This window comes from Streptomyces cyslabdanicus (assembly GCF_052663305.1).
The window spans coordinates 56,519-113,924 of sequence record NZ_JBQRUW010000039.1; the positions used below are offsets into that span (position 1 = coordinate 56,519).

45 protein-coding genes and 1 pseudogene (2 of these 46 cut by a window edge) are annotated in these 57,406 nt (G+C 71.3%); 26 read left to right on the plus strand and 20 right to left on the minus strand.

The features are described from left to right. From ACTYVM_RS22850 to ACTYVM_RS22860, 3 genes are all read right to left on the minus strand, one after another. Nucleotides 1-1,695: the 5' portion of an AAA family ATPase gene (locus ACTYVM_RS22850; RefSeq protein ID WP_445527728.1), read on the minus strand. 1,077 nt of this gene lie to the left of the window's left edge; 1,695 of the gene's 2,772 nt are visible here — the first part of the coding sequence; it begins with the start codon at nt 1,693-1,695; its stop codon lies beyond the left edge, outside the window. Between the two features lie 85 nt (nt 1,696-1,780). Further along, nucleotides 1,781-4,621: a helix-turn-helix transcriptional regulator gene (locus ACTYVM_RS22855; RefSeq protein WP_445527781.1), complete on the minus strand. Its 2,841-nt coding sequence runs from the start codon at nt 4,619-4,621 to the stop codon at nt 1,781-1,783. Beyond that, nucleotides 4,621-5,067 carry a MarR family winged helix-turn-helix transcriptional regulator gene (locus ACTYVM_RS22860; protein WP_445527729.1) on the minus strand — a complete coding sequence of 149 codons (447 nt, stop codon included), beginning with the start codon at nt 5,065-5,067 and terminating at the stop codon, nt 4,621-4,623. The genes ACTYVM_RS22855 and ACTYVM_RS22860 overlap by 1 nt, the downstream gene beginning before the upstream one ends. A gap of 967 nt (nt 5,068-6,034) precedes the next feature. Between ACTYVM_RS22860 and ACTYVM_RS22865 the strand changes: the two genes are divergently transcribed. Further along, the gene (locus ACTYVM_RS22865; RefSeq protein WP_445527730.1) at nt 6,035-7,471 is read left to right on the plus strand and encodes a glycosyltransferase; all 1,437 of its coding nucleotides are present in this window, start codon (nt 6,035-6,037) and stop codon (nt 7,469-7,471) included. 148 nt (nt 7,472-7,619) lie between these two features. Here the strand turns inward: ACTYVM_RS22865 and ACTYVM_RS22870 are convergent, their stop codons facing one another. From ACTYVM_RS22870 to ACTYVM_RS22895, 6 genes are read right to left on the minus strand one after another with little or no spacing between them, the layout of a single operon-like run. Next, complete coding sequence (locus ACTYVM_RS22870) at nt 7,620-8,885, minus strand: cytochrome P450 family protein (protein ID WP_445527731.1); 1,266 nt, start codon at nt 8,883-8,885, stop codon at nt 7,620-7,622. Between the two features lie 46 nt (nt 8,886-8,931). Beyond that, complete coding sequence (locus ACTYVM_RS22875) at nt 8,932-10,194, minus strand: cytochrome P450 (RefSeq protein WP_445527732.1); 1,263 nt, start codon at nt 10,192-10,194, stop codon at nt 8,932-8,934. Next, the gene (locus ACTYVM_RS22880; RefSeq protein WP_445527733.1) at nt 10,191-10,796 is read right to left on the minus strand and encodes a GTP-binding protein; all 606 of its coding nucleotides are present in this window, start codon (nt 10,794-10,796) and stop codon (nt 10,191-10,193) included. The genes ACTYVM_RS22875 and ACTYVM_RS22880 overlap by 4 nt, the downstream gene beginning before the upstream one ends. Beyond that, nucleotides 10,774-11,133 (minus strand): DUF742 domain-containing protein, encoded by a 360-nt coding sequence (locus tag ACTYVM_RS22885; protein ID WP_445527734.1) that lies wholly within the window; start codon nt 11,131-11,133, stop codon nt 10,774-10,776. The genes ACTYVM_RS22880 and ACTYVM_RS22885 overlap by 23 nt, the downstream gene beginning before the upstream one ends. Continuing rightward, nucleotides 11,130-11,546 carry a roadblock/LC7 domain-containing protein gene (locus ACTYVM_RS22890; RefSeq protein WP_400034991.1) on the minus strand — a complete coding sequence of 139 codons (417 nt, stop codon included), beginning with the start codon at nt 11,544-11,546 and terminating at the stop codon, nt 11,130-11,132. The genes ACTYVM_RS22885 and ACTYVM_RS22890 overlap by 4 nt, the downstream gene beginning before the upstream one ends. Before the next feature lie 9 nt (nt 11,547-11,555). Continuing rightward, nucleotides 11,556-13,019 carry an ATP-binding protein gene (locus ACTYVM_RS22895; protein WP_445527735.1) on the minus strand — a complete coding sequence of 488 codons (1,464 nt, stop codon included), beginning with the start codon at nt 13,017-13,019 and terminating at the stop codon, nt 11,556-11,558. A gap of 403 nt (nt 13,020-13,422) precedes the next feature. Between ACTYVM_RS22895 and ACTYVM_RS22900 the strand changes: the two genes are divergently transcribed. Further along, complete coding sequence (locus ACTYVM_RS22900) at nt 13,423-14,196, plus strand: polysaccharide deacetylase family protein (RefSeq protein ID WP_445527736.1); 774 nt, start codon at nt 13,423-13,425, stop codon at nt 14,194-14,196. A gap of 89 nt (nt 14,197-14,285) precedes the next feature. Here the strand turns inward: ACTYVM_RS22900 and ACTYVM_RS22905 are convergent, their stop codons facing one another. Together ACTYVM_RS22905 and ACTYVM_RS22910 are read right to left on the minus strand one after the other, a co-directional pair. Next, a complete protein-coding gene (locus ACTYVM_RS22905; RefSeq protein WP_445527737.1) occupies nt 14,286-16,562 on the minus strand; it encodes a heavy metal translocating P-type ATPase in 2,277 nt (758 codons plus the stop codon). Nucleotides 16,563-16,996: 434 nt separating this feature from the next. Beyond that, the gene (locus tag ACTYVM_RS22910) at nt 16,997-18,913 is read right to left on the minus strand and encodes an ABC transporter ATP-binding protein (protein ID WP_445527738.1); all 1,917 of its coding nucleotides are present in this window, start codon (nt 18,911-18,913) and stop codon (nt 16,997-16,999) included. 406 nt (nt 18,914-19,319) lie between these two features. On the opposite strand from ACTYVM_RS22910, the gene ACTYVM_RS22915 reads away from it, so the two are divergent. Next, nucleotides 19,320-20,792, plus strand: coding sequence for an NUDIX domain-containing protein (locus ACTYVM_RS22915; protein WP_445527739.1), 1,473 nt, complete (start codon nt 19,320-19,322; stop codon nt 20,790-20,792). Between the two features lie 352 nt (nt 20,793-21,144). On the opposite strand, the gene ACTYVM_RS22920 is transcribed toward ACTYVM_RS22915, so the two are convergent. From ACTYVM_RS22920 to ACTYVM_RS22930, 3 genes are all read right to left on the minus strand, one after another. Next, nucleotides 21,145-21,612 carry a nuclear transport factor 2 family protein gene (locus tag ACTYVM_RS22920; protein WP_445527740.1) on the minus strand — a complete coding sequence of 156 codons (468 nt, stop codon included), beginning with the start codon at nt 21,610-21,612 and terminating at the stop codon, nt 21,145-21,147. Nucleotides 21,613-21,788: 176 nt separating this feature from the next. After that, the gene (locus ACTYVM_RS22925; protein ID WP_445527741.1) at nt 21,789-22,484 is read right to left on the minus strand and encodes a Rossmann-fold NAD(P)-binding domain-containing protein; all 696 of its coding nucleotides are present in this window, start codon (nt 22,482-22,484) and stop codon (nt 21,789-21,791) included. Between the two features lie 771 nt (nt 22,485-23,255). Next, entirely contained in the window at nt 23,256-24,074 is an 819-nt protein-coding gene (locus ACTYVM_RS22930; protein WP_445527742.1) for an SDR family oxidoreductase, read from the minus strand. A gap of 103 nt (nt 24,075-24,177) precedes the next feature. Here ACTYVM_RS22930 and ACTYVM_RS22935 point away from each other — a divergent pair, with 103 nt between their 5' ends. Next, complete coding sequence (locus ACTYVM_RS22935) at nt 24,178-24,777, plus strand: TetR/AcrR family transcriptional regulator (protein ID WP_445527743.1); 600 nt, start codon at nt 24,178-24,180, stop codon at nt 24,775-24,777. Nucleotides 24,778-24,896: 119 nt separating this feature from the next. Then, entirely contained in the window at nt 24,897-25,154 is a 258-nt protein-coding gene (locus ACTYVM_RS22940) for a transposase (protein WP_445527744.1), read from the plus strand. Here the strand turns inward: ACTYVM_RS22940 and ACTYVM_RS22945 are convergent. Beyond that, nucleotides 25,117-25,575 carry a hypothetical protein gene (locus tag ACTYVM_RS22945; RefSeq protein WP_445527745.1) on the minus strand — a complete coding sequence of 153 codons (459 nt, stop codon included), beginning with the start codon at nt 25,573-25,575 and terminating at the stop codon, nt 25,117-25,119. The genes ACTYVM_RS22940 and ACTYVM_RS22945 overlap by 38 nt on opposite strands. Nucleotides 25,576-25,745: 170 nt before the next feature. Here ACTYVM_RS22945 and ACTYVM_RS22950 point away from each other — a divergent pair, with 170 nt between their 5' ends. The 8 genes from ACTYVM_RS22950 to ACTYVM_RS22985 all read left to right on the plus strand — a co-directional run bounded on the left by ACTYVM_RS22950 (nt 25,746) and on the right by ACTYVM_RS22985 (nt 33,540). Continuing rightward, nucleotides 25,746-26,411, plus strand: a complete 666-nt coding sequence (locus tag ACTYVM_RS22950; RefSeq protein WP_445527746.1) for a nitroreductase — start codon at nt 25,746-25,748, stop codon at nt 26,409-26,411. Nucleotides 26,412-26,564: 153 nt separating this feature from the next. Continuing rightward, nucleotides 26,565-27,704, plus strand: coding sequence for a DNA polymerase III subunit beta (gene dnaN / locus ACTYVM_RS22955; RefSeq protein WP_445527747.1), 1,140 nt, complete (start codon nt 26,565-26,567; stop codon nt 27,702-27,704). Between the two features lie 207 nt (nt 27,705-27,911). Continuing rightward, nucleotides 27,912-29,468 (plus strand): ATP-binding protein, encoded by a 1,557-nt coding sequence (locus ACTYVM_RS22960; RefSeq protein WP_445527748.1) that lies wholly within the window; start codon nt 27,912-27,914, stop codon nt 29,466-29,468. Further along, nucleotides 29,465-29,911, plus strand: coding sequence for a roadblock/LC7 domain-containing protein (locus ACTYVM_RS22965; RefSeq protein WP_445527749.1), 447 nt, complete (start codon nt 29,465-29,467; stop codon nt 29,909-29,911). Before ACTYVM_RS22960 ends, ACTYVM_RS22965 begins: the two co-directional genes overlap by 4 nt. After that, a complete protein-coding gene (locus ACTYVM_RS22970) occupies nt 29,908-30,267 on the plus strand; it encodes a DUF742 domain-containing protein (protein WP_445527750.1) in 360 nt (119 codons plus the stop codon). Before ACTYVM_RS22965 ends, ACTYVM_RS22970 begins: the two co-directional genes overlap by 4 nt. Before the next feature lie 61 nt (nt 30,268-30,328). After that, nucleotides 30,329-30,877 carry a GTP-binding protein gene (locus tag ACTYVM_RS22975; RefSeq protein ID WP_445527782.1) on the plus strand — a complete coding sequence of 183 codons (549 nt, stop codon included), beginning with the start codon at nt 30,329-30,331 and terminating at the stop codon, nt 30,875-30,877. Further along, on the plus strand, nt 30,874-32,223 hold the full coding sequence (locus tag ACTYVM_RS22980; protein ID WP_445527751.1) for a cytochrome P450: 1,350 nt from the start codon (nt 30,874-30,876) through the stop codon (nt 32,221-32,223). The genes ACTYVM_RS22975 and ACTYVM_RS22980 overlap by 4 nt, the downstream gene beginning before the upstream one ends. A gap of 114 nt (nt 32,224-32,337) precedes the next feature. Next, entirely contained in the window at nt 32,338-33,540 is a 1,203-nt protein-coding gene (locus ACTYVM_RS22985; RefSeq protein ID WP_445527783.1) for a cytochrome P450 family protein, read from the plus strand. Between the two features lie 55 nt (nt 33,541-33,595). Here the strand turns inward: ACTYVM_RS22985 and ACTYVM_RS22990 are convergent, their stop codons facing one another. Beyond that, nucleotides 33,596-34,036, minus strand: a complete 441-nt coding sequence (locus ACTYVM_RS22990) for a VOC family protein (RefSeq protein WP_445527752.1) — start codon at nt 34,034-34,036, stop codon at nt 33,596-33,598. Between the two features lie 377 nt (nt 34,037-34,413). On the opposite strand from ACTYVM_RS22990, the gene ACTYVM_RS22995 reads away from it, so the two are divergent. After that, on the plus strand, nt 34,414-35,157 hold the full coding sequence (locus ACTYVM_RS22995) for a nucleotidyltransferase domain-containing protein (protein WP_445527753.1): 744 nt from the start codon (nt 34,414-34,416) through the stop codon (nt 35,155-35,157). Between the two features lie 43 nt (nt 35,158-35,200). Here the strand turns inward: ACTYVM_RS22995 and ACTYVM_RS23000 are convergent, their stop codons facing one another. Beyond that, nucleotides 35,201-36,256 (minus strand): ROK family protein, encoded by a 1,056-nt coding sequence (locus tag ACTYVM_RS23000; RefSeq protein ID WP_445527754.1) that lies wholly within the window; start codon nt 36,254-36,256, stop codon nt 35,201-35,203. A 292-nt stretch (nt 36,257-36,548) separates the two neighbouring features. Here ACTYVM_RS23000 and ACTYVM_RS23005 point away from each other — a divergent pair, with 292 nt between their 5' ends. The 5 genes from ACTYVM_RS23005 to ggh are packed head-to-tail and all read left to right on the plus strand — an operon-like array spanning nt 36,549 to nt 42,028. Then, nucleotides 36,549-37,856 (plus strand): extracellular solute-binding protein, encoded by a 1,308-nt coding sequence (locus ACTYVM_RS23005; protein WP_445527755.1) that lies wholly within the window; start codon nt 36,549-36,551, stop codon nt 37,854-37,856. Nucleotides 37,857-37,865: 9 nt separating this feature from the next. Beyond that, a complete protein-coding gene (locus tag ACTYVM_RS23010) occupies nt 37,866-38,747 on the plus strand; it encodes a carbohydrate ABC transporter permease (RefSeq protein ID WP_445527756.1) in 882 nt (293 codons plus the stop codon). Continuing rightward, nucleotides 38,744-39,583: a carbohydrate ABC transporter permease gene (locus tag ACTYVM_RS23015; RefSeq protein WP_445527757.1), complete on the plus strand. Its 840-nt coding sequence runs from the start codon at nt 38,744-38,746 to the stop codon at nt 39,581-39,583. The genes ACTYVM_RS23010 and ACTYVM_RS23015 overlap by 4 nt, the downstream gene beginning before the upstream one ends. 8 nt (nt 39,584-39,591) lie before the next feature. Next, nucleotides 39,592-40,680: an ABC transporter ATP-binding protein gene (locus ACTYVM_RS23020; RefSeq protein ID WP_445527758.1), complete on the plus strand. Its 1,089-nt coding sequence runs from the start codon at nt 39,592-39,594 to the stop codon at nt 40,678-40,680. A 1-nt stretch (nt 40,681) separates the two neighbouring features. After that, entirely contained in the window at nt 40,682-42,028 is a 1,347-nt protein-coding gene (gene ggh / locus ACTYVM_RS23025) for a glucosylglycerate hydrolase (protein ID WP_445527759.1), read from the plus strand. Between the two features lie 119 nt (nt 42,029-42,147). Here ggh and ACTYVM_RS23030 read toward each other — a convergent pair whose 3' ends face one another. Next, nucleotides 42,148-44,061 carry an alkyl/aryl-sulfatase gene (locus ACTYVM_RS23030; protein ID WP_445527760.1) on the minus strand — a complete coding sequence of 638 codons (1,914 nt, stop codon included), beginning with the start codon at nt 44,059-44,061 and terminating at the stop codon, nt 42,148-42,150. Between the two features lie 373 nt (nt 44,062-44,434). Here ACTYVM_RS23030 and ACTYVM_RS23035 point away from each other — a divergent pair, with 373 nt between their 5' ends. The 6 genes from ACTYVM_RS23035 to ACTYVM_RS23060 all read left to right on the plus strand — a co-directional run bounded on the left by ACTYVM_RS23035 (nt 44,435) and on the right by ACTYVM_RS23060 (nt 51,283). Beyond that, the gene (locus tag ACTYVM_RS23035; RefSeq protein WP_445527761.1) at nt 44,435-45,790 is read left to right on the plus strand and encodes a DUF2254 domain-containing protein; all 1,356 of its coding nucleotides are present in this window, start codon (nt 44,435-44,437) and stop codon (nt 45,788-45,790) included. A gap of 261 nt (nt 45,791-46,051) precedes the next feature. Beyond that, nucleotides 46,052-47,242, plus strand: coding sequence for an NAD(P)/FAD-dependent oxidoreductase (locus tag ACTYVM_RS23040; protein WP_445527762.1), 1,191 nt, complete (start codon nt 46,052-46,054; stop codon nt 47,240-47,242). Between the two features lie 10 nt (nt 47,243-47,252). Further along, nucleotides 47,253-48,191, plus strand: coding sequence for a sigma-70 family RNA polymerase sigma factor (locus ACTYVM_RS23045; RefSeq protein WP_445527763.1), 939 nt, complete (start codon nt 47,253-47,255; stop codon nt 48,189-48,191). 247 nt (nt 48,192-48,438) lie between these two features. Next, a complete protein-coding gene (locus ACTYVM_RS23050) occupies nt 48,439-49,323 on the plus strand; it encodes a CPBP family intramembrane glutamic endopeptidase (protein ID WP_445527764.1) in 885 nt (294 codons plus the stop codon). 46 nt (nt 49,324-49,369) lie between these two features. Then, the gene (locus ACTYVM_RS23055) at nt 49,370-50,587 is read left to right on the plus strand and encodes a sensor histidine kinase (RefSeq protein ID WP_445527765.1); all 1,218 of its coding nucleotides are present in this window, start codon (nt 49,370-49,372) and stop codon (nt 50,585-50,587) included. A 3-nt stretch (nt 50,588-50,590) separates the two neighbouring features. After that, nucleotides 50,591-51,283 carry a response regulator gene (locus ACTYVM_RS23060; protein ID WP_445527766.1) on the plus strand — a complete coding sequence of 231 codons (693 nt, stop codon included), beginning with the start codon at nt 50,591-50,593 and terminating at the stop codon, nt 51,281-51,283. A gap of 294 nt (nt 51,284-51,577) precedes the next feature. Here ACTYVM_RS23060 and ACTYVM_RS23065 read toward each other — a convergent pair whose 3' ends face one another. Next, entirely contained in the window at nt 51,578-55,321 is a 3,744-nt protein-coding gene (locus ACTYVM_RS23065) for a S8 family peptidase (protein WP_445527767.1), read from the minus strand. A gap of 428 nt (nt 55,322-55,749) precedes the next feature. Between ACTYVM_RS23065 and ACTYVM_RS23070 the strand changes: the two are divergent. Continuing rightward, a pseudogene (locus ACTYVM_RS23070) lies at nt 55,750-56,515 on the plus strand (Tn3 family transposase); the annotation flags it as partial. A gap of 165 nt (nt 56,516-56,680) precedes the next feature. Here the strand turns inward: ACTYVM_RS23070 and ACTYVM_RS23075 are convergent. After that, nucleotides 56,681-57,406 carry the 3' portion of an aminoglycoside phosphotransferase family protein gene (locus tag ACTYVM_RS23075; protein ID WP_445527768.1) on the minus strand. Its footprint extends 171 nt past the window's final position, so the window shows 726 of its 897 coding nt (coding positions 172-897); the start codon falls outside the window, past its right edge; it ends in the stop codon at nt 56,681-56,683.

Here is a 57,406-nt window from a genome sequence, read left to right on the forward strand (position 1 = left end):
CTGGATGAGCGGGCCGTCCGGCCGCTGGTCGTCGGTGAGGGCGGCCTGCGCCAGGTTCCTGACCTCGTGGAGGCTCTCGCCGTACAGGGCGAGTCGCCAGGCGCGCACGGCGGCCTGCGCGTGTGAGGCCGGACGCTGCGGCAGGGGCGGCACCGCGGGCACGGACGGTGCGCCGTTGCCCTGGCCGGTCGGGTCGGCGACCCAGAAGAGCGCGAGCAGGTCGTCCCGTTCCGTCCCGGTCGCGGCGGTCAGCGCGTCCGCGAGCGACCGGCGCACCACCTCGGTGCCGCCCCCGGTGAGTCCGAGGTCGGCGGCGTGCAGGCGCACGGCGGCGGGGTGCTGCGGCGTGCGGATCAGCCGCTCGATCCGCAGGTCTGCGGCCTCGGGCTCGGTGACCAGGTGAACGGCGGCGAGTTCGAGGTCGAGGCCGGCGCGCTCGGCGGGGTCCCGTTCCTCCTGCGCGGCATGCGCGAGGAGCACGGCGGCGCGGTCGTGCTCGCCCTCCCGTACGGCGTGGTCCGCGTCGCGGCGCAGTGTGCGGCCCGCCCAGGCGGACCCGGCCGGGCGCGCGGCGAGCAGGAGGTCGGCCACGGCGCGGTCCCCGGCTCCGAAGCGGTGGGCCAGTTCGGCGGCCCGGAGGTGCAGATCGGTCCGGTCGTCGGCGGTCATCTCCTCCAGCACGCGTACTCGCAGGGCCGGTTCGACCCGCAGACGGCCGTTCGGCAGGGCGTGGATGCCGGCCGTCAGCGCCAGGGCCGTCCGCAGCCGGCGTTCGTTGAGCGAGCCGGCGCGTGCGAGCGTGCGCACGAGGGGGAAGTCGAGCAGGTCCCCGCAGACCGCCAGCGCACGCACCACCTCGCCCGCTTCGGCGCCGAGTTGCCGCACGGCGCTCATCAGGTGGTCGCCGAGCACGGCGGAGCCGGTCGCCCGCAGGACCGGCGCCCGGGACGCGGCCGGCCGGTGTCCGAGCGCGGCGAACCGGTGCAACAGGTCGTGCAGCACCGCGGGATGTCCGCCGCTGATCCGGCCGGCCTCGGCGGTGAACGCCTCGTCCGCCCGTCCGCAGACCCGGGCCACCTCGGCGGCGACCTCGTCGGGGGGCAGGGGGGCCAGGGTCAGGTGATGGGCGACCGGGCCGGGCGCGGAGCCGAGTTCGCCCGGCCACCCGGGATCGGCCGCCGCCGCGTCGACGCCTCCGCACACCACGGCGAGCGGTGCCCCGGCGGATCGGCGCAGCAGCGCCTGGAGCCAGTGCGACGACTCGCGGTCGAGCCAGTGGGCGTCCTCGACGGCGAGGACGGTCGGACGCTCGCGCGCCGCGCGCAGCAGCCGGGCCAGCCCCGGGAAGGGCTCGCGCGGTGGTGCCGGGTTGTTCACCGGTGGGACGCCGAGTGGTTCGAGCAGTTGGGTGACCACCGCGTACGGCAGCTCGGACTCCGACAGCGCCGCTCGGGCGCGCAGCACCCGGTGGCCCGACTCGTGGGCCCGCTCGGCGGCCCAGCGCACCAGTGAGGACTGGCCGAACCCGCTTCGGCCCGACAGCGTGACGAGCACCGGGCCCGAGGTGTCGAGCCCCTCGACGGCGGCTGCCACCATGGCCCGCTCCCGTACCCGGACGCGGGACGGCCGGTCCTCGGTGGCCGGCGCCTGCCGCGCCTGGTCCTGCGGCTGGGGAGAGGGGGTTGCCCCCGTCATCCGTCACTCACCCTGTCCTCCTGCCCCCGTTCGTGTCTGCGGTGTGCGGGTCCCGGGCCGGGCGAACCCCCTTACGGACGAACCCTCACGCCCCTTCCAGCACCGGCCGGCCCGGCAGTGGCCAGGAGCGGCCGTGCAGGGTGCGCAGGGCGTCCACGAGCTGGTCGCGTCGGCGCACCCCGAGCTTTCGGTAGACATTGGTCAGATGTGACTCAACGGTGCGCACCGTGACGAACAGCCGTTGCGCGATCTGGCGGTTGCTGGCCCCGGACACCGCCAGCCCGGCCACTTTGAGTTCGGTGGTGGTGAGCAGGCCCCCGGTCGGCGCGTCGGCGGCGTGGCCCATGCGCCCTCCGGCGGAGAGCAGCAGGCTGCGGGCCGCCTCCGCCAGCGCGAGCGCCCCGCAGCCGCCCGCGATGCCGGCCGCCCTGCGCAGCCGCTCCCGGGCGCCGGCCTCGTCGCCGTGCACCAGAAGGGCCCGGCCCAGCGCGTACTCGGCGCGGGCGTACGCGGAGACCGCGGGCGACCGGGACAGTTCGTGGGCCGACTCGGCGAGCAGGTCGAGCCCGGCCCGGCCCGGTGTGAGGACGCCCGCCGCGAGCGCGGCGAGCCCGAGGGCGCGCGGCGTTCCCCAGCGCCGGGCGCGCTCGGCTCCCTGTTCGGCCAGTTCCCTGCCCTCCGCGGGCCGGATGGCCGCGAGGATCAGGCAGGTGTCCACCCACCACGGGGTGAGCACCGGGTTCAGCACACCGGCGGTCTCCTGCGCCGCGCCGCACTCGCGCAGCAGCCGCAGTGCCTGCCGGGGGTGGCCCCTCGCCCAGCGGGTGCGGGCGCGGGTGTGCAGATACAGCAGGCAGGCGAGGGCCGAGCCGTTGGCCTCGGCGCGGCCGATCCGCTCCAGCAGCCGCTCGGCCTGCTGCGGCTCGCCGCGGTCGACGAGCACCGAGGCCAGCACCGCTCGTGCGGTCACCAGCCGTGCCTCGCCGCCTGTCCGGCCCGCCGCGGCGATCGTCGAGCGGGCTTCCGCGGCGGCGTCGAGGACGGCACCGTCACGGTGCAGCAGGTGGGACCGCAGGGACCCGGCGAGCACCCGGACCCAGGCCGTCGGTTCGTCGCCCGCGCGCCGCAGCATGGTGTCCAGTGCGGTGTGCGCCTCCGTGGTCTCGTCGGCGAGGACGAGGGTGGCGGCGGCGGTGAACTGCAGCCACGGCGGCTGCTGGGGGGAGGGCGTGGCCAGCGCGCGTCGGGCGCCTTTCAGGGCCGCCTCCCGGGAGTGGCCGGCCAGCGCGGTGCGCAGGGCGGCGAGCGCCTCCGTCTGGTGCCGGTCGGTGCGCGGCCGGTACGACGCCGCCGCACCGCGGTGCTCCCGCGCCACCGCACCGGTCCCGCGCCGCCCCATGAGCAGCAGCACGGCCGCCACCTGGTCGGGCAGGTGCGGGGCGCGCTCGGGATCGGACTCCAGGGCGTCCCCGGCGGTCTCCAGGGCTCCCAGGATCTCGGCCCGGCAGACGGCGGGCAGCGGCACGGACAGGCATGCCATGGCGTACTGGACCGCGATCCCTGCTCGCGCGCGGGTGTCGGCCGCGCCGGCGAGTGCCGCGCGGAACAGCGGAACGGCGCTCAGGGGGTCGCCGGGTGCCACCGCGAGGGCCAGCCGCAGCCGGGTCTCCCCGTCGTCGGGCTCGGCCTCCAGCACCCGCCGCAGACAGCCGGCGGCCTCGGCGAAGGCGCCGCGCTGCTCGGCCCGGGCCGCGGCGTCCCGCAGCACCGCGGTCATCCAGGGTTCCAGGGCGCCGGGCAGCCGCGTCAGATGCCGGGCCACCTCTTCGGCGGGATGGCCGGCGTCGCTGAGCAACAGCGCGGCGCGGGCGTGCGTGTCGGCCGTCTGGGCGGTGGCGAGCGGTTCGAGCAGTGCGGTGCGTACGGTCTCGTGCACCGGCGCGGTGCCGTCGGGGGTGAGGGCTCCGGCGTGGCGCAGCACGGCGATCGCCTCGTCGGTCTGTGCGTGGTCCACCTCCGCCAGCACCGCGACGCGCTCCGGGGACCGCGCGCTCCCCAGCAACGCGATCGCCGTGGCGACCCTGCGGACCGCGGGGGGCTCGCGGTCGAGCACGCGCCGCACCGACCGGGCGACCATGCCGCCGCCGAGTTCCCAGGCCTGGCGTGCTCCGGCCTCGTCGGGAGCCGCGCCACGTCTTCTCAGCTCGCGCAGCAGGCATGCGGCGGTGCGCGGGTTGCCGCCGGTGACGGTGGCGGCGCGCTCGGCGAGTTCGGGGTGCACCCGCGTGCCGAAGACCTGTTCGGCGAGGGCGCGCACCGCGTCCGTACCGAGTGGCCCGAGGGGCCTCGCGGACACCGCGGGGTGGGCGAGGAGGTCCGCCCAGGCCCGGGGAGCACTCGGCTCGGTCCCCGAACTGCGGGCGAGGACCACCAGAAGTGGTTGGCCGGCCGCCCGCCGCAGCAGGAACTCCAGCCAGCGCAGGGAGTGTTCGTCGCAGTGGTGGGCGTCGTCGAGGGCGAGCAGCAGCGGCTGCCGCGCCGTGAGCCGCAGCACATGCCCGACGAGCCGGCGGAACATCGGGTAGGCGGGGGTGAGGGTGAACCGCTGGGTGCCGCCGGGTCCGGGCAGGAACACGGCCGGGTTGTCCGCGCCCGGTTCCGGCTCCGGGCGCTCCAGGGCCGCCGCGCCCGCCGGGGCGAACAGCGCCCTCAGCCCCGCGTAGGCTCCCGCGCCTCCGGCCGCCTCGCCGCAGTGCGCCCGCAGCACCGTCATGTCCCGGCACACGGGTGCGCGCAGCAGGGCGTCGAGGAGAGCGCTCTTGCCGTAGCCGGGCGGTGCGGTCAGGACCGCGCACCCCGTTTCGCCGCGGCACGCGGCGGCCGCCCGGGCGCCGAGTGCGGCCAGCTCGTGGTCGCGGCCGTGCATCACGTCGTACTCCGGAGGCGGTCGAGCAGGTGGTCCAGGGTCGCCAGGTCGTCCTCGCTGAACCGGGCGAAGGTGGCCCGCAGGTTGCGAACGTGTCCGGCGGCCGCCCGGGCGAGGACGTCGTACCCGGCGTCGGTGATGGCGGCGTAGGCGATCCGCCGGTCCGTGACGCAGGGGCAGCGTTCGACGTAGCCGGCCGCCTGGATCCGGTCGATCAGTCTGGTGACCCCGCCGGTGGTCAGGACGATCTGGTCGGCCAGCGCGCTCATGGTCAACTGCCCTCTTTCCGAACGGGCCAGCCGGATCAGGACCTCGAACCAGAGGTGCGGCAGGCCTACTTCCGTCCGCATGGCCGCACCCAGGCGCCGCTCGAGGTGGCTGCGGGTCTCCACCAGGCGGCCGTACGTCGCGACAAGGGGGTGGTCGATCAGGTCCGAGGAAGGCACGCAAAGATTCTATGCCAGAACAGTTGTCCAGTCAGCTATTGCCCCGTCAGAGGCATGCGATTCACCGAGCATCCAACCAACGGAATAGGATTGCGCACCGAGGGCCGCGTTCGTACGACTCAAGCTCTCACACCGGACACTCAACTTTGCAGTAGTCAACATTCTGCAACCGGTAGACGGTTGAATGCCGCGCGACGGACAGGCCCCCGAGGGCCGACCGGACTCGACAGGCGCCAACCCCCCTCTCCACCGAGGACCACGCCCCGGCGACACCTTGAATCGCGCCACCGACGCTCCCACGACGGCCGAGTCGGCGTGCGGAGCCGCCCACTCCTCGGACACACCGTCCCCGCGTCACCCCACCGCTGCCGCCCGTACGCTCGACACTAGGGAATTTCCGGCGCCGGGCGTGAGATCACTTGGGGAGGAGAAGCGCACCCCGGCCAGGAAGGGGCGGGAGTCCGGCGAGAACCGCGGGAGGGTCGGGCCACCCTCTGCCGCACTCGCGCCCCCGCACGCACCCATGCCCGAGAGGTACGGGTACGGCCGAACTCTACATGTTCCCGTTGGCAAATACTCTCGGACGAAATGCGCAATGCGCCAATTCGGTCCTCTCCAGACAGCGGAAGCACCGCCTTGCCGTGATGTCAAGAATAGGGGCCCGCCGAGCCGTGCCCGCTTCATGACCGAAATACACTTGGCCTGATTCCACACCCTTCCCCCGCCTTTCGGAAACCGCGCCTCCCCCTCCGCGCCACGGCGCTCCGAGGCAACCGGGCGCCGCCCCGCACGGCTCGCGCTCAGTCGGCTCTAGGGCTTTTCCGCACACCGCTCCGTGATCATGGGCGCGACGGGTCCGCCGACAGCCCCGTCCCGCGCCCGGCGGCCGGGACGCCGACCCCATGGGAGACCAGCGATGACCGGACGCCGTGAGCCGACTCCTCCCCTCAAGGGAGGAGGGGAGCACATGAGCCAGGCGCGGGGTGTGAGCCAGGAGTTCGGCAGCGTGCGCGCGCTCGACCCGGTCGCCCTCTCCGCCCGCCGCCCGATCCTGTTCGTCAGCCGTCCCGAGCGCGGCCTGCTGAACCCGCTGCTGGTGCTGGCCGGTGAACTCTCCCGCCAGGGCGTGGAGGACCTGTGGTTCGCCACCGACGAGCCCCGCAGGGAGGACGTGCGCAGGACGGCGCACCGCGCGCCGGTCCGGTTCGCCTCCCTCGGCGAGGCGATTCCGGAACTGTCCGCCGTGACCTGGCCCGACGACGTCTACCGGAAGGTCACGCAGCCCTCCCGGTTCCGGGCTCACCGCGCCGCCGTCAGGCAGTCCTACAGGCCCGCCCTCCAGGCCGGGAAGATCCGTCGGCTCCAGGAGATCGTCGACGAGGTCCGGCCGACGCTCGTGGTCGTGGACTGCACGAGCGGTTTCGCCGTGGACCTGGCGGTCGCACGAGGCATCCCCTTCGTGCTGAGTGTGCCGTTCCTGCCCAGCAAGGTGCTGGCCTCGCACAGTCCCTTCGCCAAGGGGCTCACCCCGCCCGGCTTCCCCGTCCCGCACTCGGGGCTGCCGCGCCGGATGAACCTGGCGCAGCGGGTGGCGAACGCACTGTTCAGGTTCCGTACCCTGGCCATGTTCCTCAACCCGGCCATGACCAGGGCGCGATCGGAGGACGCCCGGGTCCGCAAGAAGCTGGGCCTGCCGCCGCCCCACCCGATGACCCGGATCGAAAAGGCCGAGCTGGTGCTGTGCCACTCGGTCGCGGAGCTGGACTACCCGTGCGACATCCCGGAGAAGATGCGCCTCGTCGGCGCGGTGCTGCCGCCCCTGCCGGAGACCGCCGGAGACGATCCGGTGCGCACGTGGCTCGACGACCAGTCGTCCGTCGTCTACATGGGCTTCGGCACCATCACCCGGCTGACCCGGGAGCAGGTGGGCTCCCTGGTGGAGGTGGCCCGCCGGCTGGTCGGCGAACATCAGGTGCTGTGGAAGCTGCCCGCCGAACAGCAGCATCTGCTGCCGGCGGCCGACGAGTTGCCGGGCAACCTGCGCATCGAGAGCTGGGTGCCCTCGCAGCTCGACGTCCTCGCCCATCCCAGCGTCAAGGTGTTCTTCACGCACGGCGGCGGCAACGGCTTCCACGAGGGCCTCTACTTCGGCAAGCCGCTGGTCGTGCGCCCCCTGTGGGTGGACTGCCACGACCGGGCGGTACGCGGCCGGGACTTCAGGGTGAGCCTGACCCTCGACCACCCGGAGAGCATCGTCGCCGACGACGTCGTGGACAAACTCACCCGGGTGCTGAGCGAACCGTCCTTCCACGAGAACGCGGAACGGATCGGCGCGTTGCAGCGTGCCGCGGGCGGCCGGACGGCCGCCGCCGACCTCGTCCTCGGCCTTCCGGCCCTGGTCTGAGCTGACCGACCACTGCCTTCGGGCAGCCCGGGTCCCGCCCCCGACACCATCGAGGCACTGCCCGAGTTCACCCGTGGTGGCCGCCCGCCGCGGCGACCGCGGCGGAGTCCCGGTGGCCGGGTGCCCGCCGCGGTCGGGCGTCCGTCGGTCAGGCGCCGTCGGAGTTCGGCGTGCCCAGGTGGACGGGGAGGGCCTGCACCGAGTTGGAGAACATGGAGGGGACGGGGACGAGGTCGCCGGGGTCGACGGCGAGCGCCAGGTCGGGATAGCGGGCGAACAGCGCCGGCAGCGCGATGTTCGCCTCCAGCCGGGCCAGCGGCGCGCCCACGCAGACGTGCGGCCCGTGGCCGAACGAGAGGTGCCTGGCCTGGGCGCGGGTGAGGTCGAAGCGGTGCGCGTCCGGCCCGTGCTGGGCGCTGTCGCGCCCGACAGCGCTGTACGGGGCGAGGATGGCCTCGCCGGCGGGGATGGTGACGCCGGCGATCTCGATGTCCTCCAGGGGGTAGCGGGCCAGGAAGTTGCCGATCGGGGCGTCCCAGCGGAGGGTCTCCTCCACCACCGCCGACCAGACCGCGGCGTCGCCGCCGAGGGCGAGGGCACGCTGTTCGGGGTGGGTGAGCAGGGCCCGGACGGCGTTGGCCAGCAGGCTGAGGGTGGTCTCGTGGCCGGCGGCGACCATCACCCACAGCGTGCCGAGCAGTTCGTCGTCGCTGAGGGTGTCGGGCTCCTCCTCGCGGGCGGCGATGAGGGCACTGGTCAGGTCGTCCCCCGGCTCCTTGCGCCGCGCCTCGACGACCCGGTCGAGCAGCAGGTAGATGTCCCGCTGGGTGTTCAGCACCTCCTCCGGACTGGTGTCGGTGCGGAAGATGCTGTCGACCAGGGCGCGCATCTCGTCGCGCTCGTGCTCGGGCACGCCGACCAGCTCGCAGATCACCTGCATGGGCACCGGGTAGGCGAAGTGGTGGCGCAGGTCGACCGAGCCGTCCGGCAGGGCGTGCCCGGGCAGGGCGTCCAGCAGGCCCTCGGTGATCTCGACGATGCGCGGGCGCAGGGCCTGGACCCGCTGCGGGGTCAGGGTCTTGGTGACCAGTCTGCGCAGCCGGTGGTGCTCCGCGCCGTCGGCGGTCACCATGTTGGTGACCTTGACCATGCCGGTCAGGGGCCAGTCGTCGGCTATCTCGCCGTCGCGGATGGCGTTCCAGCGGTGCCAGTCCTTGCTGACCCGGGGGTCGGCCACCAGGTCGGCGAGGAGCTGGTGGTGGGTGACCGCCCAGGCGTGCACGCCGCCGGGCAGCTCGATACGGACGACGGGGCCGAGCTCACGCAGTCGGGCGGCCTCGCCGTGGTGGTCGGAGCCGGTCGGGTCGAGGCGGACCAAGGGCACCTGGTGGGCGGAGACGTCCTGGGCGGTCATGCACTACCTCCGGTGGTGTGCTGCGGTCTGACGGTACGAAAGATGATCATGTCCTACGGGCCGGGGCCGGGGACAGGGGCGGGGTGAAGGTCACCGGCAGGGAGACCGGGCAGCGGGTCCACGGCGAGGGGCGCAGGGCGATCTCGTCCGCGGGGACCTCCAGGTGGATGTCGGGCAGGTGGTGCAGGGCCGTCTCGACGGCGGTACGGGTGATCAGACGGGCGGGGATCCGGGCGGGGCAGGCGTGCGGGCCGGCGCTCCAGGCCAGGTGGGACCGGTTTCCGGGCTCCGCCGAAGGGTCGCCGTCGTGGATGCGGGGATCACCGTTGGCGGCGGCCAGACCGAGGATCAGGGCATCGCCCTTGCGGATGCGCCGGCCGCCCAGCTCGGTGTCGCGCAGCGCGTAGCGGGCCGGCATGTGGGTCATGGGCGGGTGGCGCCACAGCACCTCGTCCAGGGCGTCGTCGATGCCCAGGCGCCCGCCGCGCATCCGTCCGGCGAAGCGCGGGTCGGTGAGCATCAGTTCCAGGGTGCGGGCGATCCAGATGGTGGTGGTCTCCTGCCCGGCGGAGATCATCACCACCATGGACTGGAGGACCTCGGGGTCGTCGCGCAGGTCGGGGTGGGCGAGGAACCCGGAGGTGAGGTCGTCGGTGGGTGCGCTGCGGCGGGCGTTCATGACGTCGGCGAGGATCTCCTCGAACCGGCGGTTGCCGGCCTGGGAGTCGTCGGCGGAGCCGAACAGGGCCGCCAGACCGGCCAGCAGCTCGTACCGCTCGTCCATGTCCAGGCCGAACAGGGCGGCGATGGCGAGCAGCGGAATGGACTGCGCGTACTCGGTCACCAGGTCGGCGCTGCCGCGGCCGGCGAAGTTGGCGATCAGGTCGGCGCACATCGCCTGGACCGACCGGCGCATCCGCCGCTGGTCGATCGCGCTGACCCCGTCGTCCAGCGGTCGGCGCAGCCGCCGGTGCTCCTCCTCGTCGGCTCCGATGACATTGGCCCGCCAGAACATCATCGGACCGAGCCCGGAGTCCGGGGCGACCACACCGGTCTGGAAGTCGCCCCAGTTGCGTGCGTCGCGGGAGTAGAGCCGCTCGTTGCGAGTGATGGTGAGCAGCTCCCGGTAGCCCATCACGAGCCAGGCGGCCACGCCGGGTTCCAGCTCCACCCGGGCGACGTCGCCCCACTCCTCGCGCAGCCGGCGGTAGACGCCGTGCGGATCGGCGGCCGCCGTCGCCTCGGACAGGGAGGTGAGCCCGGCCGTCGTGGTGCGGGCCGGGCAGCCCGGCGGGGGCGAGAGGGTCATGAGGCCGCCTTCCGCGCCTGGGAGAGGTCGCTCGCGTGCTGGACGAGGGCGATCAGCACATCCATCGCCTCGGTCCGGTCACGGGCGTCGCACTCCACGATCGGGGTCTCGGGCAGCAGGTCCATCGCCTGCCGCAGATCCTGCTCGCTGTGGCGCCGGGTGTCGGGGAAGCGGTTGACCGCCACGACGAACGGGGTGTCTCCGCGCAGTTCGAGCTGGTCGAGCACCTCGAAGCTGTCCTCGAGGCGGCGAGTGTCGACCAGGACCAGCACCCCCACAGCGCCCTCGGCGAGGCCCTCCCAGAGGTTCCAGAAGCGGCGCTGGCCCGGGGCGCCGAACAGGTACAGCACCAAGCGGTCGTTGAGGGTGATACGGCCGAAGTCCATCGCGACCGTGGTGGTGTGCTTGTCCGGCAGGCCGGCCAGGCGGTCCACCCCCGCGCCGGCCTCGGTCATGGTCTCCTCGGTGCGCAGCGGCCGGATCTCACTGACCGAGCCGACCAGGGTGGTCTTGCCCACGCCGAGGGCGCCGACGACGAGGACCTTCACCGGCTGCTGCACGGTTGGGGGCAGATAGCGGTCAGCGGAGCTTGCGAAGCCCATGCAGTACCTCTTCAAGGAGTGACGGGTCGGGGGAGGAGGCAGCGGGAATACCCGAACGCGCCTGCAGATGGCCGGAGTCCACCAGGTCGGACGCCAGGATCGTGACGATGCTCACCGGAAGCTCCAGGTGAGCGGCGGCCTCCGCCAGGGAGAGCAGCCGCGCGCACATCGTCAGTAACGCCCGGTCCTGGCGGCTGGCCGACACCGGCAGAGGCTTGTCCGGGTCGGCCAGCAACAGGGTGTCGACCCGCAGGGTGTTGCGGGTCGGCCGCGATCGTCCCCCGGTGAGCACGTACGGCCGCAAGGGGTCGTCCCGGTACTCGTGGGGGCTGCTCATGCCTGGGCTTCCTGGCGGGCCGGAGTCGCCAGCCCCCGCTCCCCGAGCTTGAGGACCTGGGCCTGCATCTGCTGCGCCACCAGGGCCGGGTCGACGACGGCCTCGGTGACCACCGCCAGGTGCGTGCCGGTGGCGGCGGAGCGGATGAACAGAAAGCCGCCGTCCCACTCGGTCATCTGCTGGCGCACCGCCTGGTTTCCGGAGCCGAACTCCTGCGCCAGGCTCTTGCCCAGGGACTGCAGGCCGGAGCAGGCCGCGGACAGCCGGTCGGCGGTCTCCTGGTCGGTGCGGTCGCACCAGGTCACCGGAAGCCCGTCCGAGCTCAGCACCACGACGTGCCGCACCCCCTGCACCGACGTGACGTCGGCGATCATCCAGCTCTGCTCCTGCGTCGTGCGCGGGTCCTGCGTCATCGCTCTTCCTCACTCCTGCGTGTTGTTACGGACGTTGTCGCCGGCGTCGCCGGTGGTGTCGTCCCCAGTCGGGTCCGCGCCTTGTCCCCCGTGGAAGAAGGCGCCCATCCAGTCCGCCGCCTGCCGCGGCGTCAGGGCCGGCGAGGCATCCGCCGGCCCCGCGACCGGGGAGTCGGCCTTCGGCGTGCCCCGCGGGGAGCGCCGCTGCGGAAGCCGCGACGGCGCGGTGCCCTCGCCGGCGGCTGCGTCGCGGGCCTCGGCGGTGTCGGGGGCGGGGTCGCGCGAGGGCTCGGGTGCCGCTGCGGGGCCACGCTGCTCCGGAAGCTGTGTGCCCGCCGGATCCAGGATCTCCACCATCGCGGCCGGAACCAGGGCCACGGCCCGCACCCCGCCGTACGGCGAGGGCAGCAGGTCCACACCGAACCCGTGGCGGCGGGCGTACTCGCCGACCACCGCGAGGCCCGTCTGCGGCACCTCGCCCACCTCGCCGACCCCCACCGGCCTGCGCCCCGAGGCCACTTCACGGGCCTTCGCCAACGAGTGCTCGTCCATGCCCACGCCGCCGTCGTCGATCTCGACCACGGCCCCCCGCTGCACGGAGCGCACCGTCACCGACACCGTGGTGCGCGGCGGCGAGGACTGCGTGGCGTTGGCCAGCAGCTCGGCGGTCAGGTGGATCAGCGGCTCGACCACCTGCGGCGCGGCCGCCACATCCGGGTCCCCCGCCACCTCCACCCGCTGGAAGGCGGTGATCCGGCCGGAGGCGGCCCGCACCACGTCCACCAGCGCCAACGGCTTCTGCCACTGCTGCCCCGGCCACTCCCGGCACAGCACCGCCAGGCTCTGCGCCAGCCGTGCCTGCTGGGCCGCGGAGTGGTCCACCGCCATGCTCGACTCCAGGACGTCGGCGTTCCCCGGGTGCCGGGCCGCCATCAGCGACGCCCCCTCCTGGATACGGTGCGCCGCCGCCTGGACCCGCCGGGCGAGGGCGACCACCGCCAGCCGCAGGGTCTCCTGCCGCTCCCGGTTCTCCTCGGCGGCCTCGGCCACCGCGGCGCGCACCCGCTCCACCTCCCGGGCGGCCTCCTCCTCGGCCTTGTCGCCGAAGTGCGCGGGAGGCACCGCTTCGTCGCTCAGCATCGCGGGCAGCTGCACCGTCACCAGGTTCTCGATCTCGGCGCGCAGCGCCTCGGACCGTTTGGCCGAGAGGGCGCGCCACTGGGCCTCGCGCTTCTGGATCTCCTTTCGGAGCCGAACGTTTTCAGCCATGGCGTCACGGTGCCGACGGCGCGCCCACTCCACGATCGCCAGCAGGACCAGGACCGCCGCGCCCCCCGTCGCGGCCCATTCGGTACGCGTTCCGCCGACGATCAGGGAGACGGCGGCGGCGCAGGCGGCGGCCGCGGCCAGGGCGACCGGCCACACAAGCCCGCCCGGGCGCTGATACGACGCGGGAGCTGGGGAGCGAGCCATGAAACACCCTCAAGACGAGTCGACAACGGGAAACGGGGACCATCGTTCGCGACCGCGTGTCAACGGCAGAGCCCGCCCCTGTGCCGGGACCACGGCTGAGAGGAAGGTGGAGGTTGCCTGCTCCGCCGTGATCACCGTGCGGGAGAAGCCTATAGCTCCGTACATGCCGTGGCCGGAACCAGTCGATCACACGTCGTAACGGGTGCAGCTGATTGGTGACTCTTCGTCAGAGGGCGCCGCACGGAACGACCGTGTGAGGACCGGGCCCCAGTTGTCCGCGAACTCCTCCGGAAGTGTCCGTGATCGGTAACGGACGCATCCGGCGGCCGTCACCCCTCGTCCTGCCAAGTGGTCGGAAGGCGACCGGCAATCGGCGAGGAACTGCGGGAAAGCGGGGCGGAACATGGCACGGCACGGCGGCGGGCGGGGCTGGTACGGCAAGGTGGCCGGGGCGGCCCTCGGGGTGACGGTCCTGGCCGCAGCTGCCTCGATGTGGACCGCGCAGGCCGGTTCCGTGGGCGGCTCGTTGCCTCGGGCGGCCGCGTCGGCCACGCCGGGCAGTGACGTCAAGCCGGTGGAGACATCCATCGCGCACGCCTCGGACAAGGGGGAGCGCGGCCTCAACCTCACCATCGACGACGGCCCTGACCCCGTGTGGACCCCTCAGGTGCTCGACGTGCTGCGGGAGTACGGCGTGAAGGCCACGTTCTGCATGGTGGGAACGCAGGCGCAGGCGCACCCGGACCTCGTGAGGAAGGTGGTCGCGGAGGGGCACCGGCTGTGCGACCACACGGTGTCGCACGACACCACCATGGACGCCAAGTCCCAGGCCTACCAGTCGCAGGAGATACTCGACGCCGAACGCGTGATCACCGAGGCGTCCGGGGGCGTACGGCCGATGTACTACCGGGCGCCCGGCGGGGCGTTCACCCCCTACAGCCGCAAGCTGGCGGCCTCCCGGGGCATGCGCCCGCTGGGCTGGAACGTGGATACCAAGGACTTCGAGCAGCCGGGCACGGACGCCATCGTCGCCACGGTCGAGCGGGAGCTGCCCAACGGGCCGACGCTCCTCTTCCACGACGCGGGAGGCGACCGCTCCCAGACCGTCGAGGCCCTGCGCCGGATCCTCCCCCAGCTCAAGGAACAGGGCTACTCCTTCGGCTTCCCCGTGCGCTGAGCCCCGCCCCTGCCGTCCGGGGCGGGTCCGCCCCGGACGGCAGCACGGCAGAACGGCCGACCGCTCACCCAACGGGGTTGCGTTCGCTCCTACTTGAACGACCGCAGGCGCAGGCTGTTGGTGACGACGAAGACCGAGGAGAAGGCCATCGCGGCCCCGGCGATCATCGGGTTGAGCATGCCGGCGGCAGCGAGCGGCAGGGCCGCGACGTTGTAGCCGAAGGCCCAGAAGAGGTTGCCCTTGATGGTGGCCAGGGTGGTGCGGGAGAGACGGATCGCGTCCGCCGCCACCCGCAGGTCGCCGCGTACGAGAGTGAGGTCGCCGGCCTCGATCGCCGCGTCGGTGCCGGTGCCCATGGCCAGGCCCAGGTCGGCGGTGGCGAGGGCGGCGGCGTCGTTGACGCCGTCGCCGACCATGGCGACCGTACGGCCCTCGGCCTGCAGCCGCTTGACCACGTCGACCTTGCCCTCGGGGAGGACGTCGGCGATGACCTCGTCGATGCCCACGGCCTTGGCGACCGACTCGGCGACGAGCCGGTTGTCGCCGGTCAGCAGGACGGGTGTCAGACCGAGCCCGCGCAGTTCGGCCACGGCTTCGGCGCTGGTCTCCTTGATGGCGTCGGCGACGGTGAGGACGCCGCGCGCCGCGCCGTCCCAGGCGACGGCGACCGCCGTACGCCCCTCGGCCTCCGCCACGGCCTTGGCCTCGGCCAGTTCCCGGGGCAGCTCGATGGCCCACTCGTGCAGGAGCTTCTCGCGCCCGACGAGTACGGCGTGGCCGTCGACGACGCCCTGGACGCCGAGGCCGGTGACGTTCTCGAAGCTCTCCGGCACGGGCAGGCCGCCGGCCCGGTCGGCCGCGCCCGCCGCGACGGCCCGCGCGATCGGGTGCTCCGAGGCGTTCTCCAACGCGCCCGCCAGCCACAGCAGTTCGCCTTCGTCCACGCCCGGGGCGGGGAACACGTCCTGGAGCCTCATCCGGCCGGTGGTCACCGTGCCGGTCTTGTCGAGGACCACGGTGTCGACCCGGCGGGTGGACTCCAGCACCTCGGGGCCCTTGATGAGGATGCCGAGCTGGGCACCCCGGCCGGTGCCGACCATCAGCGCGGTCGGCGTGGCCAGCCCGAGCGCGCACGGGCAGGCGATGATCAGGACGGCCACAGCGGCGGTGAAAGCGGCGGCCGCGTCGCCCGTGACGCCGAGCCAGACGCCGAGGGTGGCGGCGGCGATCAGCAGGACCGCGGGAACGAAGACGCCGGAGATCCGGTCGGCGAGCCGCTGGACCTCGGCCTTGCCGTTCTGCGCGTCCTCGACGAGCTGTGCCATGCGGGCGAGCTGGGTGTCCGCGCCGATGCGGGCCGCCTCGACGACGAGTCGGCCGCCGGCGTTGACGGTCGCGCCGGTCACCGCGTCGCCGACCGTCACGTCCACGGGCGCGGACTCGCCGGTCAGCATGGAGGCGTCGACCGCCGAGGCGCCCTCGACGACGGTGCCGTCGGTGGCGATCTTCTCACCGGGCCGTACGACGAAGCGGTCTCCTACCGCCAACTGCGCGACCGGGATGCGGACCTCCTTGCCGCCACGCAGTACCGAGACGTCCTTCGCGCCCAGTTCCAGCAGCGCGCGCAGCGCCGCACCCGCCTTGCGCTTGGACTTCGCCTCCAGGTAGCGCCCGGCGAGGATGAACGTGGTCACGCCGGCCGCGGCCTCCAAGTAGATGGAGGAGGAGCCGTCCGAACGGGAGATGGTGAACTCGAACCCGTGCCGCATGCCCGGCATCCCGGCCTGCCCGAAGAACAGCGCCCACAGCGACCAGCCCAGGGCGGCGAGGGTGCCGATGGAGACCAGTGTGTCCATGGTCGCGGCACCGTGCCGGGCGTTCGTCCAGGCGGCCCTGTGGAAGGGGAAGGCGCCCCAGACCACCACCGGGGCAGCCAGCGTCAGCGACAGCCACTGCCAGTTGTCGAACTGCAGGGGCGGGACCATCGCCATCAGGACGACGGGCACGCTGAGCAGCAGCGACACGTACAGACGCTGCCGCAGTGACAGCAGCTCGCCGTCCGCCGCCGAAGCGGCCCCACCCTCGCTCTCGGCGGTGGGGGCGGGCGGGGCCGGCTCCTCGGCGCTGTAGCCGGTCTTCTCGACTGTGGCGATGAGATCGGCGACGTCGACGCCAGCCGGGTACGAGACCTTCGCCTTCTCCGTGGCGAAGTTGACGGTCGCCGTGACCCCGTCCATGCGGTTGAGCTTCTTCTCGATGCGGGCGGCGCACGAGGCGCAGGTCATGCCACCGATGGAGAGCTCGACCTCATGGGCGGGCGCCAGTGCCGCGCCGGATGAAACCTTCTCGGAAACCGTGCTGGTCATGGGCGTATCTCCTGGGGAAGTCCGGAACGTGCAGCGTCCGTATCAGCGGAGCGACACGTCCCGGCGCGGGGAGGTGTTGCGCGTTGCCGGGCCACAAGCCCGACGGCGCGCTCAGAGACGGCCGGCGAACTCGTAGCCCGCCTCGTCGACGGCGGCGCGCACGGCCTCCTCGTCGAGCGTGACGGCAAGGGCGCAGGAGCCGGACTTCGTCTCGATGGTCAAGGCTTCTCCCTCGAGGTGTGGATGCGTGGGTCATCGGCGGGAGAGGCGCGGTTTCCGGCCCCTCCCGACCGATGACAACACCATACCCCCTAGGGGTATTCCCCTCGGCGCGGCACTGCCGGCGGCGGGGCAAGCGGACAGACATACCCGCACGCGACGGACGTGTCAGCGTGACGCCGCCCGCGGTCGAGGACGGCCGGGAACCGACTCGGTCACGAGGAGCCGGTGCCCGTACGAGCGCGCGGCGGCGTCCTGCGGCTCCCGCCCGGCACCGGGTCCACCGGTCCGGGCAGCCCGCCGGGACCGGCTTCCGGGACCGGGCGCCCGAGGGCCGACTCGGTGCTCTCGCCGAGGAAGCCCCCCGACTGGTGCTGCCACAGCTTGGCGTAGGCGCCGTCCGCCGCGAGCAGTTCCTCGTGGGTGCCCTGCTCGACGATGCTTCCGCGGTCGAGGACGACGAGACGGTCCATGCCGGCGACGGTGCTCAGGCGGTGGGCGACCACGAGGGCCGTACGTCCGTCCACCAACCGCCACAGGGCGTCCTGGACGAGAAGCTCGCTCTCCGAGTCCAGCGCGCTGGTCGCCTCGCCGAGCAGCAGGATCGGGGCGTCGCGCAGGATGGCCCTGGCGAGGGCGACGCGCTGGCGCTGGCCGCCCGAGAGTTTGACTCCCCGCTCCCCCACCAGGGTGGCGAACCCGTCGGGGAGTTGGTCGGTGAACTCCGTGACGTGCGCGGCCTCGGCCGCCGCGTGGATCTCCTCGTCGGTGGCGCCGGGCCGCGCGAAGGCGATGTTGTCCCGCAGGCTGCGGTGGAACATGGCGGGTTCCTGCGGGACGTAGGAAATCAGTGAGCGCAGGTCGGTCTGGCGCAGCCTGCTGATGTCCTGACCACCGATCAGGACGCGTCCGTCGTCGATGTCCGCCATCCGCAGCAGGAGCCGGGTGAGCGTGGTCTTGCCGCCTCCCGACCTGCCGACCAGACCGATCCGTGTGCCTGCGGGCACGTCCAGGTCGAGGCCCTGGAAAATCGGCTTCGCACCCGTGTGGGCGAACGTCACCGCCTCGAAGCGGATGCCCGTGTCCCGCGGTGCGAGCGGTTCGGGTTTCGTCGGGTCGAGCACGGTGGGCGGGTCCAGCAGCAGCTCCGTGAACTGCGCGGCCTCGGTCATCGAGCTTTCCAGACGCCGGTAGATCTGGTTGAACTCGAACATGATCTGCGTGGCGTTGGAGTAGTAGGTGAAAGCGACGACGATCTCCTCGACGCCCTGGCCCGAGCCGCCGAAGGCGACGGCGACCAGCAGACCCAGCACGTTGGTCAGCACGGACATGGGGGCGACCAGGGTGTCGACGCGCAGATTGCCGTAGTCCCACGACCTCAGCGTCAGGCGACGGGAGTCCGCGACACGGCTGCGATGTTCGTCGGCCTCCCGCCGCTCGGCCGCGAACGCCCGGATGGTCTCCATGTTCATGAGGCTGTCGGCGACATGGCCGGAGACCCGGGCGATCGCCGCCTCACGGTCGTTGACGAGGCGCTGCCGGCGGCGGATCAGAGGCGTCGCGACCAGCACGGTCAGCGCGATCATCACCAGAAGGCCGACGACGAGCAGCGGTTCGTAGCTCCACAGCACCACGGCACCGAACACCAGGGGGACGAGACTGCCCACGATCCGGTACGTCACCGTGTCGACGAAGTCCTCGAAGCGCTTGCCGAAGCTGAGCACCCGTTTGGTCAGGGAGCCGGCGAAGTTGTCGTGGAAGAACGCCGCGTCCTTGGCGAGGAGTTCGTTCATGCCGCTCACGTACAGGTGTTCCATGCCGAGCGCGTCCACGCGGTTCAGGCAGTGCTGCCCGATCCGCCACACGGCCTCGGCGAGCAGCAGCGTCACGCCGAAGCCCAGCACGTACGGCAGCGCCGAGCTGAAGGTGAGACCGCCGCCGGCGGCCTGCGCCGCCAGTTTGGCGATCAGCAGCGGGGCGACGTAGCGGATGCCGATGTTGCCCACGGCCGGCAGCAGCAGCGCGGGCAGGGCCAGCAGTCGTAGTCGCAGAAGTTCCTGACCGTAGCGGCGTAGTGCCAGAACGACCGCGCTCCTGCCCGGCGTCGGCCCTGGCGAATCTGTTGTCCCCATCACACTCCCGGAGGTTCGGAAGTCGGAAGTCTCCCGTCCGCGAAGCTGCTCAGTCCAGGCATTTACCGCGGACTGGCGAGAACCGGACACGAACGCCGGCCGAACGATCACGTCGGGAAAGTGGACGGCTTCTGAGGGTGTGTGACGTCGGGGGCGTCCTGGCGACCGCCGTCAAGTCGGCATCCACTCCGGCGACCACGACGACACCAGCCACCGTGCGCCGCGCTGCCCGACTCGATCGTCGGCCACACCCGCGCCGCCCTGGAAGCCGTCCAACGCGGTTCCCCATACTGCGCAAGGGGCCGGCTCCGACCACCACGACCGGCACCCCAGGCCGGCCGGGACCGCGCAGATCCGGCCGGCCCGCCCGTGCAGTGCCTGACCAGACCAGACAGGGAGGTACCTCGTGTTCACCACGCAGGACGAATGGAACACCAGTTACGCCGACGGTCGCCGATATCGCCCGCTCGGCGACGCCGAGCGGGCGCTGATCGCCGAGCACGTTCCGGCCCCTGCCGGCGGCCAGGCCCTCGACGTCGGTTGCGGCACCGGGGAACTCGCCGCGTTCCTGGCCACCCTGGGCTACAGCGTCGACGCCGTCGACTGGGCCGACAACGCCCTCGCCGAAGCCGCCGCCACCCACCCGGCCGCAGCCCGATGGCTGCGCCTGGACATCGAGGGCGATGACCACGCCCAGCTCCATGCCGGCGGCTACGACCTCATCAGCCTCCGGCTGCTGTACCCGTTCCTGACGCACCGCGACCGCACCCTCCAGGCCCTCGGCCGGCGGCTGCGCCCCGGTGGCGCGCTCGCAGTCATCACCCCGCTCGCCGCCCACACCCCAGCCGAGCGCCGCGACATCGCGCTCGACGAGGGCGACATCGCCCGCCTCCAGTCCGGCTGGCCGAAGGCCGAGCGGTACGACAGCGAGGGCCTCGCCCTGGTGGTGCTCCGCGGGGAGACCCGCATGAACGGACAGGGCGCCGCGGCACCGACGTCCCCTCCTGCGGCCCGCGAGCCCACCTCCGTGGTGGAGCGAGGGGCCGCAGAGCACCACATGCACCTGCTGCCTCGCTACTACGACCAGGTGGAGGCCGGACGCAAGACCATCGAGGTGCGCGTGGGCACTCCTGCCAAGCAGGCGATCAAGGAGGGCGACACACTCGTCTTCCATCACCGCGACAGCGGTCGGGAAGTCGACGTCATCGCCGGCCGGACGACCCCGTACGCCTGCTTCGAGGAACTGCTCGACGCGCACGGCCCGCAGCGCATCGACCCCGATGCCACGAGGGCGGAGCTGCTGCACGCGCTTCGCGGCATCTACCCGCCGGGCAGGGAGGACCTCGGCGTCCTGGCGATCGAGTTCGATCACCGGCCCGGTCGCCGAGGCCACCCGCTTGCGATGACGACGGCCGAATACGTCAAGACCGTGCCGCACCACACCGCCTACGGCTGCCTGTACATCCGCGACGAGGACGACCGTCCCGTGCAACTGCGCTCGGTCTACGGCAACCGGCTCTGGCAGTTTCCCGGTGGAAACACCGACACCGGCGAGGACCCCCTGGAGACCGCACGCCGCGAAGCGGCCGAGGAAACCGGACTCGATCTGAGCCAGGACCAGCCGCGTCTGCTGCTCACGCACTACCTCCACCCCGGCCCGCACTGGCCGATGGGCAAGATCGGCTTCATCTTCGACGGCGGCAACCTCACCATGGAGCAACTTCGCCGCATCCGCCTCGACCCGGGAGAGCACGACATGTGGGCCGTCCACGACCTCGCCCAGTGGCGGCGCCTCATGGGTGAAGTGCCCTTCGCCCGCCTGGAGGCCACCGAGCGCGCCCGCACCGGCGACGGTCCGCACTACCTCGTCGGCGGCTAAGCCTCGATCCACCGACATGCTCTGAAGGTGATCTCTTGATCGTTTGGTGAGTGGATTTCGGTCGGTAGTGGTGGGTGGGCAGATTGCTTCTGCTGGTCTGCCCAGCTTTTCCACGGGTTCGGTTCCGGTCGGGCCCTGGCGGGCGGGGTGGTCAGGGGATCAGGCGGGTGTGGGTGGGTCGTGGACGGTGTCGAAGAGGTGTGTCCAGGCGTGCTGCCAGGGCCAGTTGTGTGGCAGGTGCAGGGTGATGCGTCGTGCGGAGCGGCTCCCATCATCGCAGGTCAGCAGGCACCTCTTCGCGTTTCCTCATCCACAGGACGCGAGTCACTCGGCGGATCGAGGCTAAGCTGAGTCAGGCGGCGGAGGGCCGCGTCTCGGTCCAGTCGACCATCAGTCTGCGTTCGGCGAACAGCCACCCGCTGTCCTGCTTGACGAGTTCGTCGAGATAGCGGATAGAGGCGATCATCAACGTACGCTGCCCGTCCTCACCCACCGACAGGTGATACGCCAGGCAATAGCTCTCGGCCGTTGCCCGGACTCCGTCCAGCGAAACCGTGCTCTGCCCGTTGAAGTGAGTAGTGGTCTCGTAAGTGTTCAGATTGTCGAAGACCGGGGCCAGCGAGTCGCGGCCGTGCAGCTCCTGAGTCGGCACGGCAGCCGTGGCGTCCATGAACACGAGGAAGCGGGTGTCGGCAGTGAAGAGCGCCATCTGACCCTTCGCGTCGCGGCGGTCCGCGCAGTGGGCATAGGCGTCGATCAGTTCACGGATGGCCAGCCGGTCGGCGGTCTCCTGGGGCGATATGGCGGAATGGAATGCCATGTCGTTCTCCTTCGAGTAACTATTTGACGGATGGATACATAAGTCGCGTCGGCGTCATGGCAATCGGCATCAGCGTCTCCGTAGACGTGAGGATCGAGGAGCCGAAGTCACTGGAGCGTACGGCTGGCAAGCTCTGCCGGATCGTGGGTTTGGGGCGCCAGCGAAGTGGCGGTCGATCACCCTGTCTTCGTCGCGACGGCCCCGCTCCCGCCGCCCAGCCGGTTGATTTCCGGGCTGTACAGGATCCGCTGCTCGACCGCTCCGGGCCGGGTGACGGCGAGCATGGCGCGGCCGATGTGTTCGGTGGTTGTGGTGTGACGTGGAGCGAGGCGGTGCAGCAGCGGGTAGATCCAGGAGGTGAGGGCGTAGAGGACGCGGTACACGGGGGTCCTGGAAACTGCTCCGTGGCGGGGGCGAATATAGGCGGGGCGGAACATATACGCGTTCATTGGCATGGCCAGTAGATCGTTCTCGGTGCGGCCCTTGACACGGCCCCACATGCTCCGGCCGTGTTCGCTGCTGTCGGTGCCCTCTCCTGAGACATAGGTGAAGGTCAATCCGGGGTCGGACGCGGACACGGCACGCGCGGCAGCGAGGGTGTAGTCATAGGTGATGCGGGTGTACTCCGCCTCGTTGCGACCGGCCGAGGAGATGCCGAGGCAGTAGAAGGAGGCGTCGAGACCGACCAGCTGCCCGGAGATGGCGGACAGATCGGTGAAGTCCTGGTGGATGACTTCCATCAGCTTGGGATGGCTGACGCCCAGCGGGCTGCGGACCACCACCAGTACACGCGTGACGGCGGGGTCGAGGAGACAGGCGCGCAGTACGCCTTGTCCGATCATGCCGGACGCGCCGAAGATGACGACTTTCACGGGCAGACTCCAGGTAGAGGGTGAAGGTTCAGGTCCGCAACACCGCGGGGGCGGTCGCGACGACGGTGGAGCGCCGGCGCTCACGGTCGATGCCGGCGCCCACAGCGGGCGTGAGCGGGGTGTTACTCAGGAAAAGCAGAAGATGACGGGGAGGGCTCTGCGGGGCCTGTTCAGTCGGGACGGCGGGTTCGGCAGGGACGCAGGGAAGGTGACGAGCCGTTGGCTGTGGGGGGCCGGGCCGACCAGTGTGCGACGTGGTGCAAGATTTCGGTGCGGCTGCTGGACGCTGCGGTGCCGCCGTATGGTGTCAGGCACCCGCCCAGATACGTAGGCGTGGTCTTCGAGCGGCTTTCGCGTGCTCGGACCTGTTACACCTTCATCTACTCGGCGGTAGCCAGCAGCGGAGCGATGTCGTGGTAGAAGACGCGCATGCGCCACACTTTTCCATCCCGCAGAGCGTCAGTAGCGGGAGCACCTGATTCCTGAACGCGTCCGGGCCCCGGTGAATGCCGCCCCACGGCAGCGCCGGAGGCACGCTCTCCTCGAAGTCCTCGTGCATCGCGGCGGGGAACGTGTCACCGTCACCCGGGAACGCTGATTCATACAGTTCGCGAACGATTTCCAGACTCGTTCAAGCACTTGCTGTCGCGGTCATGGTAAATACTCCTTCTGCGTTGTGAATTCGGGAAGCGATTCGGCCGGACGTTCCGAATGACCGATTGCCCTGGGGGGCGGTCTTCCGCCCTCCTGGCCCCAGCGCAGTGTCGCCGGTCAGCCCTGCGCGATCCGGGAGACGTGCTGCCAGTCGGCCCAGGTCTTGAGGCGGTCGGCGTAGAGGGGCTCGATGATCTCGATGGGCTCGGTGCCGAGCAGCACCCGCAGCGGCGGGTTCTCGGCGTCGACGATCTGCAGGAGGGCGGCGCCGGCGGCGCCGGGTTCGGCGTAGCGGGCCTCGCCGAAGCGGGTCGCGATGGCCTCGCGTACCTGGTCGTAGGCGGCGTTCGGCTCGGCCTGTGTGGCGGAGGAGCCGCCCCAGTCGGTGGCGAAGCCGCCCGGCTCGACGATGGTGACCTTGATCCCCGCGCCGGCGACTTCCTGGGAGAGGGAGTCGCTGAAGCCTTCGAGCGCCCATTTGGAGGCGTGGTACGCGCCGAGCGACGGGAACGCGGCGATACCGCCGACGGACGAGACCTGCACGATGTGGCCGCTACCCTGCGTGCGCAGGATCGGCAGCACGGCCTGGGTGACCCAGAACGCGCCGAAGAGGTTCGTCTCCATCTGGTCGCGCAGCTGCTGCTCGGTGATCTCCTCGACCATGCCGAACAGTCCGTAGCCGGCGTTGTTGACCACGACGTCGAGGCGGCCGAACTTCTCGTGCGCGGCGGCCACCGCGGCGCCGGCGGCCGCCTTGTCGGTGACGTCGAGGGCCAGCGGCTGAACGGCCTCGTCGCCGTACTTGGTGACCAGGTCGTTGAGCGCGGCGATGTTCCTGGCGGTCGCGGCGACCTTGTCCCCGCGCTCCAGTGCGGACTCGGCGAACGCGCGGCCGAGGCCGCGGGACGTACCGGTGATGAACCAGACCCTGCTCATGACTCCTCCTTGGGGGATGGCCTTCCGGGGCTGTCCCGGCGTCTCCTTCACTCTAACCCACAAAGTTAGACGGGTCTAAAAATACACTCGTCTAGGAATTAGGATGTACGATGAACTCGTGGGAGGAACCGTGAACCTGCGCGAACGCAAAAAACTGGCGACCTGGCGCGCCATCCAGTCCGCTGCTCTGCGGCTCTTCGACGAGCAGGGCTACGAGGCCACGACGGTCGAGCAGATCGCGGCGACGGCGAATGTCTCGCGCGCCACCTTCTTCAACTACTTCGCCAGCAAGGATGCTGCGGTCCTGGATCAGGATCCTGAGGAGCGGCTCAACTGGCAGGCCCTGATGGACGACCGTCCTGCGGACGAACCGCTCTGGGACTCACTCACCGCGATCCTGACGGGGTTCTGCGAGAGTTTGCGCGACCGCATGCCGCTGCAGCGTCGCCTCAAGGCGCAATCGCCCGCCTTTGCGCAGTCGGCCCAGAGCTTCGGCGAGCAGTTCTTCAACGACCTGAGGCACTGGACGGAGTCCCGCGTCACTGGCTCCGACAACCTGACTCCCATCCTGCAGCTGAACCTCGCGGTAGCCGCCACGATCACCGCCTATCAGACCTGGCCTGCGGAAGAGTCCTTCAACGGGTACCTGCGACGCCTGGAACGCTGTCTCCGCCAGGCGGGCCCCGGCACGCCCAGCGAGTGACACGTCCACTGCACCGCTGCGTCCGCGTGCAGTCGGCCGGGCCGCGAACGGCTGAGGGCACGTGGTGTGAGTCTTCCCTCGTCGCGTAGAGACCCTGACTGCAGGGGATGTTGGGAGTCATGGCGGAGAGGAGGCGGAAGTTCGACGCGGAGTTCCGTGAGGGGGCTGTGCGGATCGTGACCGAGACCAGGAAGCCGGTCGCCCAGGTCGCGAAGGACCTGGGGATCAACGAGACGACACTGGCCAGCTGGGTGCCGCGGGCCCGCAGCGCCGGCGTGGCCTGGCTCGGGGACCATCCCGGCGACCGTCGGCGATGTCGGGCACCGTCGGCGGACATGCTCACGGCAGGTCGTTGCGCCCCAGCCATGCCGGCCTGACCGGCACTCCGTCCGAGTACCGCTCGACCTGCTGCTCCGCGGGTTCAGCCGCCGCAGTGACGGGCACACCCGACGCCGCCTGCACCACAGGTTCCGGAACGGTGGGCGCGTTCGGCGCCTCCACCGCGGGTTCCGGGGCGGCGGGCGCATCGGAGTCCTCAAGCAGTTCCGCCACCGTGAACCGGGTGACGAACGACTGCCACGCCCCGTCTATGACGAGCAGGAACCCGTCGTCCTGCCGCAGGAGCCGACGGCGCTTGGGACTTCTGGGGTGCTCGGGTGAGTGGCTTCGCGCCCGCCGTTCCAGCTCCGCCAGTGCCTCCTCACGCGGTCCGGTGACGTGAGCCACCACGTATGCCTCGATGTGCTTGCGTTCCCCGACGCCCACGGTCGTCTCGATGATCAATCCCCATGTCGTCATGTTCTTCGCCCCTCTGTCCTCGATACGGCCGCGCCACCCGCTGTCTACAGCACGGCTCGGAGCGAGAAAAATCAACCGGAGGACGAACGGTCCCGGGCGGGGGCCTGCGGCTGCCGGCGGTCTGGAGACGGTAGAGAGGTGCTTGCCGTTGAGTGAGGGGAAGAGCGGACGTGGATGTGTACGAAGCTGTGGACAGTCGTCGGGCTGTGCGGGCGTTCAGCGATGAGCCGGTGTCCAAAGAGGTACTCGAACGCGTGCTGGCCGCGGCGACGCGGGCCCCGTCGAGTGGGAACCTCCAGCCGTGGCATGTGTATGTCGTGACCGGCGAGCCCCTGGCCGAGCTGAAGAGGCGCGCAACAGCCAGAGCATGGGCGGGAGACCCGGGGGATGAGCGGGAGTATCCGATGTACCCGGCCGAACTGGCCTCGCCGTACGTGGACCGTTTTTCCGCCGCGGCTGCTCAGCGGTACAAGGCACTGGGCATCGAGCGCGACGACCCCGACAGGCCCATGAAGATCGCCGCCTTGAACTCGCAGGCCTTCGGGGCCCCGGTCGTGCTGTTCTGCTACGTCGATCAGACGATGGGGCCAGGGCAGTGGGCGGACGCGGGGATGCACTTGCAGACGGTCATGCTGCTGCTGAGGGCGGAAGGGCTGCACAGCTGCCCTCAGGTGATGTGGACGATGTATCGCAGGACCGTCAGCCAGATCGTGGGAGCCGATGACGGGCTCGCGTTGTTCTGCGGTGTCGCGGTGGGATTCGAGAAGGAGGGCGTGCCACGGCTGCGTACCGGGCGGGCGGACGTGACAGAGACAGTCAGCTTCATCGGAGTGTGACCGGGCCTGCCGGCCTCGCGTCGGCCCCGGCGCTCGCGGCTCGTGTTCGGAGAAGACACCGACGCGGAGGCGTTGGGCCGACCAGAGCGTCAGTGTCAGTGCTGACGTATAGCGTGCGCGGATCAACTGGTGCGACACGATGGGGATGTACGGATGGAGTTCCGGATCGAGCGAAGCGCTCTCGCGGAGGCCGTGGCCTGGGCGGCGAAGTCACTTCCCGCGCGTTCGCCGGTGCCCGTGCTGGGCGGCCTGATGCTGGATGCGCGGGAGGGACGACTGAGCATCTCGGGCTTCGACTACGAGGCGTCCGCGAACATCGAGGTACCGGCGGAGACTCAGGCAGCCGGCCGGGTGCTCGTGCTGGGGCGCAGACTGCTGGACATTTGCCGGGTGTTGCCCGATGCGGTGGTGGCGTGCGCGCTGGAAGGCACACGCTTCACGATGGAAGGGGGCGGTACTCGCTTTGGGCTGTCGACGTTGCCCACGGAGGAGTACCCGGCGCTTCCCGAGCTTCCCGCGTCGCACGGGACCGTGGACGCGGCTGAGTTCGCGGCGGCGGTCGCGCAGGTCGAGATGGCCGCGGCCCGTGACGACTCGCTCCCGGTGCTTACGGGGATTCAGCTTCGGCTGGATGGTGGGTCGATGACGTTGGCCGCCTCGGACCGGTACCGGTATGCGGTGCGCACGATGCCGTGGAAGCCGGAAGGGACAGGTTCCGAGGCGGTGGAGATGGTGGTTCCCGGCCGGAGGCTGACCGAGATCTCCCGTTCGCTGGCGAAGTCGGGGCTGATCCGCATCGGGCTGAACGGCTCAAGCGGCTCGGGTGGCGGCCTGATCGCCTTCGAGGGTGCCGGGATGCGTACGACACTGCGGCTGCTGGAAGGGCGACTGCCGCGCTACGACAAGTTGTTCGCACTGGACGGCCCAGCGGTCGCGGTCACGCAGCGAGAGGCGCTCGCCGACGCGGTCCGCCGTGTCGCGGTCGTGGCGGAGCCGAACAGCCCCATCCGACTCGACTTCTCCGCCCAGGGAACGGTCCTCCTGCAGGCGGGATACGAAGACGACATCGCCTCGCAGCAACTCACGGCCACTTTGACCGGAGCCGATGACCTGGCAGTTGCCTTCAACCCCGCATATCTGCTGGAAGCCCTCACCTCTTTCAGTGGCTCACGCGTGCGCTTCGAACTTCTGGGCGCAGGCCAGCGGGCGCTGCTCAGTGGCGACCCGGACGCGGATGACGCGTCGCGCGACGACCACCGTCATCTGCTCATGTCAGTACGGCAGTTGAGCTGACAGGGATACGTCGGCGCAGGGGCGTCAACGCGCCATTTCCGGCGGTCTGGTGTGGCTGGAACAGATCGATCCCTCAACAATTCCGACCGGTTCGCCTACGCTCTGCATGCTCCCGACCCCCAAAAGGGGGTTCGATGTGTCATGAAAGGTTTTGCTTCTCGTGGCTGGCACCGGTGTCTGCAGGGTCGTCAGGTCGGGACCGCTGTGGTGAGCCGAACGGTAAGGGAGCCACGACGCGACCCCGGTGCGAGCGCCGCGGTCGCCGGATGGGCCGTCGCCCTGCTGGCCGCCGCCGGTGTGGCGTGGGCCGCCGTCAGCGCGCACGCCGAGTGGCACCGGGCCCTCGCGGGAGCCTGTGCCGCGGCCGTCGTCCTGCTGATCGCCCGCGTAGTGATCCTCACCCGGCGGCTGTCCACCGAGCGTGCCCTCCGTGCCCGGGAGGCCGGGGTCGCCGGCGCCCGGGGCACCGAGGTGGCGCATCTGGCCGCGGTGCGCGTCCCGGCCATCGCCGAGCGGCTGCGCACCGGACAGCGACTGGAGGGTGTGCCGGGGCCGGTGGCGTCGCCGGAGGAGACCGGCGAGGAGTTCGCCCGGGCGCTGGACTCGGTCGTCGTGGCGCTCGGCTCGAACGCGGCCGTGCACCGCGAGCGCGCCCTGCGCGACTCGGTGCAGGCCGCCTTCGAATCCGTGGCGCGCACCATGCACGTGATGGCGACCGTGCAGCAGCAGGTCCTGGACGAGGTCGAGCGCTCCCTCGAGGACCCCCGTCTGATGGCGGACGTGATGAAGGCCGACCACGCGGCCTCGCAGATGACCCGCAAGGCGCAGACGCTTCTGGTGATGTGCGGAATCTGGCCCGCCCGTCGGGAGACCCGACCGGTCTCGCTCTACGACTGCGTACGGGGCGCCCAGTCCCGGATCGTGGAGTTCGGGCGGATCGAGGTGCACGGCGGACAGACCCTGTACGCGGTGCCCCCGGCGGTGGAGGGGCTGATGCACTCCGTCGCCGAACTCCTGGAGAACGCCACGGTGTTCTCACCGTCCAGCTCCACCGTCGTCGTCAACGTGCGGGAGGTGGGCGCCGGTGCGGTCATCGAGATCGACGACGCCGGGCTCGGGATGCCGCCGGACGTCCTGCACCAGGCCCTCGGCCAGCTCCGCGACGACCTGGACCTGACCCGCCTGGGTGCGGTGCCCCGGCTCGGCCTGGCGTGTGTCGGGCGCTGGAGCCGGGAGCTGGGCTTCAACGTGGAGCTGAGTGGGGCTTCGGCGTACGGCGGCACACGGGCGGTGATGTTCGTGCCGTTCCGGCTGCTGACCGAACCGCTGCCGAGACCCGCCACACACCGCCGTCCGACGATCGAACCGGCCGAGCACGTCGGGCCTGTCGTGCCCCTGGCAGGCGTGCGCGACGACGCCCCCGTACCGGCCGGGCACACCGACGACGCCCCCGAGCCGGCCGGCGCACCCGCCCCGACGACGGCCGGTCTGCCCCGGCGGCGCAGCCGGCGCGGTGCCGCCCGGGCCGCGACCGCCGCACGGCACTCGGCGCCCGATCCGCTGCCCGGTGCCGCGCCCGCCGAACCCTGGACGCCGGAGGCGGCACGCGCCTCGATCACCAGTGTGGTGTCCGGGACGCTGCGCGGCCGGGCGGCCGTCGACACGGACGGCGACGCGGACGGCGACACCGAACCGGCACCGCCCCCGCACGGCGGACAGTCCCTGCCCAGCACCCCGCACGAGCACGCCGGAGGCCGACCGTGACCGGAACCATCACCCGACTGCCCGATCTGGGGTGGATGCTCCGCCCACTCACCGAGATTCCCGGCGTCCGGCACGCCGTGGTGGTGTCCGAGGACGGGCTGCGTCTCGGGCACGCCTCCGCCGAGAACCTCTCGGGTCCGGTGGCCGGCCTGAGCGTCGCCGACGCGGAGTCGCTCTCGGCGGCCTGCGCGGCGATGACCATGACGGGCCGGTCCACCAGCGCGCTGCTGTTCGGGCCGGGTGCCGGGACACGCCAGCTGATGCTGGAGACCGACCAGGGGTTTGTGCTGTTCACCCACGCCGGGGTGGGCGCGCACCTGGGGGTCGCCACCGATCTGGACGCTGACGTGGGCCTGGTGGCCCAGCAGATGCAGTTGCTGGTGGCGAAGATCGGCGCGCACCTGAGCAGTCTGCCCCGGGACCAGGCCGCCGCGTCGTCATGACGGAGCGGCCTGAGGTGCCGAGGGCCTCGGCGATCCGCCCGTATGTCATCACACGCGGCCGCGCGGAGTGCGAGGGCGAGCCGCTGTCGTGGGAATCCCTGGTGATGACGGCGGAGGCAGTGTTCCCCGCCGCCCTCCAGCCGGAGCACCTCGCCATCCTGAAGCACTGCGAGGGGCTCATCTCGGTCGGGGAGGTGGCCGCTCACCTCGGCCAGCCGCCGTCGGTCGCGCAGGTGCTGCTCTCCGATCTCCTCCGATGGGGGCTGATCGTGACCCGCCCGCCCATCCCGCCGGCCGAACGCGCCGATGTGACCGTGCTCAGAAAGGTCCTCCATGGTCTCGAAAGCTGCCTGTGAAACCCGGGCCGAGGCCGTCCCGCCGCCCGCCGCGGCCGGCGGGAAGTACCTCGACTCGAACGTGTCGGGCGCGGCGAAGATCCTGGTCGTCGGCCCGCTGGGAGTGGGCAAGACGACGCTGATCGGTACGGTGTCGGAGATCGAACCGCTCTCGACCGAGGCGTCGATGACCCAGGCGGGCGTGCGGGTCGACCCGGACGTGGACAGCGGCAAGAAGACCACCACGGTCGCCCTCGACTTCGGCCGGCTGACCATCGACGGCGACCTGGTCCTGTATCTGTTCGGTACGCCCGGCCAGCAGCGGTTCCTTCCGGCCTGGCAGGACCTGGCCAAGGGGGCGCTCGGCGCGCTTGCGCTGGTGGACGCCCGGGACCTGGCGGCGTCTTTCGACGCGCTGGGCAATCTGGAGGACCTGGACCTGCCCTTCGCGGTCGCCGTCAACGTCTTCCCGCGCGGCCCCCGACACGACGCCGACGACCTCCGTACGGCCCTCGATCTGCTGCCCGACACCCCGCTGGTGACCTGCGACGCACGGGACCGGGCCTCGTCGTTCCGGGCGCTGATCGCCCTGGTCCGCCACCTCATCCACGTCGCCACGGAGTCCTCATGAGCACGCCGCACCCCACGGCCGGGCCGGCCGTCAGCTGCCCCGTGACGGGCGCCCCCGGCGCGGCGGCCGCGCTGTACGGGCCCGGCCTCGACGGCAACACGATGCCCGCGCTGTACGAGGAACTGCGCGGCACACACGGCCCGGTGGCGCCGGTGTCCCTCGCCCCCGGCATCGACGCCTGGCTGGTCCTGGGCCACCGCGAACTGCTCCGGCTCACCCGCGAGGAGCAGGACTTCTCACACGATCCGCGCCGGTGGAGCCTGCTGCGCGAAGGCCGGGTGCCGGCCGACGCGCCGATCCTGCCGATGGTCGGCTGGCGCCCCGCGCTGCTCTTCGCGGACGGGCAGCAGCACCGCAGGATGCGCAACGCGGTCTCGGACGCGCTGGCCGGGATCAACGGGCACGAGCTGCGCCGCAGCGTCCGGGCCACCGCCGAGGCGCTGATCGCCGGATTCGCGGCGCACGGCGAGGCCGACCTCGTCGCCGCGTACGCGCGCAGGCTGCCGATGCGGGTGATCGCGGGGCTGCTCGGGGTGGACGACGGGACCGGCCGGGAGCTGGTGGAGGCGGTGGCGGGCCTCGTGTCCGCCACCAGCGGGGCGGGGGACGCCAGCCGCAGGATGGGCGCCATCCTGCAAGGACTGATCGAGGAGAAGCGGCGGGTGAGGGGCGACGACATCGTCTCGGCGCTGCTGCACCACCCGGCGCGGCTCACCGACGAGGAGGTGCTGCACAACCTGGTGGTGATGTTCGTCGCAGGCAACCAGACCACGGTGAACTGGATCGCCACGACGCTGCGCATCCTGCTCTGCGACCCCGCGCTGCGCTCCTCGCTGAGCGGCGGCCACCTCAGCGTGGACGACGCGCTCGACCTGGTCCTGTGGCGCTTCCCGCCCACCCAGAACTTCCCGGCCCGCTACGCCACCCGCGACATGAGGTTCGGCGGCCAGGACATCCGGGCGGGCGACATGCTGATCCTGGGCCTGGCAGCGGCCAACGCGGATCCGGAGGTCCTGCCGGCCGACGGCACCCCGGTGGTCGGCAACCGCTCCCATCTGGCGTTCGGCGCGGGCCCGCACACCTGCCCCGCCCAGGACCCGGCCCGGCTGATCACCCGGACCGCGGTCGACACGATCCGGCACCGCCTGCCCGACCTGGAACTGGCCGTTCCGGAGGACGAGTTGGAGTGGATCAACTCGCCCTGGAGCAAGGGCCTCGGCACGCTGCCCGTGCGCTTCACCTCGCCGCAGTTGCCGCAGGGCCCGGTGCCCCCTCAGACGGCCGAGGCCCCCGCCCCCGCGTGGCCGCACCGGCACGCGGCACAGCCACAGGCCCGGCCGCGCTGACCCGTTCAAAGCCCGCCCTTCCTCGGCTTGCCCCTCTCCCCTCCTCCCCTCCCAAGACCTGGAGCCCTGTTGAACACGTCACCGGTGGACCCCGCGGCCGACCGTCCGCACCGCCTGGACCCGGCGGGAGGCTGCCCGCACGCGGCCAACGCCCGGCTGCTGGCCCGGGGGGCGGTCACCCCGGTGGTCCTCCCCGGCGAGGTGGAGGGGATGGCGGTGCTGGGCCACGACGCGCTGAAGGAGTTCCTCGCGCATCCCGACGTCGCCAAGAACGCACGGCACTTCACGGCGCTCCAGGCCGGGGAGATAGCCGACGGCTGGCCGCTGAAGACGTTCGCCACGGTGCAGGGGATGACGACCGCGGACGGCGCCGACCACCGGCGGCTGCGGTCTCTCATGAGCAAGGCGTTCACGGCCCGCCGGGTCGAGGAACTCCGCCCGTACGTGGGGCAGCTGACGTCCCGTCTGCTGGACGGCCTGGAGGCGGCCGCCACCGAGGACGGCGTCGTGGATCTGCGTACCCACTTCGCGCTGCCGCTGCCGATGGGCGTCATCTGCGAACTGCTGGGCGTGGACGAGGCCCACCACGACCGGCTGCACCACCTCTCCAACCAGATCGTGGCCACGGACATCGGCCCGGCCGAGGCGATGGCGGCCAACCGGGAGATGGTGGAGGTGCTGAGCGCGGTCGCGGCCGCACGGACGGCCGATCCGGGGGACGACCTCACCAGCGCGATGATCGCGGCCCGTGAGGAGAGCGGCGACCGGTTCAGCCCGCACGAGCTGATCGGCACGCTGATGCTGACCATCATCGCGGGGCACGAGACGACGCTGAATCTGATCACGAACGCCGTACGCGCCCTGTGCGCCCATCGGGACCAGCTCGACCTGGTCCTCTCCGGCGGGGCGAGCTGGGCGGACGTGGTGGAGGAGACCCTGCGCTGGGACAGCCCGGTCAGCTACTTCCCGTTCCGCTACCCGACCCGCGATCTGACCCTGGACGGCACCCTGATCCCCCAAGGCACCCCGGTCCTCGCAGGGTACTCGGCAGCCGGCCGCGACACACGGGCCCACGGCCCGGACGCGGCACGCTTCGACATCACCCGCACCGGCGAGTCCCGCCATCTCTCCCTGGGACACGGCGCGCACTACTGCATGGGCGCACCCCTGGCCCGCCTGGAGAGCACCACGGCCCTGGAACAGCTCTTCACCCGCTTCCCGGCCCTGGACCTCGCGATCCCGGAGCCGGAACTGCCGCGCCACGCCTCGTTCGTGGGGAACAGCGTGCGGAAGCTGCCGGTGCGGCTGAAGAGGTGAGGGAACACCGTGACCGTTCTGGCCGACCGCGGGCATCTTCCCCCGCAGACGGGACCTAGCCGATCCGTTCGGCCAGAGCGACGATGATTCCCGAGGGGCCGCGGAGGTCGCAGAGTCGGTAGACGTTCTCGTACTGCGCCACCTCGCCGAGGAGTTCGGCGCCATGGCAGCGCGGACGGGTGATCGTGTCGTCGATGTCGTCGACGGCGAACATGACACGGTGCAGGCCCAGAGTGTTGGGTGGCGGGTTGAGCGGTCCGGCGGTGATCGCCGCGGGGGTGTGGAACTTCGTCAGCTCCAGCTTGCCGTGGCCGTCCGGGGTGCGCATCATCGCGATGGCGCTGCGGACCCCGTCGAGGCCGACCATCTGGTCCGCCCAGATCCCCTCGATCTGCGCTTCGCCCTCCAGCTCCATGCCGAGCTCGGTGAAGAAGGCGATGGCAGCCTCCAGGTCGTCGACGACGATGCCTACGTTGTCCATCCGCTGAATCGTCACGAGGTGCTCCTTCTTCGTCGCGCAGTCCGTTCTGGCTACTGTTACCCCTGGGACGGAAGCAGACTCCGTACGATGATCAGCGTGACTGAACGCCGCACCCTTGGCACTGGCCCCGAGGCCCCCGCGCCCAGCATGCGCGCCGCCCAGGCCGACCTTCTCGACGGACTCCCCGGGATCCGTCTCCCCGACCTTGACGAGTTGCGGGCCCGTGGGGCGCTCGGAACCCACCCGACGACGTCCGCGAGCCCGCGGCGGACCCTTGGAGCCGGCGGCCGCGCCGACGAGGAACCACCCCACCTCCCCGACTGACTCGCCCTCAGCGGCGGATCCCGCCCCGCCGCAGCGACCGACCTGAGATTCCACGTACGCTCCCAGGCATGCAGCCCGAGGACCTGGTACGCGACCACACGATCTACGCCTGTGTCATGGGGTCGCGTGCCTTCGGGTTGGCGACGGACGGCAGCGACACGGACCGCCGGGGCGTCTTCCTCGCCCCCACGGCCCTGTTCTGGCGCTTCGAGAAGCCGCCCACGCACGTCGAAGGGCCGCTCCCCGAGCAGTTCAGCTGGGAGCTGGAACGCTTCTGCGAACTGGCGCTGCGCGCCAACCCGAACATCCTGGAGTGCCTGCACTCGCCCCTGGTCGAGCACGTGAACGACACCGGCCGCGAGCTGCTGTCCCTGCGCGGCGCCTTCCTCTCCCGGCAGGTTTACGACACCTTCACCCGCTACGCCCTCGGCCAGCGCCGCAAACTCGACGCCGATGTCCGTACGACGGGCTCCCCGCGCTGGAAGCACGCGATGCACCTGCTCCGCCTGCTGATGACCGTCCGCGACCTGCTGTGCACGGGCGAGCTGCGCATCGATGTCGGCGACCAGCGGGAGCCCCTGCTCGCGGTGAAGCGGGGTGAGGTCTCCTGGGCGCGGGTCGAGGCCCGCATGGCCCGGCTGGCGACGGAGACCGAGGAGGCCCTGGGGCACACCCCGCTTCCGCCGGAACCGGACCGCGCGCGCGTGGCCGACTTCCTGTTCCACGTGCGCTGCGCCTCGGCCGATCAGCCGGACGCGCACCACGAAGTCGTCCAGGACGCCGTGCGCGGTGGCCGCGTCGGGCAGGGCTGAGCGGGCCTGCGCCTCGTCGAGCGCCGACCACCAGGATGACGGCTCACACCGCTCTGCCGAGCGCGGCGTCCACCACATCGGGGCGCAGCACGTGGTCGGCGACCTTGCGGGCCAGACCGGTGGTGACCGCGTGTTCACCAAGGGCGCCGGGGGTCACCTTGAGCGTCGCGGTGATGGCGCTGAGCGCTGTCCGCCTCAGCTGTTCGTCGACGGCCTCGACCACCGTGGGGATGCGGCCGATGATTCCGCCGAGCACGAGCGAGCCCGGGTTGAGCATGGAGCTGAGGGCGGCCAGTACCGTGCCGACGTGCCGGGCGGCCGTGGTCAGCGCCTCGGTCACCCGGGCGTCGCCGGCCTGGTCGCGGGCGACGAGTTCGTCGAGGCTCGACAGCTTCAGCTGCTGGGTGAGCGCGTGGCCCGACGCGTACGCGGCGACGCAGCCGTACTGCCCGCAGCGACACCTGGGGGCGTGGTCGGACGCGATCCGGATGTGCCCGATGTCCCCGGCCGCCCCGTCCTCGCCCCCGAGGAGCATTCCGTCGACGACCAGGCCGGCACCCAGGCCGTGTGCCCACTTCACCGCGAGCAGGGTGCCCGCGGTGTGGACCGACGCCTCCCCGATGGCCAGAGCTCGGGCGTCGTTCTCCAGGAGCACCGGCACCTGCCACCGCTGCCTGATGCGTTCCGTGACCGGGTAGTCCTTCCATCTGGGCATGGTCCACATCCGGCCGGGCCGGCCGGTCCTGGGGTCGATGGGGGCGGGCAGGCCCGTGCCGACCCCCACCAGCCGCTCCTGGGGATCTCCCTGGGCCAGCAGCTCGGCGCCCGCGTCGAGCAGCGGCAGCAGCGTGGCGTCCGCCTCGCTGTGGTACATGTCGACGAGGGCCTGGCGGGACCGGAGTTCGCGGCCGTGGATGTCGATGACGCCGACCCGGGCCCGGGTGTGCCCGATGTCGACGGCCAGCACCCGCAACCAGCGGTCGTCGAACCGGATGAGCTGTGCGGGCCGGCCCCGTGAGGATGCCAGTGAACCCGTCTCGTACACGAGTCCCGCGTTGACCAGTGGCACCAGCCGTGCCAGCAAGGTGGGCCGTGACATGCCGGTGGCCTCCAGCAACTGCTGCCGCGTCCACTCGTCGCCCGACCTGATGAGGGCGAGCAGCCGACCCGGACTGGCGCTGGGTGAGCGATATGACTCTCTGTCCCGCGGCCCTGTGCCCCAGCCGTCCGTGCTCCGATGCGCAACCAATTGCCGTCGCCCCTCTTGACGCGCTCATGACATCTACGGCTTTACTTACGTCACCCCGCTTTACGTAAGTAGGTTTTACAAAAATCTGTCGACCTCAAACCCCCAACCACCCACCCATCGGAGGCCGATGATGACTGCCCAGATGTCCAGACGCACCCTGTTCGGCCTCGGACTCGGCGGTGCCGCGGCAGGTCTGCTGACCGCATGCGCGGGAGCATCCACCACGGGGGCGAGCAGTGGCGCGCTCAGCTTCCTGTCCACCCAGTTCATCCCCATCGAGGAACGGCAGAAGTTCACCGCCATCCTCAAGAACCGGGTCAAGTCGCCTGCCGTCGCGTTCAACTCGGTCGAGGCCGGAACGTTCGCCACCACGGTCACCTCGCAGGTGAAGGCCGGTCGTGTGTCGGTGAGCCTGCTCGGCGGGCTCCATGGTGACCTCGCCCCGCACACCGACCGGCTTCTCGACCTGGACGACCTGCTCGGCGAGCTGTCCGACGCGCACTTCTCACGGCAACTGGTCGACGTCGCCAAGTACGGCGGCGCGACGGCCAAGTACGTCCCCTGGATGCAGGCGTCGTACGTCCTGGCCGTCCACAAGAAGGCGCTGCGGTGGCTGCCCAGCGGCGTGGACGTCCACAACCTCACCTACGACCAGTTCCTGAGCTGGATGACCGCCGCCAAGAAGGGCGCAGGCAAGCCGGTCTTCGGGCTCCCCGCCGGCCCCGACGGCCTGTACCACCGCTTCTTCCAGGGCTATCTGCTGCCCAGCTTCACCGGGGGCCAGGTCGTCCCGTTCCGCAGCCCGGACGCGGTCGAGGCCTGGAAGTACATGAAGGAGCTGTGGGCCGTCTCGACGCCCGCGTCCACCAACTACGCCTATATGCAGGAGCCGTTGAGTTCCGGCGAGGTCCTGGTCGCCTGGGACCACGTGGCCCGGCTGCTCGACGCCCCCGCCAAGAAACCCGACGAGTGGCTGATGGTGCCCGCCCCCCGAGGCCCCAAGGGTCTGGGGTACATGCTGATCGTGGCCGGGCTCGGAATTCTGAAGAAGTCTCCCCGGCAGAAGGAGGCCCAGGACGTCATCAAGGCGCTGTGCACACAGGCCGCCCAGGAGGATGTGCTGCGCGAGAACGGCTTCTTCCCCACCGTCGGCGGGGACCTGCCGAGCGGGCTGCCGGCCGCGGTCGCAATGGAGGCCGACGCCGTCTCCCGCCAGCAGAGCGCCAAGGACGCCATCGCCTCGCTGCCCCCGGTGGGCGTGGGCACCCTGGACGGCCAAATATCCCAGGTCTTCAAGGACTGCTTCACCCTGATCTGCCTGCAGAACAAGCCGGTCCAGTCGTCCCTGGACCAGCAGGCGAACAAGCTCAACGCCCTGCTCAAGCAGGTCAAGGCACCCTGCTGGGCACCGGACGACACCACGGCGGGCCAGACCTGCCAGGTTGCGTGAGAGGGCCGGATGTCCTCACCCGTTCGACAGCGACGCCGGCAGTCCCGCGGCCCGCGCACGGCCGCGGCCGTCCTGCTGGCACCGTCCACCCTGTTCATGAGCCTGCTGTTCCTCTGGCCGCTGGGTGTCGGCATCGGCCAGGCGATCCACGGACCGCACGGTTTCACCACCGACCACCTGCGGCAGATGGTCGAAGACCCGCAGTTCTGGCCGTCGGTCCGCAACACCGTGCTGCTGATCGCCGTGGTCGTCCCCGTGCAGTTCGCGGTCGCCATCGTGATGGCGCTGCTGTTGCGGGCGAATCCGCGGTTCTCGCAGGGCTGGTTCTATCTGTGGGTCATCCCGCTGGCGATCAGCGACCTGGCCGCCGGCCTGGTGTGGCTGTCGGTCTTCGCCGACCAGGGCTACCTCAACTCGATCCTGGTGGACCTCGGGCTCCCCACCTACTCGTGGCTGTCCTACCAGCACCCCGTCACCATGTTCCTGTGCGTGGCGATCGCCGAGATCTGGCGGGCGACCTCGCTGGTGCTGGTGATCGTCGTCGCCGGCATGCAGGGCATCCCGCGTGATTACGAGGAGGCCGCCGAGGTCTTCGGCGCCACCTACTGGCAACGGCTGCGGTACGTGCTGCTGCCGCAGCTGCGCCCCAGCCTGCAGGTCGCGCTGATCCTGCGCACCGTCCTCGCGCTCCAGACCTTCGCCGTGGCGCAGGCGCTGACCGGGCAGAACTTCCCGCTGCTCGTCGGCCAGACCTACCACTGGTACAACACGCTGCAAAGCCCCGAAGTGGCCGCGGCCATGGCCCTGGTGGTGCTCGGGCTGTCCCTGGCCACCTCCATGGTCTACCTGCGGGCCCTGCGTGACCGCACTCCCGGGGGGAACCCGCGATGACCGACTCACAGGCGGCCACGGCGCCGGAACGCAGGCGACGTCCGCGGATCATGCTGCACCTGGCCTGTATCGCCGTGTCGCTGGCGATGGCAGTGCCGCTGTACCTGATCGCGCTGGCCGCGTTCTCCACCCCGGACGCACTGAACGAGTTCCCGCTCTCGCTGGTTCCCGCGCAGGTGTCCGCGGACACCATGAGCTCCTTCCTGGACTCCGTCGGAGTGCTGCCGGGACTGGTCAACTCCCTGCAGGTGGGCGCCGGGGCGCTGCTGCTGTCGCTGCTGCTCGGGGTGCCCGCCGGCTACGCGCTGGCCCGGTACACCTTCCGCGGCCGGGACGCCTACCAGCTGTTCATGCTGCTCAGCAGGGCGCTTCCCATCGTGGTGCTGTCGGTGCCGCTCGCCCAGCTGTTCCTGTCCACCGGCCTGTACGACTCCACGTACGCGGTCGTACTGCTGCACACCGCTCTGGCACTGCCGACCACCGTTCTGATCACCACCTCGGTGTTCGTCGCGGTACCGCCCGACCACGAGGAGGCGGCGGCCGTCTTCGGCGCCACACCGCTCACCACCTTCTTCCGCGTGGTGCTGCCGCAGACCCTGCCGGGTATCTCGGCGGCGGCCCTGTTCACCTTCGTCACCTCCTGGAACGAGGTGCTGGGAGCCGCGATCCTCACCCTGGACCGGCGCACGCTCCCCGCCCAGGTGCTCAGTACCCTCGGCAACTCGCCGCTGGCCTACCGCTATGCGGGCGGCTTCGCCCTGGTGGTGCCGGCGCTGGTGTTCATCGCGTTGATGCGCCGCTACCTGCTCAACATGTGGGGCACGACCCTCCGGTAAGGAAAGACATGGCCGACATATCCCTGCGCAACATCGTCAAGACCTATCCCGGAACCGGACGCCCCGCCACCGAGAACATCTCCCTGGATGTGGCCGACGGTGAACTGCTGGTGCTCGTCGGGCCGAGCGGCTGCGGAAAGACCACTCTGCTGCGCATGATCGCCGGACTGGAGAGCCCGGACTCCGGCACCGTGAGCATCGGCGGCCGGGACGTCACCGACCTGCCGGCCCGGCAGCGCAACGTCTCGATGGTCTTCCAGTCCTACGCGGTCTTCCCGCACATGAGGGTCCGGCAGAACATCGGCTTCGGCCTCATGCTCGCCAAGGTGCCCAAAGAGAAGATCGCCGAGCGGGTGGAGCGCGCCGCCGAACTGCTCGACCTCGGCGACTACCTCGACCGCCACCCCGCCCAGCTCTCCGGCGGGCAGCGGCAGCGCGTCGCGGTGGCCCGGGCCATCGTGGTCGACGCCGACGTCCTGCTGATGGACGAACCGCTGTCCAACCTCGACGCGCTGCTGCGGTTGCAGTTCCGTTCCGAGTTCAAACGCATCGTCCGGCAGATCGGCACCACCACCGTCTACGTCACCCACGACCAGGCCGAGGCGCTCTCGCTCGGCGACCGGGTCGCCGTCATGCGCGACGGGCGCATCAGCCAGCTCGGCGACCCCATCGACGTCTACGACCGTCCCGCGGACTCGTTCGTCGGCGGCTTCCTCGGCGCCCCGCCGATGAACTTCCTCCCGGTGCGCGTCACCAGCGAGGCCGGCCGCACCGGTCTGACGCTGGGCGAGCTGAGCTGGGCCGGCCCCGAGCACCTCGCCTCCTTCGCCGACCGTCCGGTGCTGCTCGGCGTGCGGGCCGAGAACATCACGGTCAGCACCGGCGACGTGCCCGGTTCACTGCCCGCCGAGATCGACGTGGTCGAGCCGACGGGCGCCGCGACCCTGCTGACCTGTCGGCTCGCCGGCCACGAGATCAAGGCGCAGGTGCCTGCCACGTTCCGCGGGGAGCCCGGCACCCGGGTGTCCCTCACCTTCGCCGATCCCGCTGTGCGCTTCTACGACTCCGAGACCTCACTGCTGCTGGAGAACGCCTGACATGGCCGCCCCGACCGAATCCGCCCTTGCCGCCCACGCCGCCTATGTACTGCGCGGCAACGACACCGGCACGCTGACCACCGCGGCGCCCAAGCTGTACCCGCACCAGTGGAGCTGGGACGCGGCCTTCATCACGATGGGCCTGTCCACCCTCTCGGTGCCGCGGGCCGTCGCCGAACTCGACTGGCTGCTCGCCGCGCAGTGGAGCACCGGCATGCTGCCGCACATCGTGTTCGCCCCGGACACCGACTACTTCCCCGGTCCGGACGTGTGGGTGTCCCAGTGCTCCGAGCACGCGCCGAAGTCGGTGCGGACCTCGGGGATCTGCCAGCCGCCCGTGCACGCCATCGCCGTGCAGCAGGTGCTGGCTGCGGGGCGCCGGGCCGGCGGTACGGCACGGGAGGAGGCCGAGGAGTTCGTCGCCCGCACCTTCGACCAGTGGCTGGCGTGGCACCGCTGGCTGGACCGCGTCCGCGACCCGCACGACCGCGGCCTGCTGGAGATCCACCACGGCTGGGAGTCCGGAATGGACAACTCACCGCGCTGGGACGCCGCCTACGCGGCCGTGCTGCCCCGCGAGGAGACCGAGCTGCGCCGCCATGACCTCGCGCACGTGGAGGACGCCGCGCAACGCCCCACGGACGCCGAGTACCAGCGGTACCTGTGGCTGGTCCGTCAGATGCGCGAGGTCGGCTACGACGACGAGCGGGTCCGCGATGTCGTCGACTTCCGCATGGTGGACGTCTTCATGTCCGCGATCATGGCCATCGCCAGCGACGTCCTGGCCGAACTCGGCGACGAACTGGGCCGGTCGGCCGAGGCGGCGGAACTGCGGGAGACCGCCGGCCGCTTCCGCCGTGGTGTGCTGTCCACCGTGTCGCCGGAGACCGGGCTGGCACGGGATCTGAACGTGCTCACCGGTGCCTGGGTGCAGACGGAGACCATCGCCGGATTCGCCCCGTTGCTCAGTGGCGGCGACGACGCGCTCGTCGAACGGCAGCTCGCGCTGCTGGCCTCGGAGCGCTGGTGCGGCCACCCCGAGTTGAAGTTCGCCGTACCGCCGTCCACCTCGCCGCGCAGCGCCGACTTCCGGCCCCGCTCGTACTGGCGCGGACCGCAGTGGCCCGTGGTCAACTGGCTGTTGACCTGGGCGCTGAACCGGCAGGGGGCGACGGAACTCGCCGAGTCGATCCGCGGCGAGTCCCTGCGCCAGCTGGCCGACCTGGCCTTCGGCGAGTACTACGAACCCTTCACCGGCGAGGCGCTGGGCAGCCGCCACCAGTCGTGGACCGCGGCGGTGACGCTCGGCTGGCTGAGCGACGAGCCCGCACCGGAGACCCACCGATAGACGGCACGGCACGTGACGAGGTGACCCCCGCGCTGGCAGCGCTCGCCGCCGGATCGCCAACGCGGCTGCGAACACCGGGCCGCCCGGCGGAGGACGCGGGGCGGCGTCGAGCCGTCCTCTCACGGCGTGACGATGGCGAAGTCCGGGTCCGGATCGCCGAGGTAGCCGAGAAGTTCGGTGAGTTTGCCCGGGTCACCGGTGATGGTGACGTCTGCGCGCGCCGCCAGGTCGCCGGGGGAGACAGTCCCGAGCAGGACGGCCCGCAGGCTGGGCTCGGCGAGGGTGATCTCGACGTCCGTGGCGGCCGTGGCGGGTCCGGTGCCGGTGCCGGTGACGTGGGTGAGGACGCCGTTGCGCAGCTGCTGGGTGACGGGCTCGCCGTCGGTGAGGTTCCAGCGGACGCTGATGTCCGCGTCCCAGCTGCGCGGGCCGTCCACCCGGACGGCGAGGGCGTCGAACAACTGCTCCAGCGCCAACGCGGCCACCACGTCGGGTGAGGCGGTGACGGTGGGCGTGCCGACCGAGCCGTGGCGCAGTTCGTGTGCACCCATCAGGTAGAAGTTCCGCCAGGTGCCGTTTTCGCTGCCGTACCCGAGCTGTTCCAGGGCATCGGCCTGCAAGGTGCGGGCTTCGGCGTTGTCCGGTTCGGCGAACAGCACGTGGTTGACGACCTGGGCCACCCAGCGGAAGTCACCATCCTGGTAGGACCGGCGAGCGCGGCGCAGGACCTCTTCCGCGCCGCCCATGAACTCCACGTACCTCCTGGCGGCTTCGACCGGGGGATGCTCCCACAGGTGGGCCGGATTGCCGTCGAACCAGCCGAGGTAGCGCTGGTAGATCGCCTTGGTGTTGTGGCTGACCGAGCCGTAGTAGCCGTGGGTGTGCCACGCCCGCTCCAGCGCCGGGGGCAGCGTCATCTGCTCGGCGATCTCCAGTGCCGTCAGGCCCTGGTTGAGCATCCGCAGGGTCTGGTCGTGGAGGTAGGCATACAGGTCGCGCTGCGCGGTCAGGAACTCCACGACGCGCTCTCGACCGAAGGTGGGCCAGTGGTGCGAGGCGAACGCCACATCGCTGGACGCGGCGAACAGGCCGATGGCTTCGGCAAGGTAGCGGGCCCACACGCGCGGGTCGCGGACCTCGGCACCCCTCAGCGTGAGCAGGTTGTGCAGGTTGTGGGTGGCGTTCTCCGCCATGCACAGCGCCGCACGATCGGGGAAATGGATGTTCATCTCCGCAGGCGCCTCGGTGCCCGGAGTGAGCTGGAAGACCATCCGAATGTTGTCGACGGTCTCCGTCTGCCCGGTCCGGGTGATGTCCAGTGTCGGCGGAATCAGGCCGACCGCACCGGTCGAGGTCGTCTGTCCCAGGCCCGATCCGACCTGCCCGCGCTCACCCTTCGACAGAGCGGCGCCGTACATGTAGGCGGCACGGCGGCCCATGGCCGTACCGGCGTGGACGTTCTCGCTGACCGCGTGTTCCAGAAAGCCGTGCGGGGCGAACACCGGCACGCCGCCGGCGATGTCCTCCTCGCCGACGACACCCCGCACACCGCCGAAGTGGTCGGCGTGACTGTGGGTGTACAGCACGCCGGTCACCGGGCGCTCCCCCCGGTGGGAACGGTAGAGGGCCAAACCCGCTGCCGCGGTCTCGGCGCACAGCAGCGGATCGATGACGAAGACACCGCGCTCGCCCTCCACCAGCGTCATGTTCGACAGATCGAAGCCGCGCACCTGGTAGATACCGTCGGTCACCTCGAACAGGCCGTGGTCCGCGCACAGCCGGCTCTGCCGCCACAGGCTCGGATTCGCCGTGTCCGGGCACTCCCGGTCGAGGAAGCCGTACGCGCCCAGATCCCACACCGCGCGTCCCGCCCGGTCGCGGATGAGGTCGTCCTGCGCCGTGCCCACAAACCCGCGGCGAGCGTCCTCGAGGTCCTGCGTGTCACGGAAGGGAAGGCGCCTTCTCACCTCGTCGTTGGCCCTGGCGATCCCCGGCTGTGCGGCCTTGGCCCCACTGTACTGAGACAACACCATCTCCCTCACAGGCGGTGAGCGCGATCGACCAGCGCAGGCACTTTCATGGCTCGCTCCACCCTCACCCGCCCTCTGCCGCCCCACCAGCCGAGATCCTCCGTCGGAGGGGTACCGCGTGCTCCGTCTGCCCGGTCGGAGAGCGGCAGTGCTCGTCGCGACCGCGCCGTCTCATCCGCCCGGCTGAGCCGGTTCGCCCCGCGGCCGGCGCGGCTCGATGATCGAAGTCCCCTGCCTGTCACGGCAAGCACCGAGGAGGCCGACCAGTGAACGAGTGCCGGGCGTGCAGCAGGCCACCGCCCCGGTCCGAGCCTGCGCACACACAGGTGGAGACCGCTGACGTCGGTGGCTGGACCCACGCGCCGGCGAGCACCCGGTGACGTCCGGAACCTGGGCGCGGCGTCCGCTGCACGGCCGCCCGGGCCACCGTGTCCGTGGCCTGCGCGGCCCAGGCACGGCCGCGGCCCTGGTCACGGGTGGAGTGCTGCTGGGCTGGTTCCTGCCGCGCTGGGAACGGAGGCTACCGGTGCGCGGCCTGGGATTCGACGCCTCCACGGCGCAGGCGACCCTCGCCGCGGTCGCCGGCAGCATGATCACGCTGGCGGGGTTCATCGTCACGGCCATCACCCTGGTCGTGCAGACCGTCCAATCCATGTCCCCCCGACTGGTCGCGGCCCTCGGCCACTTCAGCCGTTACATCGTGCTGTTCGGCCTGCTCATCGGCACCGCCGTGTACGCGCTGGTGGCACTCAGCCACGTCCGCGGCAACAGCGTCCCACGCCTGAGCGTGACCGTCGCGATCACGCTCGTCCTCATCGACGCCGTCGTCGTCCTGTACCTGCTGGCCTCACTGCGCCACGCGGTCACCGGCGGCGGCCTGTCCCGCGGTGTCGGACAACGCCTGCGCACCGTCATCGAACACCAGTACCCCCCGGCCACCCGGACCGCCGCGCTCGCCGACCTCGCAGACCTCGCAGACCTCGCAGACGACGGGAACCGCCAGGGCACACTCCTGGTCACACACCGCGGCCGGCCATCCGTCGTCGTCTCCGTCAATGAAGGACGCATCACCCGGCTCGCCGCCCAGAACCGACTCCACATCCACCTCACCCACGCAGTGGGTGACTTCGTCACCACAGGGGACCTCGTGGCGCGCGTGAAGCCGGAAGGAGCCACCGTCGGGCCGCGGTTGGCGCGCCGGATCAGCGCCTGCGTGCGCTACGGCCCCAGCCGCACCCTCGAACAGGACACTTCGTACGGCTTGCGACTCCTCGCCGACATCGCCGTCCGCGCCCTCTCCCCCGCCGTCAACGATCCCACCACGGCCGTCCAGGCCCTCCACCAGATCGAGGACGCGCTGCTGCGACTCGCACAGCGCCCCCTCGGCCCCACCTGGCTCCTCGACACCCACGGCACACCCCGCGTCCACCACCCGGCCCCGCAATGGCCGGACCTCGTCTCCCTCGCCCTCGACGAAACCCTCCTCTACGGCTCCTCCAGCCCTCAGACCGCCCGGCGACTCCACGCCCTCCTCCAACGCCTGCGCGCCGCCGCACCCCCGAACCGGCTGCCGGCCCTCACCGAACGGGAGCAAGCCCTCCGACGCCTCGTCGCCGAACACCTCACCGACCCACTCCTGACGCATCTGGCAAGCCGACCGGACCAGCAAGGACTCGGCAGCCCCTCCCCCACACGCACGGCCGCTGACGAACCACCAGGCGAAGTCGAATGACCCGCCCCCCCGTGACCAAGGTCGACGCGTTGTCGTGGCGGGAGTTCGGGACGTAGGTCGCCGATCCGTGCCGGTGGGACGGCTGCACGAAGGTCGTCGTCAGCGGCAAGCGCGGCGGCGGCTGCCCAGGACGGGCCCCAGGCGCCTGTCGCAGGCTCGGCCACTCGCCTTGGTTCGGTGACCCGCATCACACCCGGCTCCTGTCAGCAATCGGGGCGCCGTCTCGTTCAGGGGGCACGCGAACGAGACAGGAGCAACGCCATGAAGCACCGCATCGTCGTACTCGGCGCCGGATACGCCGGGGCCTTCGCCGCCGGAAATCTGGCCCGCCGGCTCTCCCCCGCCGACACCGAGATCACCGTCGTCAACGCCGTGCCCGACTTCGTCGAGCGGATGCGGCTCCACCAGCTCGCGATCGGCCAGGACCTCGCGTTCCGCAAGCTCGCCGACGTATTCGCGGGCACCGGGGTGCGGCTGCGCCTGGCGCGCGTCACCGGCATCGACCCCGAGCGCAGGACCGTCGCCGTGACCGGCGAGGACGGCGACGGCGAACTCGCGTACGACACGCTTCTCTACACGCTCGGCAGCTCCGCAGCCCACCATGGCGTCCCCGGCGTGGCCGAGTACGCCTTCGATGTGACCGGCCGGTCCTCGGCGCTGCGTCTGCGTGAGCGCCTGGCCGGCCTGGGCGAGGGCGGCACCGTGCTGGTCGTCGGTGAGGGGCTGACCGGCATCGAGACCGCCACCGAGTTCGCCGAGTCCCGGCCCGACCTCTCGGTCGCGCTCGCCGCCCGCGGGGAGCTGGGCGCCTGGCTCTCCCCGAAGGCCCGCCGTCACCTGCGCCAGGCCTTCGACCGGCTCGGCATCACCGTCCACGAGCACACCGGCATCGAAGCCGTCGAGCCGACACGGGCGATCGCCGCCGACGCCACGTCCATCCCGGCCGACGTGACCGTGTGGTCGGCCGGGTTCGCCGTGCACCCCATCGCGGCCGCCGGCGGCCTGGAGGTCGCCGAGACCGGCCAGGTCGTCGTCGACCGCACCATGCGCTCGGTCTCGCACCCGGACGTCTACGCCGCCGGGGACTGCGCCTGTGCGATCGGCGAGAACGGCCGGCCGCTGCCGATGTCCTGCGCCTCGGCCGGCTTCACGAACATGCAGGCGACCGCCGCGATCATCGCGCGCCTGACGGGCAGCGAGGTCCCTGCCGTCGGGCTGAAGTACTACGGCAACCACATCAGCCTCGGGCGGCGGGACGCGATCTTCCAGATGGTGGACGGGGACGCCCGGTCGAAGTCCTGGTACCTGGGCGGCCGGACCGCGGCGCGGCTCAAGTCGGGCGTGCTCAAGGGGGCCGGGTGGGGCATCGCCCACCCGACCTTCGGCATGCCGAAGCGCAAGCGCCGCCTGGCCACCGCGCCTGACCGGCGCGGTGTGAGAACCGCCGCGTAGGCTGCTCCGCATGGACAGCGCGGCCATCGATCGGTTCGAGGCCGGCCGGGGCCGGCTGGCCTCGCTCGCGTACCGTCTGCTCGGCTCGGCGGCCGACGCCGAGGACGCCGTGCAGGACGCGTTTCTGCGCTGGCAGGCCGCGGACCGGGAACGTATCGAGGTGCCGGAGGCATGGCTGACCAAGGTCGTCACCAATCTCTGCCTCGACCGGCTCCGCTCGGCGCAGGCGCGCCATGAGCGCGCTGTCGGAGACTGGCTGCCCGAGCCGCTCCTCGAGGGCGACCCGATGCTCGGCCCTGCCGACACCTTCGAGCAGCGCGAATCGGTGTCCTTGGCCGTACTGACCCTCATGGAGCGCCTCTCACCGGTCGAGCGGGCCGCTTACGTCCTGCGTGAGGCCTTCTCGTACCCCCACGCCGAGATCGCCGGGATCCTCGACATCACCGAGTCCGCGAGCCAGCAGCATGTCCACCGGGCCCGACGCCGGGTCGTCGCCGAGCGTCGCAGCGGCGACGAGGTGGACCCCGCGTCCGCGCGCCGGATCGTCGAGGAGTTCCTCGCCGCCGCCACGTCGGGGCGCACTGAACGGCTGGTGGCGCTGCTCACGGCCGACGCGACCGCGGTCTCGGACGGCGCCGGACTGGCCAGGCGGCTGCTGCGGTGCACGACGCGCGAGCGGGTCGCCTCCTACGTGCGGGCCGGCTTCAAGCCCACTCCGGCGAAGCGGCGGCTGGCCGGCGGCTCCCCCGCATTCCACATCGCGCTGGTCAACGGCTCCCCGGCCGTCCTCGCCGTGGTCGACGGCCGGGTCGTGGGCACCGTGGCGTTCGAAGTCGGCGACGGCAAGGTGGCCTCCCTGCGCGGCATCGCCGCCGCGGACCGGCTCGCGCGCCTCAATGAGGCCTGGCGGCAGCACGAACCCGACGCGCCGGTCATCCACGCATGGTGACCAGGGCCATCGGAATCCAGTGGCCTGAGTCGGAGCGAGGACGGACGCCCCTTCGGCCCCCTCGCCGCACAGCGCGGGGCGGACCGGACCGGACCCCGGCGGCGGCCCGGCGTCCGGGGCACCTCGGCGATGTCATCCCCTGTGAGAGCTACCGGTTGTGTCCGCTCGCGGGTGAATCGCGGATGCGGTGGTGTTCCTAGCGTGGTCGGCGGGCCGCAGCCTGTGCGGCCGAATCCAAGGGGAGGCCATGATGAGCGCGACATCCACCACACACCACGAGTCGGAGCACGACCGGTTCCCGGGGGGCTCCGGTCCGGGCGGGAGCCGCGTCGGCCGGATCTTCCGTTCTCCGTTCGGCTGGATGCCGATCGGCATCGTCGGTGTCGGCGTGGTCTCGGCTTCGACGGCGACCGGCCCCGGTCCGCTGCCGGTGGTGGGGGCGGCCGTCGCGGTGGGCGTGTACTGGGCGGTGATGCGCTTCGTCGCGCGGCGGCCGGTGCCGGAGATCGCCCGGCGCGGGGCTGTACGGGAGGCGTTGCTCGGCTGCGGGCTCGGCCTGGGCTTCATCGTCGTGTCCACCCTCGTGATCACGGCGTTCGGGGGCTACTCGTTCTCCTGGGCCGGAAACGGGTTCTTCTCCGTCCTGGCGTCCGCGGTCACCGTGCAGGCGGGCGCGGCGGTCGCCGAGGAGCTGATGTTCCGCGGCCTCGCTCTGCAGGGCCTGGAGCAGAAGTTCGGCAGCCGTGCCGCTGTCGCGATCACCGCGCTGCTCTTCGGTGCCGTGCACATGGCCAATCCCGGGGCCACCGCGTGGAGCGGACTGTCGATCGCCATCGAAGCGGGTGCGATGCTCGGGGCGGCGTTCCTGTGGCGGCGCAGCATCTGGTTCGTCGTGGGTGTGCACTTCGCCTGGAACGCCGCCGAGCAGCTGCTCGGCATCCAGGTCTCGGGCAACACCGCCAAGGGGCTGCTGTCCGTGGACGCCAGTGGTTCGACCCTGCTGACCGGCGGCGCTTTCGGGCTGGAGGCATCGGCCGTTACCGTCCTGATCGGTGCGGCGCTGGTGGTCCGGATGTTCGTCCGCGCCCACCGCCGGGGCGGTCTGCTTCCCCGGAGGCGCGCCGCCTCCTGAGCCCTGCCCGCGGCACCGCCTACGGCCAAACGGAACGGAGAGGGAAGTGACAGTGCTCGGGTCGTCTCGCAGACCGCCGCTGCTGCGGGGGCTGTTCCGCCGGTGGGCGGGGCGGGGGCGGTCGGTCGGGGACGGTGTTCTCGCGCTGGGTCTCGCCCTGCTGGCCTTCGTGCCGACCCTGTCGCACGTCGGGGCGCAGATCGCAGACCTGTCCGGGCATGCGCCGGGGGCGCTGAGCATCGGGCTGACCCTGGCTCAGACCCTGCCGCTGGCGGTGCGCACCCGATGGCCCGCGGTCTGCCTCGCGGTCGTCGGTTGCGCGTTCGCGATGCATCAGGCCCTGGGCTGCCCGGCGACGTTCGGGACCGTCGGGCTCTATCCCGCCCTGTACTCGGCCGGGGCCCACCAGGCCTCCTCCCGCCGCGCTCTGCCCGCCGTGGCGAGCGCGGGCTATGCCGTGCTGGCGGTCGTCCTGCACCGCCTCGGCTCACCGCAGACGATCCCGGACTACCTCGCGTTCTATCTGGTCCTGGCCGGGGTCTGGCTGGTCGGGGGCGGCGTGCGCAGGCGTCGGGCGGAGGAGGCCGAGCGCCGGCGGCTGGCAGCCGAGGTGGCCGCGGCCGCCGAGCGCGCGCGTATCGCGCGCGAACTGCACGACGTGGTGACCCACCATGTGACGGCCATGGTGGTCCAGGCCGACGCGGCGCAGTTCCTTCCCACGTCCGCGCCGGAACGCGTCGGCGAAAGTCTGGCGGCTGTCAGCGACACCGGTCGCCGGGCGCTGACCGAGCTGCGGTACCTGCTCGGTGTGCTGGAGGCGACCGGTCGGTCCGCGTCCGCAGACCGGGCGCCCGCCCTGGGAAAGGTGGGGGACCTGGTCGGGCAGGCCCGCAGGTCGGGTCAGCCCGTCGAGTTCACCGAGCGGGGCGAGCAGCGGTCGCAGGGTGTGGACGTGGAGCTGGCCGCGTACCGCGTGGTGCAGGAAGCACTCACCAACGCGATGAAGCACGCGGCCGGGCGGCGGACGCAGGTCGTGGTCCTGCACGGCGAGGAGCACATCGAGGTGGAAGTGGTCACCGAAGGGCCCGCCCCCTCCCCGGCTGCCACACCGGCCGCGCGGAGGCCGGGCCCCGCGGGAGGACGAGGTCTGGCGGGGCTGCGTGAGCGGGTGCGGATGCTCGATGGTGAACTGGTGGCCGGACCCGGGCCCGACGGCGGGTTCCGTGTCCGTGCCGTGATCCCGTCCGAGCCCGTGCAGGAGTGAACCTTGAGCGATGCGCCGCCGCCGATCCGTGTACTCGTCTGCGACGACCAGGCACTGGTGCGCACCGGCTACGTCACCATCTTCTCCGCCCAGCCCGACATGGAGGTCGTCGGTGAGGCCGAGAACGGGCACGCGGCGGTTCAGGCCACGCGACAACTGCGCCCCGACGTGGTCGTGATGGACATCCGGATGCCCCTGCTCGACGGCATCGAGGCGACCCGTCGGCTGGCCGGCCCCGACGCCGTGGCACCACCGAAGGTGCTGGTCGTCACCACCTTCAACGTCGACGCCTACGTCTACGACGCGCTTCGGGCCGGAGCGAGCGGCTTCCTCCTCAAGGACTCGCCTCCGGCGGAGCTGGTCGGCGCAGTCCGGACGGTCGCCCGGGGCGAGGCACTGCTGGCGCCGGCCGTCACCCGCCACCTCATCGGCCACTTCGCCGAACGGCTCCGCCCGGCGGACACCTCCCGGCGGGCCGGGGAGGACGTCGTGAGCCTGCTGACCGTCCGCGAGCTGGAGGCGCTCCGTCTGATCGCCGAAGGGCTGTCGAACGCGGAGATCGCCGCGGCGATGTTCATCGCCCCCGAGACGGTCAAGACCTATGTATCGCGGATCCTGACCAAACTCGGCCTGCGCGACCGCGTCCAGGCTGTCGTCCTCGCCTACCGGACCGGCCTGGTGTCCGACACACCATGAGCCGGTACGGCCCGGTCGGCGGCGGCCGAATGTCAGGCGGTGTCGCGAGCGGCGGCTGCCGTGCGGGGGGATGGTCCCACGACGTAGTGGACCCCGACCGGTTCGGCAGACACGGGGACGCTGATCAGCGGCCTGGTCCGTATCCCTTGTCACAGGGTTCGTACAGACGGCGCTGACGTGGTCCCGGGCGGCCTGTTCCTTGCCGGCGAAGCCCCGGTCTTTCGAGTGGTCCGCCGGACGGCCCCACCCCCACGAGAAGGCCGCCCGGCGGACCGGTCTGGATGACTCGTCGAACTAGCGCACGTCGTACGCGCGGTTCACGGTCTGGGTGACCGAGTTGCCCTTCGAGTCGGTCGCGGCGATCTTGACCGTGACCTGCTTGCCCGTGGCGCCGGTGTGGTTCACCGTCGCCGTCCAGGCGCCGTCGCTCTGCGCCGTCTTCGCCTCGGTCCAGGTCTGGCCGTTGTCGTACGAGTACGACAGGGCGACCTTGGTGAGCCCGCCCGGCGTGTAGCCGGTGTGGCCGGTGACCGTCAGGCCGAGCTTCTGGCCGTCCTCGGCGGGAAGCGTCTTCAGGCCGTCCTCCGGGAGCGTGAGGTGCGGGAAGAGGAGCGGGATGCCCTGCGAGTAGACGTTCTCGTCGAGGTGCGAGCGGAACGACCAGGTGGTCGTGGTTTCCAGCGAACGGTTCCAGACCCCGCTGTTGTCGAACTTCATGGTGTTCAGGGTCATCTCGTACGAGGCGTCCTCGGACGGCACCGTGAAGACCCCGGAGGGCCAGGAGCTGGATCCGACGAGTTCGCCGTCGCGCTCCAGCGTCATGCTGCCCATGTCGCCGAACCCGCCCTGGATGCCGAGGTGTTCGCCGTCACCCCAGAAGCCGGGGGCGACACCGATCAGGTTGCCTTGGCGCTCCGCGGCGAGCATCTGCTTGCCGTCGTCGTCGAGCGGGGTCGTCGGGGCGACGACCCCGCCGTACCACTCCTGGGTCCGCTTCTCGCCCTTCGTGTAGGTGTGCACCGGGTCGATCATGAACTCGCCCCAGGGGAAGCTGCTGGACACGAGCTGACCGAAGCCGGTGTCGGCCGAGTACAGCTCGGTGCGGGTGAACGGGGCGGGGACGGTGGCCAGCTCGGCGAAGCCTGCGGACAGTCCGTTCGGGCGGACGACCGAGGGGAAGTCGACGTAGTCGGCCGCCTTGCCCATGGCGCGGTAGGTCGCCTTGTTCGTGGCGAGGTCCGCGTCGTCGACCCGGTAGGTGCGCTCGGAGCGGATCTGGCCGTCTTCGGGGAAGGCCAGCGTGTAGACGTACGGGCTCTTGGCCGTCGCCTTCCAGCGCAGGGAGGTCTCACCGGCGGCGATGCGGGCGGCGAGGTCGGCGCCCTCGGCGGTCTCGACGGCGAGGACCGGCACCGGTCCGCCGGTGAAGCCGACGCTCGGGAACCAGCGGCCCACGGCCTCGCGGTAGAGGATCAGGCCCTTGACGCCCGCCTTGCCGGCGTCCTGCGCGATGGTGTTCAGCGCGTCGCGGTCGGCCAGCTTGACGAGCGCCAGCTTGCCCTTGGCCGCGGCCAGTTCGGCGGGCGTGCCGGACTTGCCGTCGACGATCTGCGCGGAGCCGGTGCCGTCGAGGTTGACGGAGCTGGTGGAGCCGGTCGTCGGGTGCAGTGCGGGGCCGCCGTCGACGGCGAGCTCGGAGATCTGGGGTGCCGCGGCGCGCCAGAAGCTGTCGAACTCGAAGTCTCCGTCCTTGGCCCGGCCCTGGACGTCGGCGTAGTAGGCGTTCAGTCCGCGGCCGCCCTCGATGGTGGCCGCGTGCAGCCAGGTGTCGTCCCAGGTGCGGGCGAAGCCGAGGGTGGCACCGCGGACCTCGGTGGGCCGGTCGGTGCGGATGTCGAGCCGGTGCGCGTCGCGGGCGTCGAGGACGATCGTGGTGTCCTTGGCGATGTCCACCTGCGGGCGGCCCAGGAAGGTCGCGGAGTCGGCGGCGGTGCCGTCCGTGGTGGGCGTCTCCACGAAACTGGACAGGAAGTAGGCGCCGGGCCGGATCTGGTACGTCTGCTCGGTGGCGCCTTCGTTGTAGCGGCGCTCGCCGGAGGCGTTGTCGGTGCCGATCACGTCGAGCGAGGTGCTGCCGCCGGCGGGCTTGCCGTGCCGGTCGAGGACCTTGACCTTCAGGGTGACGGTCTCGGGCTGCACGTAGAGCGAGAACGGCGTGCTGATGTGCACCCCGTCCGGGCCGGTGGCGAGGACGCGACCGGTGACGTCACCGTACTGGGCGGCCTTGAGCCTGGCGCTCGGGTCGATGGCCAGCGGGACCTTGACGGTGCCGCCCGCCGGGACGCTGACGGTGCGCTCGCCGATCTTGGCGACCGGGGTCGTCACGGTGGAACCGTCGTTGCCGGTGACGCGGTCGACGGCGAGCTTCAACTGCACTGGCTTGGCAGTGGTGTTGGTGTACGGCACCTGGACGGTGGTGCGGTCGGCGACGCTCTGCGGCCAGTTGAAGGCGCCGCCCTGGACGGCGTCGGCGCCGAGGACCGTCTGGTCGATGGCGGCCTTCACGTCGAGCCGCCCGCCGCCGGTCTCCCGGACGTCGCCGGGGATGTCGGTCTCGGCGGAGGAGACGAGCGCGGACTTGACCTGCTGCGCGGTCCAGTCGGGGTGGCGCTGCTTGACGATGGCGGCGGCGCCCGCGACGTGCGGGGTGGCCATCGACGTACCGCTCATGGACTCATACGCGTACAGGCCCCGGCCGCCCGCGGCGGCGGCGGAGATGGCGACGCCGGGGGCGGCGATCTCCGGCTTGAGGGTGTGGGTGCGCTGGACCGGGCTGCGGCTGGAGAAGCTCGCCGTGGAGTCGTCGCGGTCGACGGCGCCGACGGTGAGGACCTCGGGAACACAGCCGGGCGAGGACACGGTGTTGTTGCTCGGGCCCGAGTTGCCCGCGGCGATGACGAAGAGCGTGTCCTTCGCGGACTGCGCGAGTTCCTGCGTGGCCTGCGACAAGGGGTCGGAGCAGTCGAGCTCGGACGGGTTGCCGAGGCTCATGGAGACGACGTCGGCCTTCTGGTCGACGGCCCACTGCATGCCGGCGATGATCCACGACGTGGCGCCCTCGCCCCAGTCGTTGAGGACCTTGCCGTTGAGGAGCGTGGTGCCGGGGGCGACGCCCTTCTTCTTGCCGTCGCTCGCGGCGCCGGAGCCACCGACGGTGGACGTGGTGTGGGTGCCGTGGCCCTGGTGGTCGTCGGCGCTGTCGGAGTCGGTGAAGTTCTTCGACTCCGCGACCCGGCCCTTGAGGTCGGGGTGGTCGGTGTCGACGCCGGTGTCGAGGACGGCGACCTTGGTGCCCTTGCCGTCGTACCCGGCGGCCCAGGCCTGGTCGGCGTGCACCTGCTTGGTCGACTTGTCGAGCAGGGCCTTGACCTTGGCGTCGAGCCACAGCTTCTTGAGGTCGCCGCCGGCGCGGGACTTCGAGCTCGTGATGTCGGCCCAGAAGGCGGCGGCCTTCTTCTTGTCGGCCTTCAGGGCGACGCCGTCGACGGGCTCCAGAACCGGTCCGGTCTCGGCACCGCGCGGCGCGGCGGGCAGGTCGCTCTCCACGTCCACGGACTTGTCGTACGTGGCGATGAGCGGCAGCGATTCGCTGTGTGCGTCGTCGTAGCCCTGCCGGATCAGCCCTGTGACGTTGAAGAGTTCGTCGTCGACGAGGCCGTCGGCGATCGCCTTGACGGCGCCGTCCGGGTAGACGTACAGGTTCTTGCCCGACGTCCGGGTCTGTACGAGCGGCGCGGTCCCGTCCTCACCGGGCAGCACGGTCGCCACGCTGTGGCCCGAGCCGTCCTTGGTCACCATGACCCGGTCGCCGGTGACGAGGGTGACGACGGAGCCCGCGCCGTTCTTCGCTGCTGCCTCACTGCCGACCAGCGGCCTCGCGGTGTCCGTCCGTGTTCCGGCCGCGGTCGGGCCAGCCGCGGTGACGGCCAGGACGACGGCTGTTGCCGCCGCCGAGGCCGTACGCGATATCGCGCGCATCGTTCGCTCTCCCTCTCCCCAGGTGAAAGCGCAGGTGATACGGCATCAATGCCGTATACCCGGGCTGAAGTTGGTACTGCGGTGGCGCCACATTGGCATACGCAGCGGTCGTGCAGGGAAGAGAGGCGCGGCGGGTTTGCGCCGTGGCGCGCCGTGGCGGTTTCCCGCCACCGCGCGGCCGGAACTGACGCTCGGGAAGGAGTATCCCCGCATGCGAGTGAATCCCAGGTGCGGCCGAAGGCGGCGGCGTAGATCATCAGCCTGCCCTGGCTGACGGGTGCACGATCTCCCTGAGAAGCGGCCGACAAGCCCGTAGGCGGCCATGCGCTCGTTCGCCTGACCGGTCGCCACAGGTGACCTTCTGTGCCGCAAGGCCGATACTGCCGGTAGACACGTCGCGGCCGCCCCGCGTCCGCCGCCCCGCCCCGCCCCGCCCCATGCACCTGACGACCCGCCATGGAAGTGAGATGGCGTTCGGCCTGTACAAGATGCTCGGCTTCCGCTTCGCCCCGCGCTTTCGCGACCTGGAGGACCAGCGGTTCTGGTGGGCCGACCTGCCCGACGGCGAGGCGCCGGCCGCTGGGTACGGGCCGCTGGAGGCCATCGCCCGCAATAAGGTCAACCTGAAGCGCATCGAGACGCACTGGCCGGACATGCTCCGGGTCGCCGGATCGCTCATCACCAACCAGGTCCGCGCCTACGACCTGCTGCGGATGTTCGGCCGCGAGGGCCATCCCACCCCGCTGGGGCAGGCGTTCGCCGAGTACGGCCGCATCGACAAGACCATGCACCTGCTCGCCCTGGTCGACCCGGTCGACGACACATACCGCCGCCTGATGAACCGGCAGCTGACCGTGCAGCCACCGCCTCGCCCGCGCGATCTGTCACGGCGGCCGGGGCCAGATCCGCCAGGCGCACCGCGACGGCCAGGAAGACCAGTTGGCCAGTTTGGGTCTCGTCCTCAACGCCGTGGTCCTGTGGAACACCCGCTACCTGGATGCCGCCGTCGCCCAGCTGCGCGCCGAGGGCCGCGACATCAAGGACGAGGACGTCGCCCGGCTCTCCCCGCTCAAGAACCGGCATATCAACTTCCTGGGCCGCTACCTGTTCAACCTCAAGGCCAGCGGCCCCGGCCAGAGCCTTCGTCCCTTCCGGGACCCGGACGCCATCGAGGACGACGAGGACGGGGACTGATCCCGCGCACCCGACCCGTTAGGCGCCGACAGCGTCTGTTCGTCTCCATGGGGGGCATCGTGAGCGACGCGAGAGCGACATCCCGGCAGTTCCGGCAGTTCCGGCAGTTCCGGCAGTTCCGGCAGTTCCGGCAGCGAGTATCGGATGAGGATCGTCGCTCCGTGCCTACATCACACCGCCTCTCAGAACACGATCGAGCGCTGCCCGGCCTGCGGGTCCCCATGTCGGCTTGCCGCCAGGAAGGCCCCGGTCTCCGTTCTGGCCCATCAGCATGAGGAACAGGCTTTTCAGAACAGCCAGCCCGCGGGCGCGCCGGATCGTCGCCTCGTCCGCACGCGCGTATACGTCGAAGAAGCGTGAGGCGGCGCCCGCAGGAAGGACTACCCATGCGGCCGCGAGGTCCCACGCCGGATCGCCGGCGAACATGTCACCGAAATCGATCACGCCTGAGAGCGCCCCATCCGAGACGACGACATTCGCGGGATGAAGGTCACCGTGCACCCAAACCGGCGGCCCCTCCCACTCGGGCGCCGCAACGGCATCGTCCCAGACGGCCCGGACATCGTCGGCAATGCCGTCGGGAGCAACGGCTTGAAAGAAGTGGTCGAAGCCGTCCGTGCACTTCTTGGGGTGAGCGCCGCGGTCCGAACTGATCGGCGCCTCGGCGGGCGCCTCCACGTGGAGCGCTGTGAGGAAGCCCGCCAGAGTGTCGGCCGCATGGTCGCCGCGGCTGATCGAGGCGTAGTCCAGTGGCTCGCCGGGAACCCACGTCATGATGGTCCAGGGCTTCGGGAAGCGCGCGGACGGTTCACCGATCCGCACAGGGTTCGGGACCGGGAGCGGCAGGCGCGGGGCCAGGATCGGCAGCCACCGGCACTCCTTGCGCTGGAG

Excerpts from the sequence above, each read along its gene's own strand:
- ACTYVM_RS23030 (WP_445527760.1), bottom strand. The coding sequence starts at position 44,061 with ATGGTGTTGTCTCAGTACAGTGGGGCCAAGGCCGCACAGCCGGGGATC.
- ACTYVM_RS22930 (WP_445527742.1), bottom strand. The coding sequence starts at position 24,074 with ATGAGCAGGGTCTGGTTCATCACCGGTACGTCCCGCGGCCTCGGCCGC.
- ACTYVM_RS23000 (WP_445527754.1), bottom strand. The coding sequence starts at position 36,256 with ATGTCACGGCCCACCTTGCTGGCACGGCTGGTGCCACTGGTCAACGCG.
- ACTYVM_RS23045 (WP_445527763.1), top strand. The coding sequence starts at position 47,253 with ATGGACAGCGCGGCCATCGATCGGTTCGAGGCCGGCCGGGGCCGGCTG.
- ACTYVM_RS22865 (WP_445527730.1), top strand. The coding sequence starts at position 6,035 with ATGAGCCAGGCGCGGGGTGTGAGCCAGGAGTTCGGCAGCGTGCGCGCG.
- ACTYVM_RS23065 (WP_445527767.1), bottom strand. The coding sequence starts at position 55,321 with ATGCGCGCGATATCGCGTACGGCCTCGGCGGCGGCAACAGCCGTCGTC.
- ACTYVM_RS22980 (WP_445527751.1), top strand. The coding sequence starts at position 30,874 with ATGAGCACGCCGCACCCCACGGCCGGGCCGGCCGTCAGCTGCCCCGTG.
- ACTYVM_RS22870 (WP_445527731.1), bottom strand. The coding sequence starts at position 8,885 with ATGACCGCCCAGGACGTCTCCGCCCACCAGGTGCCCTTGGTCCGCCTC.
- ggh (WP_445527759.1), top strand. The coding sequence starts at position 40,682 with ATGGCCGCCCCGACCGAATCCGCCCTTGCCGCCCACGCCGCCTATGTA.
- ACTYVM_RS22855 (WP_445527781.1), bottom strand. The coding sequence starts at position 4,621 with ATGCACGGCCGCGACCACGAGCTGGCCGCACTCGGCGCCCGGGCGGCC.
- ACTYVM_RS22885 (WP_445527734.1), bottom strand. The coding sequence starts at position 11,133 with ATGAGCAGCCCCCACGAGTACCGGGACGACCCCTTGCGGCCGTACGTG.
- ACTYVM_RS23040 (WP_445527762.1), top strand. The coding sequence starts at position 46,052 with ATGAAGCACCGCATCGTCGTACTCGGCGCCGGATACGCCGGGGCCTTC.
- ACTYVM_RS22970 (WP_445527750.1), top strand. The coding sequence starts at position 29,908 with ATGACGGAGCGGCCTGAGGTGCCGAGGGCCTCGGCGATCCGCCCGTAT.
- ACTYVM_RS22995 (WP_445527753.1), top strand. The coding sequence starts at position 34,414 with ATGCAGCCCGAGGACCTGGTACGCGACCACACGATCTACGCCTGTGTC.
- ACTYVM_RS22910 (WP_445527738.1), bottom strand. The coding sequence starts at position 18,913 with ATGGGGACAACAGATTCGCCAGGGCCGACGCCGGGCAGGAGCGCGGTC.
- dnaN (WP_445527747.1), top strand. The coding sequence starts at position 26,565 with ATGGAGTTCCGGATCGAGCGAAGCGCTCTCGCGGAGGCCGTGGCCTGG.
- ACTYVM_RS22895 (WP_445527735.1), bottom strand. The coding sequence starts at position 13,019 with ATGGCTCGCTCCCCAGCTCCCGCGTCGTATCAGCGCCCGGGCGGGCTT.
- ACTYVM_RS23010 (WP_445527756.1), top strand. The coding sequence starts at position 37,866 with ATGTCCTCACCCGTTCGACAGCGACGCCGGCAGTCCCGCGGCCCGCGC.
- ACTYVM_RS23005 (WP_445527755.1), top strand. The coding sequence starts at position 36,549 with ATGTCCAGACGCACCCTGTTCGGCCTCGGACTCGGCGGTGCCGCGGCA.
- ACTYVM_RS22940 (WP_445527744.1), top strand. The coding sequence starts at position 24,897 with ATGGCGGAGAGGAGGCGGAAGTTCGACGCGGAGTTCCGTGAGGGGGCT.
- ACTYVM_RS23020 (WP_445527758.1), top strand. The coding sequence starts at position 39,592 with ATGGCCGACATATCCCTGCGCAACATCGTCAAGACCTATCCCGGAACC.
- ACTYVM_RS22900 (WP_445527736.1), top strand. The coding sequence starts at position 13,423 with ATGGCACGGCACGGCGGCGGGCGGGGCTGGTACGGCAAGGTGGCCGGG.
- ACTYVM_RS23015 (WP_445527757.1), top strand. The coding sequence starts at position 38,744 with ATGACCGACTCACAGGCGGCCACGGCGCCGGAACGCAGGCGACGTCCG.
- ACTYVM_RS22875 (WP_445527732.1), bottom strand. The coding sequence starts at position 10,194 with ATGACCCTCTCGCCCCCGCCGGGCTGCCCGGCCCGCACCACGACGGCC.
- ACTYVM_RS23050 (WP_445527764.1), top strand. The coding sequence starts at position 48,439 with ATGATGAGCGCGACATCCACCACACACCACGAGTCGGAGCACGACCGG.
- ACTYVM_RS22920 (WP_445527740.1), bottom strand. The coding sequence starts at position 21,612 with ATGGCATTCCATTCCGCCATATCGCCCCAGGAGACCGCCGACCGGCTG.
- ACTYVM_RS22880 (WP_445527733.1), bottom strand. The coding sequence starts at position 10,796 with ATGGGCTTCGCAAGCTCCGCTGACCGCTATCTGCCCCCAACCGTGCAG.
- ACTYVM_RS22905 (WP_445527737.1), bottom strand. The coding sequence starts at position 16,562 with ATGACCAGCACGGTTTCCGAGAAGGTTTCATCCGGCGCGGCACTGGCG.
- ACTYVM_RS22945 (WP_445527745.1), bottom strand. The coding sequence starts at position 25,575 with ATGACGACATGGGGATTGATCATCGAGACGACCGTGGGCGTCGGGGAA.
- ACTYVM_RS22935 (WP_445527743.1), top strand. The coding sequence starts at position 24,178 with ATGTACGATGAACTCGTGGGAGGAACCGTGAACCTGCGCGAACGCAAA.
- ACTYVM_RS22890 (WP_400034991.1), bottom strand. The coding sequence starts at position 11,546 with ATGACGCAGGACCCGCGCACGACGCAGGAGCAGAGCTGGATGATCGCC.